We start from the raw sequence: 51,783 nt of genomic DNA, 5'->3' as shown, positions 1-51,783 counted from the left end.
TTCAGGCTCTATCCCTTATTAAACAAGCTGTTTAGCCTTCTTGTCACCCGTTAAGTTGATTGGGTGAATGACCAAACACTGGCTAGCACAGTCACTTGTATTGGTGATGGACATGACGGCATTTGGAACATCATTGACCAACTAGCGCCTAACGTACAACGCCGAGAAGTGCTTGATTGGTTCCATCTCATGGAAAACCTCCACAAAGTCGGGGGTTCACTCAAACGTCTTAAGAAAGCACAAGCTTTACTTTGGAAAGGTCAAGTAGAGGCAGCTAAAGGCTTATTTACTGATTGCAAAGGTAAACAAGCACAAAACTTTTGTCATTATCTCGATAAACATCGCCAGCGTATTATCAATTACGAATACCATCAAGCTGAGGAAATTTGTTCAATTGGTTCTGGGTCGGTTGAATCTGCCGTTAAACAAGTTGACCGTCGAACTAAGATTTCTGGAGCGCAATGGAAGCGCGAAAATGTGCCTCAAGTCCTTGCTCATCGTTGTGCCTACCTCAATGGATTATTATCGGTTTGAGCTACTTCAAAAAATGAGATGCTCCCTTCTTGCTGCTTGTTTATCTCATCATCATGATGCTTTAAAATCCTCTTGTCAATAGGGTTTGAAATGCGCTTACCCTGAGTCCTATAGAAGATTGGTAAATAATATAATTGGTCAATACTCAAGCTAAACCTAAAAATAAAATTAACTAAATTTAATAATTACATAAACAATTATATTATCTGATGGTGATTTTATTGTCTATCTTACCTAAGTAATACCTAAAATCCCCCAATAGGGCATTGAAAAGGAAACAAAAATATTGTTTTCTATTAGATTTAATGCCGGAAAAAATTGTGTAAGTCAATACATTCAACACAGGCCACATCATGCATATTCCTGATGGATTTATTTCTGCTCCCGTAGCTGGGGTAACTGGTTTAGCTAGTGCTGTAGCACTGGTGATTGCCAGCGCGCGATCGCAAACAGCTTTTGGTATCCGTCGCGCCCCTATACTGGGTTTAACTACTGCCTTTATTTTTGCTGCCCAGATGATCAATTTTCCCGTAGCAGGTGGTACTAGTGGTCACTTGGCGGGAGCAACCTTAGCCGCCATTGTCTTGGGTAGCCCTTGGGCTGGGATGTTGTGTATATCCACAGTCTTAATTATTCAAGCTGTGCTATTTGCCGATGGTGGGATCACAGCCTTGGGAGCAAATATTTTGAACTTAGGCGTAATTGCCGTTTGGGTAGGCTGGATATTAACCCAAACCTTGCAACGGTTGTTAGGTGGCTCAAGAACGCGTTTACCCCTAGCGGCTGGCATTGCTGCGGGTATTAGTATCGTTGCGGCATCTGTAGCTTGTGCCATTGAGTTAGTGCTATCGGGAACTGCATCCTTAGCCGTAGTTTTACCAGCCATGACGGGGGTACATATTTTAATTGGCATTGGCGAAGGCTTAATTACTGGTGGTGTACTGTTTTATTTAGCCACAGCCAGGCCTGATTTACTTCCTGGAGAACAACAGCAATTTCAAGGCTGGTTAGTACCTGTAATCAGCATTTTATTGGTGGCTGGTGTGTTATCGCTGGTAGCGTCAGGGTGGCCTGATGGTTTGGAAAGAGTAGCAGAAGATATAGGCTTCATTGACTTAGCCGAACAAGTGCGAATACAAGTTCCAACGCCTTTTGCTGACTATGAAAACGAAGCCTTAGGGGCCATTAGTACTAGTATTGCTGGGCTTTTGGGAGCGGTTGTTTGCTTTGGTGTGGCCTTTGGAATTGCCAAGGTAGTGAAACCTAAAAATGCTTAAAGTTGCTTTGCCGTTACGTTTGCATTTGTCGTTAGTAATTGTCGTGGGGGCGGCTTTATTAAATTATGAGGCTTGGCCTTGGTTGGGTGTATATGGTGCGATCGCTTGCATCTGGGCAGCACTTTTGCGTGTACCCCTGCTCCAATTAAGCGGATTACTGGGTACAGAATTAATTTTCCTGTCATTCATGGCATTGCCTTTAGGATGGGAACGGGCGAGTTTTTTGTTGGTGCGTTCCCTCGTTTGTCTTGTGACTATGAACAGTTTTTTGTTAACCTTACCGCCCCATAGTTTCGGTATCGCTTTAAAAAGCTTACCTGTACCAGCCGCCATCAAAGAAAATTTACTTTTAGCTGGGCAATACCTAGAAATTTTGCTAGACGAAGTAACGCGGATGCAACGTAGCGCCCAACTACGAGGTTTAAATGGTGCTATGGGATGGTTGCGCTATACCAGCGCGGCGATGATTGGCGCGTTATATCTCCGCACTCTAGACAGAGCAGAGCGTGTGTACGCAGCAATGGTAATTCGTGGCTACAATGGGACATTACCTGTAGATTCTACATTCAGACCACAAGAGCGTTTTGTCTTATTAGTAGCTTGGGCGATCGCGGCTTGTTTGACCATAACTTCTTACAGGATTTAGTCAGTTATTTTGAAATCTTTGAGTTCTTATCCCCCAATTCCTACAGATAACCCCCACCCCACTGTAGTCGAGGTGCAAAACTTGGTGTTTGCCTATGGCAATAGAGAGCCAGTATTGCAAGAAGTTTCCTTTAGTTTAAATGTAGGTAATCGCGTAGCATTAATGGGCGCCACTGGTTCTGGTAAAAGTACTTTATTGGAAAACTTGATTGGCTTAAAACAACCAAAATCAGGAAAAATCTTGATTAATGGCATCTCAGTAACACCGAAAACTCTCCCCCAAGTACGCCGTTACATCGGTTTTGGCTTTCAAGATGCCAACGACCAACTGTTTATGCCCACAATCTTAGAAGATATTACTTTCGGGCCGCGTAATTACGGTGTACCACCAGCCATAGCCATTGATCGAGCCAGGCAATTATTAGCAGACTTTGGTCTAGAAGCCTACGCCAACCGTTCCGCCCATGAACTGTCTGGAGGACAAAGACGACTTGCAGCTTTGGCAGCGATTCTCGCTTTAGAGCCAACAATTTTGATTTTAGATGAGCCAACTAACGGACTTGATCCAGCATGGCGACGGCATTTGGCACAAGTATTATTAAAATTGCCTGTGCAGGTGATGTTAATTGCCTCCCATGAATTACATTGGTTGGGTAAAGTAACTCAACGCGCCTTGGTAATCTCTGGTGGTCGTGTTCAAATAGATAGTGAAATTCAACCGCTGTTGCAAGAAAAAGATACTTTAGACCAATTGGGTTTACCAGTAGATTGGTAGCGTTGCTCCCCCCGCCCAACGCACTGGCTTGTATTTGCGTGAGATTATCCTCTAGTTAATTTATTGTCTGGAGTTCCTCAACAGTGGGAACTCCAAGCATTTTTTACTGATCATTTATCAAATTATTAGCTAGTATTGTTTGGGTTTTATTGGTGGTGGGATACTTAATGTTTGTGTGGCGTAAATTAATTGTGATTGTTCCTCTTGGTCTAAGTGTTGCTTTGTTAGTTAATGGTTGTGAAGATAAAATTTCTCAATGTCAGCAACTAATTCAGGTAGTAAATGCCGGCAATTCTCTAATCGATCAAAATAAAGGACAGCAAGTAGTAACCAGCTTACAACTTTCTCAGGATTTGCTTGTGATTACTCGCTCCTTAGAAGAATTAAAATTATCAGACCCCAATTTGCGGGAACTTCAAAGCGGTTTTGTGAGAGTATTTGAAAATTTAAGTCAAGCGATCGCCAAAGCCGCGCAAGCACTTGGTGTAGCTAAAAGTGCTGAAGCATCACCAGCCGGTAGGGAAAAGCTCCAAAAAGCGAGAACAGAAATTGATACCGCTCTGACTTCAGCAGCCGAAACAGCTGGTAAGGAATCAGATGCTTTAGTCGATGACTTGAATAAATACTGTGGTCAAAAAGAGGAAAAGGGGCAGGGGGCAGGCAGGGTGATCAAAGAGGCAGAGGAGCCGTGAGCAGGGAGCAGGGGAGCAAAATTCGCTTATTTCCCCTGCCATCCGGGTTTTGATCAACGCCAATATATTTTAAAAAAAATTATGTAATCAGGTGGGCATTACCCACCCTACTATTATCTACTTCGCTGCTGTAGGCATACCCAAAATATCTTCAATTCTGGGCATATCTTCTAAAGCAATCACTCGCCCTTCATCTTCAAAACCGGCAATTTGATTAAAGTTCAAATACCGATATAAATCATCAGCAAAAGGATGAATTTTCTGCGCCACAATATCCATATATTCTTGGACTGTGGGGATGCGTCCTAGTAAAGCGCAAACTGCGGCTAATTCGGCGGAACCAAGATATACTCGCGCATCTTTACCCATGCGATTGTTGAAGTTACGAGTTGAGGTAGAAAACACAGTTGTGCCGTCAGCAACTCGCGCCTGATTTCCCATACACAAACTACATCCAGGCATTTCTGTACGCGCATTTGCAGTTTCAAAGATGTTATACACACCTTCTTCTTTGAGTTGGTGTTCATCCATGCGAGTGGGGGGACAAATCCACAGGCGAGTTTTAACTTCACCTGCACCTTCTAATACTTTACCTGTTGCCCGATAATGACCGATATTGGTCATACAAGAACCTACAAATACTTCTTGTACTGGGTCATTGGCAACTTCCGATAATAATTTTATATTATCAGGATCGTTAGGTGCAGCCACAATTGGTTCTGTGATTTCGTTCAAATCAATTTCAATGATTTCTGCATATTCCGCGTCTTCGTCAGCTTCCATTAATACAGGATTTGCTAACCATTCTTCCATTTTGGCTACCCGGCGCATAATAGTACGTGCGTCGCTGTAACCTCTGGCTGCCATGTTCTTTAACAGCGATACATTGGAACGCAGATATTCGGCAACTGTCTCGATACTCAGTTTAATTGTACAACCTGCACAAGAACGTTCTGCGGAAGCATCGGTAAGTTCAAAGGCTTGTTCTACTTTTAAATCTGGTAAGCCTTCCATTTCCAAAATCTTGCCAGAGAAGATGTTTTTCTTGTTTTGCTTCTCTACTGTTAGCAAACCTTTTTGAATGGCAACATAAGGAATGGCGTTGACGATATCCCGCAAAGTAATACCGGGTTGCAATTCCCCTTTGAAGCGTACTAAAACTGATTCTGGCATATCTAAAGGCATGACACCCAATGCACCAGCAAAGGCGACTAACCCAGAACCAGCGGGGAAGGAAATTCCCAAGGGGAAGCGGGTGTGGGAGTCACCACCGGTTCCCACGGTGTCGGGTAATAGCATCCTATTTAACCAAGAGTGAATAATACCATCGCCGGGACGTAAGGCGACACCACCCCGTTGGGCAAAGAAATCTGGTAGTTCTTGGTGAGTTTTGATGTCTACTGGTTTGGGATAGGCGGCTGTGTGACAGAAACTCTGCATTACTAAGTCTGCACTGAAACCCAAACAAGCGAGTTCTTTTAATTCGTCGCGGGTCATGGGGCCTGTGGTATCCTGAGAACCAACGGTGGTCATGATGGGTTCGCAAGATGTCCCCGGACGTACACCAGGTAAACCGCAAGCTTTACCCACCATTTTCTGAGCGAGGGTGTAGCCTTTACCTGTGTCATTGGGCTGGTGAGGACGAATAAATACGGTACTGGGTGCTAAATTTAGGGCTTCGCGGGTTTTGTCGGTGAGGGTACGTCCAATTAGTAGGGGGATGCGTCCCCCGGCGCGGACTTCATCAAAGATGGTTTCGGGTTTGAGGGTGAAGGTGGAAATAACTTCGCCGTCTGCGTTGGTGATTTCGCCTTTGTAGGGATGAATGGTAATCACCATACCAGTTTCTAAGTTGGTGACATCGCATTCAATAGGCAAAGCACCGGCATCTTCAGCTGTGTTGAAAAAGATAGGAGCGATCGCACTACCTAAAATATACCCCCCAGCGCGTTTGTTGGGTACATAAGGGATATCATCTCCTAAATGCCACAATACTGAGTTGATGGCAGATTTCCGCGAGGAACCAGTACCCACAACATCGCCTACATAAGCTACGGGATGTCCTTTTTGCTTTAACTCGGCAATTAATTCTAAGCTTCCAGGTTGCCGTGACTCTAGCATAGCTAAGGCGTGTAAAGGAATATCCGGGCGGGTGGTGGCGTGGGTAGCTGGGGATAAGTCATCGGTGTTGGTTTCCCCAGGGACTTTAAACACGGTGACGGTGACAGCTTCTGGTAATGTGGGACGACTGGTAAACCATTCTGCTTTCGCCCAAGAGTCAACTACCTGCTTGGCAAAAAGATTGCTTTGGGATAATTCCAAAACATCATGAAAGGCATCATACACCAAAAGAATTTTACTCAAGGCGGCGGCGGCGTGGGCGGCGATGGGTTCTCTACCTTCCCCCCGCATCACTAAAGGTGCTTCGCCTGATTCTGAGTCGGTGCTGGAAATTTGTAACAAGTCAATTAAAGACTGCACATTGTAACCGCCTACCATCGTTCCCAGTAATTCTACGGCGGCGATGGGTGAAACCAAAGGACTAGTGATTTCGCCTTTAGCAATCGCAGTGAGGAATCCAGCTTTGACATAAGCCGCTTCATCGACACCAGGGGGAATGCGATCGCGCAATAAATGTAATAATGTATCTTCTTCACCCTCTGGTGGATTCTTCAGTAATTCACATAATTCTGAGGTTTGCTTCGCATCCAATGGTAAAGGGGGAATACCGAGTTGGGCGCGTTCCGCAACATGTTGACGGTATTTTTCTAGCATTTTGTGTTCTCCATTGGGATGTTCTCCCTTTAATTATGAAATATTTTTAGGCAAGACTTGGCTATAAAAGTTTACCTGATTTTTATATCTGGAAGCCTCATGAGTAATTGGTTATTAGCAATTTGGTTTTAAAGGATGTTTGAAAAGTCTTTTGTGATGTATCAAATACTTTTAGATTCCCCTAAATCCCCCTTAAAAAGGGGGACTTTAAGAAATTTCCCCCCCCTTTTTCAGCTACCGTGTACACACATCTCTGTACTGGGTGCAAAATGTGGCTTGATCCCCCTAAATCCCCCTTAAAAAGGGGGACTTTAAGAAATTTTCCCCCCTTTTTAAGGGGGGCTAGGGGGGATCGAAACACTATTAGGCAACTTGATACGACTTGTGTGTACACCTTAGCCTTTTTCAGGGGGGCTAGGGGGGATCGAAACACTACTCGGCAACTTGATAAGACTTGTGTGTACACCGGAGCCTTTTGAAGGGGGGATCATAAGTGCCTAAAATTACAACCAATAACTTTTTAAACAACCTTTAGGATTTAGGTGTGATTAAACTCTGTATCTGCATACACACACTATCAAACTGATTAAAAACTTGACTATTTGTAAACCTAATAATCTTTAAACCATATCCTTCTAAAATTCTTGTTCTCTCTATGTCATAGTCTTGACCTTCATCTGTAAAATGGCTATTACCATCAACTTCAATCACTACTTGTAAAGTCGGACAGTAGAAATCAACTATAAAATGATGAATGGGTCGTTGCCTTAAAACGCGAAATTGAAAATTCTTCAGATACTCAGACCACAGCTTCTTTTCGGCTGGTGTCATGTTTTTGCGAAGTTCTTTTGCTCTTTCTACAAGTTTTGGATTGTAAGGTAAATGGAAATCGCTACTGTTAAGGTTGTTTGTCATATTTTATGTTTGTATATTTGAAAAATTGGGACATAAAATCAAGAGGTGTTTGAAAAGTAGTTGGTTGTGATTTTAGGTACTTATTGATCCCCCCTAGCCCCCTTAAAAAGGGGGGGATTAGAATTAAAGTCACTCTTTTTAAGAATAATTTAAAGATATCGAATAACTGTTGTGTAAACTATAGCTTAAAAAAAGAAAAACCTCTTAAAGTCCCCCTTTTTAAGGGGGATTTAGGGGGATCAACACAACGTCCTATGTCTCGCCCAAAACGCAACTTACAATCAGGTTTCTCCTACCACATCACAACACGCTGCAATAACCGCGAATTTCGCCTAACCCGCTTAGAATGTCGTGAAGTTTTTCTTTACGCCATTAAAAAAGCACAGGAAAAATATCAATTTAAACTTTATGCCCTGTGCATTATGAGTAATCATGTGCATTATTTACTAGAACCAAAACAACCGGAAGACTTACCTAAAATTATGCACTGGTTGAATTGGTACACTGCTATGTGTTTTAACCGGATGCTTAACCGCACAGGACATTTTTGGGAAAAGCGTTATCACAGTACAGGTTTTGCTAATACAGATAAACAGCGTGCATTAAATACTCTGCGATATATCCACGCTAACCCGAAAGCAGCCGGCATACAGCAGGGTTATTTCTACGACTTTAGCAATTATGGCACTCATGACCGCTTGAGTAATGATGGTATCACTCAATGGCATCCGGCGTTTTTGCTACTGGGGAGAACATTAGAAGAATGTGCAGCTAAATATCGTCAGTTTTGTAAGAAATATCGCCCGAAGCCGAAGCCGGAAAAAAAGAACGGTTGGGGTAGTCGTTTTTTACCTTCGTTAAAGAATAAAGGTAAGAAGAAATCACCGGGACAGATGAGTTTACCTTGGGACAAGCAGAGGGTAACTGAAAGTACGGAGGTGCAGGAGGTAGCAGAAAAGTTTATTCAGGCGAACTGTTATAACCCCGCAGTGCCAGGTATCGGAAATCTGAAATGTTGATTATACCGTGCATTTGGGGCTTGTAATAAATCTTTATAAATGTCGGAAAGCCTTAAATGTTACAGTTTACAAGTCTCGATGCGAGAGAAGAGAATTTCCCCACCCTCCTCTTTGTCATAATCTCTTGATATATCGATTTAATATTATCATTTATTATCTCTTGATATATCGATTTAATATTATCATTTAGCACCTCTAGCGGGAGGTGTCTCCAAGGGGAAGATGTGTCAAAAGTTACATCATTAGAATATATCCAACTATTATTCACTCTCCATCCGAAACGAATTCCCACACCCAGCGGGAGGTGTCCTCTAGGGGAAGATGTGTCAAAAGTTACATCAGAATAATATATCCAACTATTATTCACTCTCCATCCTACGCGATCGCCAAACTTTTTCCAGGCTTCTGAGTCATACTTGCCGTCAGCTTTACCGCCTACGCTCAAGTATATTTCCTTTTGGACACTGAAGCCAAAATGTCCATTGCTGTATTTTACCCACAAGCGGTCAATTGTGCGTAGGTCAGTGCAAGGAAAATTTAAGAGTTCGTCTTGGTCAAAGTAGTCGCCCTCTTCCTTACCTACAGCCTGAATCATCACCCGATAGGTTTCCATATCGGCTTCCTCCCAGTTTTTTGCTGCGAGTAAGTCGCGTAGTTTGGTGTAGTCTATGCCTTTTTCAGAGGATAGGTCATCTTTTGCTGGCTCAGGAATTGGTTTTGGTGGTTGAGGCTGAATTATGGGTGTTGTATCGGGGATTTGAATTCTTGGTTGCGCTTTGACTTCTGTTCCTCTACCTCTAATACCACGTATTAAATCTTCTAATGCCTCTTCATCATTTACACTCTTGAATCTTATCCAAGCCCATTGATTCAAATAAAATAAATCTTCTGGAATATCATTAATACCAGGAAGTAAGACGGGAATAACGCGAAAATTTTGTGCTTTGTTTTTTTTCAGAAAAAATTGAATTATTGCACCAAGTTCAAGATGCTCCTGAAAAGTACCTAATCCATTTTGACTAATAAAAAAAGCACCTACTTTAGATTGCGAAATCCCTGCGAAGACAACTTTCTGAATATTGTCTCCTGCAAAAATTTGCTCTTTATCTAACCACGGGTTCAAACCATTCTGCTTAAGATTTCGAGCAATTTCTATAACCTGGGGCTTATCTTGACTATTGTGAGCCAGAAACACATCAAACTGTTCCACTTATTACTCTCCCACACCTGCAATAGTCGCCAAAGCCTTAGCATACTGTTCTAAATCCCCACGCAAAGCCTCTAACTCACGCCTTACTGACGCTTCCTCAGACCAACTCTGTTCATGTTCCTTGGGACTCACACCCACATCTCGCCTAGCCTCCCACGCTTGCAATAACGGATGCCATTTGGATAAAAACGGTCTTAACCCATTATTCAACACCGCAATGGCGATTCCCCCCACAGAATCACGACTAGCACCCACATCAGGCCCCGCAGCTTTGAGAACTTCGCGGGTTGTGCCAAATAAACTATAAAGAGAGTTCAAGGCTTCTCTGACTAAACCCTGGTCAACTTCTAATGGTTGTACAGCAATGCGCGTCACCAACTCTACATACAGCGACCAAGCGGCTTTCCGTTCTGTGGGGTCAGTGTTCCAGGTCATGGAACCAATGCCAAAAGGCAGGCTGACAGATACAGTTTTTAAGACGACGCGATCGCGAAGTCTAGACAAAGCATAATCGCGCATGATTATAATTACGCAAATTTAACTAATTTCTTTGTGTTTATTATAGAACTCTACAGTTATCCCTTGAATAATATTGATTTGTCTCACGCAAAGCCGCAAAGTTAGTTTGATTTTAGGTTATGGGGTGGTTGCGATCGCGCCCTCATGGAAAGTCAAAAGTTTATTGAATATCTGCAATATTTTTAGCTAATTCAGATACAATAATAAATTTGTCTGTTGCATCCGGCTTTTTAGTATTATGTCTAAGACTTACACCGTTGAAATTAACCACCAAGGTAAAATTCATACTTTGCAAGTTCCTGAAAATGAAACAATCTTATCGGTGGCTGATGCTGCTGGTCTAGATTTACCGAGTTCTTGTCATGCAGGTGTTTGTACTACCTGTGCTGGTCAAATTACTGAGGGAACTGTAGACCAAGCTGATGGGATGGGGGTTAGTTTAGAACTGCAACAACAAGGTTATGCTTTGCTGTGTGTTGCTTATCCCCGTTCTGATTTGAAGGTGGAAACAGAAAAGGAAGAAATTGTTTATCAGTTGCAATTTGGTAAAGACCAATAATCAGTGAACAGCCGCGACTTCTAGTTGCCCTAACTTTTCATGGTATCTGGAAAACCTCTCTCCTACAAGGCTACGGTGTACACACAAGTTTTATCAAGTTACCTAATAGTGTTTCGATCCCCCCTAACCCCCCTAAACCCCTTCGGGGATGCGCCTTCGGCGTAGAAAAAAGGGGGGAAAAGAATCAAAGTCCCCCTTGATAAGGGGGATTTAGGGGGATCAATCTACATTTTGTACGCAGCACAAAAATGTGTGTACACCGCAGCCTTCAAAAGGGGGGAAAAGAATCAAAGTCCCCCTTTTTAAGGGGAATTTAGGGGGATCATATGATTTGTGTATACACGGTAGCCTACAAGGAGAGAGACTTTAAATTCCTGATTTGGAAGTCAGATTTTCCACATGAAGTGAAAAGTCAGCTAGTCGCCAGGGCTAAAAATAAATGAGAGTTTACAAACATTCTCTTGGCGAATGACTATATTAAGATATTCTAGAAACTGGTAAGCAAAAGGATTTACGGCGATGACAACTCATTTTATTACCGCAGAAGTTGATTTACAAGAAACTCCTTCTGAGTTGCAACAGGTGATTGAAGCAGAATTGCAAAAACAAGGTGAACCTCTGCGTTGGGCAATTACTTCTGTGGATGAGGAACAAGAAAAGGCTACTGTAGAAGCTGTTGTGACTTTAGCTGAGTGAATCAACGTCCGTACACTGCGATTTTAATTGTACCTACTGGCGTGGGGGCAGCTATTGGCGGTTATGCCGGTGATGCTTTGCCAGTAGCAAGAGTTATATCACAGGTTTGCGATCGCCTGATTACTCACCCCAATGTCCTTAATGGTGCAAGTTTGTACTGGAATATCCCTAACGCTTTATATGTGGAGGGTTACGGGTTGGACAAGTTTGCTGCGGGATGCTGGGGTTTACGTCCGGTACGTTGTAATAAAGTAGGTTTACTTTTAGACCAGGGTATTGAACCAGAATTACGGCTACGACACCTCCAAGCAGCCGACGCAACCAGAGCTACCCTCGGTTTAACTTTGACTGATTATGTGATTACTGATGCACCTTTGAATGTAGAATTACGTACTTCGGTATCAGGGGCGAGTTGGGGTACAATTGGTAACCCAGATAGTTTACTTAGGGCTGCTGAAATATTAATTAACAAAGCAGGGGCAGAAGCGATCGCAGTTGTCGCCCGTTTCCCTGATGATATGGATGAGGAAGCAGTACAAAACTATCGTTATGGTAAAGGTGTAGACCCTCTAGCTGGTGCAGAAGCTGTAATTAGTCATTTAATCGTGCGAACCTTCCAAATACCCTGCGCCCATTCTCCCGCTTTAGCCACTGCACCCCCAGACCCGAATTTATCACCCCGGTCGGCAGCCGAAGAATTAGGTTATACTTTTTTACCGTGTGTACTTGTGGGTTTAAGCCGCGCTCCCCAATTTATTATAGAAAGAGAGTATATTACAGCTTTACCAGATGATATTTGGGCAGATCAAGTAGATGCTGCGATCGCACCTGCAAATGCTTGTGGTAGTAGTGCCTTACTCAGCTTAAGTCAAGGACGATGCCAAATCATTACCGTAGAGGAAAATCAAACCCTCATCCAAGTCCCCCCCAAACCTTTAGGCATCAAATCCATACAAGTAAACTCATACTTGGAAGCAATAGGCACACTAGCAGCCCACAAAGCAGGTATAAATCCCTCGTCCCTCCGTCCCCAAATAACCCCCTTACAACCAATTCCTAATTCCCCACTCCCCACTCCCTAGATAACCGTGGTTGAACAACAAAATCCAGAACCCGAAATTCCCTATCTGACACGCACCCAAGTATTAGTAGCTATGGGAGTAACTGCTATCCTGTTGTGGATAGTCGCCAGAGTATGGTTAAACTATGGCAACTTTTACTTATTTAGGTGGTACTGGTCAATAAAAGATGTACTCTGGGGCGTGGGCTTAGGGTTAATCATTACAGCCTTGAGTGGTTTAGCTTATCGCCTATGTCCTCCTTATCGTAAAAGTGCCGACTATTATCTAGAAATAGTACTCAAGCCTTTAGTTTTACCAGACTTGATTTGGTTAGGTTTGCTACCAGCATTAAGTGAAGAACTGTTGTTTAGGGGTGTGATGCTACCAGCCTTGGGCTTAGATTCTGTCGCTGTCATAGTATCTAGTTTGGCATTTGGTGTATTGCATCTCAGCGGCCCTCAACAATGGCCTTATGTGATTTGGGCAACGATCATTGGTTTAATCCTGGGATTTAGTGCTTTGATCAGTGGTAACTTACTAGTACCTATTGTTGCCCACATGATCACAAATTGGATTTCTAGCTTTTTCTGGAAGTGGCGACAGGTGTAATTAGAAAGTTTTTAACATTACTATAAAACTTAGCCAGGACTTACGTAACCAACCACGTATTTTTGTTATTGCGACCGTAGGGAAGCAATCTCAAAGCCTTGATTTTCGTAGCGAGTGCGTAAGTCCTATTAGTTTCTTCATAGCTTGTATAAATCCATAATTTTAAATTTTTCCTAAGAAATCAATTGAAAGAATGTGGTTTTAACTACGTTATGACATTGAATGAGTAAGATAAACTTGCCGTATGCATATCATCAAAATACTTACTTTCAATTAGTAACAAAATAGGAGAAACAATGAGCAGAGAAGTAGGCAAAGTAATATTATGGGAAGAAAAGCAAAAAGATTATTTAAAAAAGTTATATGATCTACAATTTATTCCCAGAATAGGCGAAGAAATTTATATAAATAAAGAAAACTGGAGAGTCACCCGAATTGAACATGATGTAGAAGTTAATGAAGTTAATGTCTATATGGAATTAATCAAAAAAATGAAACTGGAGAAATTATCTAATTCTTGATAATCCCCTCACTCAGCCATGCTTCATATGAGGATTGTTGTTTCAGCAAACCCTATGATATTTCTCAGAAATAAGGCGTTACATCTTTACTTTTCGCCTGGGCTAGTGTGGAATTGCTATGTGTTTGTGGTGGGATTTATAGCCAGTTGCAGTGAAGCGATGACCTTGCGCTGTAGCTACATATCTGAACTATGTAGGGGCGTTCTACAGCACTCAGTCAACAACTGGCAATTGAGTGGGATTTCTGAGACTAGAGGTAATACGTACCTCAGACAACGAAGGTGATTGTCTCAGTGACCCAGCTGATATCTCAATTAAAACTGCAATAGATAAGTTTTGGTTGCCAAATTGCCACAATGTTAGATGATGTCAACTCTACCCGCATTTCTCTCAAAGAGAGAAAAAAATGGGGGCAAAAACTGCGAAAATGTATATATAGCAACAATTTCAGCAGTTATAAGCTATGTCCCCAACTTCAGAAGCTCGTACACTGAAACCGTTCAGATTTTAACAGCCAAAATCACCTTCAGTTGTAGTTAATTTCAATGGGGGACTTACGGCGCTCTAGTTAAAACGTTGTTCTGTCTTTTTTTGGGCGCAGTTTATATTTGGTAATTGTCTGGCAGCAATAAACCTATAATACTAATAAGCAGTATTACTGTTTGCACACTTCTTTTAGCCCAGATACTGTTAAAGATGCCTCACTACCAAAAGCTACTGAGAATTTCTACTACTGGCAAATCTTTTCAAAATATCACTGCAAAAATTGCAGCCATAGTTGCAGAGTCTGGGGTGGAAACTGGTCTTTGCACTTTATTTTTGCGCCACACTTCAGCTAGTTTAGTGATCCAAGAAAATGCCGACCCGGATGTTTTGGTTGATTTAGCTAATTTTATGGCCAATCTTGTCCCAGAATCAGGTAAATACATCCACGATGCTGAAGGTGCAGACGATATGCCGGCACATATCCGGACAGCACTGACTCATAGTTCTGAACATATCCCCATTAATCGTGGTCATCTGGTTTTGGGAACTTGGCAAGGGATTTATGTGTGGGAACACCGTCAGCGTAGTCATACCAGAGAGTTGGTGGTACACATTTCTAGTTAGGGATTAGGGACTAAGACATTAAAAATTAAAATATGAAAATTGCTGATTTAATTAGTTGGTTTGAAGCATGGGCTAATCCTGCTTGGTGTGAAAGTTGGGATAATTGTGGCTGGCAAATTGAGCCGGGGGTTTTGCAGGAACCAGCGCGGGTGTTGGTTTGTTTGACACCGACTTTGGCCGTGATGCAGGAGGCGATCGCAGTTAATGCTAATCTGATTTTTGCTCATCATCCTCTGATTTTTAGTCCACTTAAGTCTTTATGTGGTGGTGAGGCCATCGCGGATATGGCAAAGTTAGCTTTTACTCACAATATCGGCGTTTACACTGCCCACACAAATTTTGACCAAGTAGATGATGGGACTGCTGATGTTTTGGCACAAATTTTAAAGTTGCAGGAAGTCGCGCCCATAGTTCTTACTCAAGGAGGTTTGGGTTACGGTCGTGTGGGTTTACTAGAACCATTTCTGACTTTACAGGAGTTACTAACGACGATTCAAGCCCGACTTGCTCCCCCGAATTTAATTTTTTCCCCAACTGCTGACTTACAACAAAAGATTTCTCGTGTGGCTGTGTTGGGTGGTTCTGGTGCTAGTTATATTTCGGCGGTAGTCAAAACGGGCGCTCAAGCTTATCTTACTTCTGATTGTAAGTTTCATCAGTTTCAGGAAAGCCGCGATCGCGGTTTAATTTTGATTGATGCTGGACATTATGCAACTGAACGCCCGGCTTGCGATCGCTTGGTGCAAAAATTTCGGTCTTTAAATCTTGACTGGGTGGAATTAAGTCAAGAAGATGAAGATTTTCGGCAATTTTTCCAGTAATATTAGTTTTTTAGCAACTAAATTATTTTTTGTCTTTCTTTGTATTATATGCTTCCAGTATACGGTCACATAAACCCTCTAAACCATATCTGTTGTGATCTGAATCACAAACTTAAGTAATTAAAATCACCAGTAGTTACTGTTTTATATCAATTAGGCGGGAACAAAAATGTTTCACACTAGATATAAGAAAACTCTCACCATACCCTAATCAAGATGATTCGCACACTCGTTGAATCTGCTTTCCAAACTGGATATCTTAGTGTTGAATCTGAGGGTCTACTTCATCAGGTGTTGGCGACTAAGTGCTATCAATCGGAAGACTTGGCAGCCCTAACAGCACTATACGATGCAGTGAGTGCAGGTAAAATTAAACGAGAAGCGTCATCGCCACTGCCCATAAAATTTCTCGCACAGGACACAATTCGGTAAATTTGCCATCGCGTGGCATCAGATAACCGCCTTCAACTCAAAACTCTTTGCTGAATGTTGTTGAAAACCATTAAGGTCGGCAGGAGAATGAGTTAAGATCAAATACATTAGGGATAAATGTAAAGCTGAGTTCCCAGACTTCCCAGCAATGCCAATGATTACAAGTAGGCAAATCAAACAACCGCAATTAAAGCTTGATTCAGAGTATTTTTTATTACATACTTGTAGGAAGTACTCACCAGAAAATATTAACCTGGTTAGGAGAGTTACCCAATTGTGTGACTTCTACGAAGTAGACATTCGTTGAATGACCTAAAGGGGATTGAGTTCAACCGGTGCAGTAAGTTCAAGTCGATGATTTATCTAGATTCTTACGAAGACAACCGAGTCTGTCTATACCTAGGATTCATCAGACGCACTGATTCTGAACCACGGAACCGACCTCTCATGGTGTTATCTAAATGGGGTAAAACCCAAATTTCACAGGTTTAACTACGTTGTTTAAAAAGGCAGAAGCAGTACATGCTACACCGCAAGATTTATCAACTGTGTTGCGACGGGCGGGAGGTATGTGTATTTTTGCGGGACCAGCAACGCTGGATCGAAAAAGCCCGCATCCTCGATATAGAGGGGGATTTAGTCACTCTACGCTATGAAACAGAAGAGGAAGACGAAGTTTGTGCTTGGGAGGAGATGGTTCGTCTCGAAAGCATTGGCTCTGTGACCCAAAAATTAGCCTCAGTGCCACGCGGTAATGTAGAACCTCTGTTGACAGAAGATTGTCCAGAAGCGGAGCGGATTCGTAACCATTATCCTGAATCCAATCCTGAATAACTAAATGTTAAGTCCTGAGTCCTGAGTATTACATCTTGCTCAGGACTCACTATTTTTCTGGTTCAACATTAGACAAACGTTCAAAAGCCGGACAGTAACCCTCAAGAGTGACTTTGAAGTTATATAACGGAGAAGTAGGATTCCAACAGCGTTGTCCTCTTTGATGCCGACAAGTCCCACAACAATCTACATCAGTCCAGGTAAAGCGATCGCCATTTTGGTTGAGTAGTTCTCGTGGAGATAACCCCCGCAAAACTATTTCTTCACCCTGCCAACGCGCTTCAATTAAACCAGTATCGGCAAACTGTCGCCAGCGTGGGTCAGTTGTAATGGCATCGGGTAAGGAGATGGTAATGACTGTGCCTAATTCTGTGAGTTCGCCTTCATAGTTGGTTTCTGGGGGAGCGGGCTGTAAAAAGGTATCGCCAATGGGTAGTTGTACTAAGGTGTTAGCCGATGGAGAATGCACGTGATAACGGTTTTGTAGTTCCTCTAAGCTAGTCAAATCAGCCAAGTAAGCCGGGGAACCGTGGACAAAAACGACGTGTTGGGGACGCAAATTATGAATTAGCTGGGTAGTACCAGGGCCATCGCTATGTTGGGCGAGGAGATAGCTTTCGTCACTAGTGGGTGCAGCATATTCTTGATTAATTTTTATATCAATTTTTTCTGGTAACAGAATTACCCAAGGCCCTGTATCCGGTTGACAGTATTGATTTAAATTAGCTGTGGAGTCAGTCAGTACAATACAGGGAGACTTACCCACAGTACCCCGCTGTTGAGGTGGCAAACGTCGTACCCGTGGACGCACTCGTTCATCCCAAAATAAGGGTTGATGACGGGCGAAGTTCTGCACTGATGGTGGGAGGTGGGGCAAGAGTTCCAAGTAAGCATCACACCCTGTGGCCACAGCACCGTCAACCCAAATATCTAAATCTCTGCCTGTGAAGTGGTGATGAGAGCGTAACAACATCAGCAGTTCTTGACCCAAGCCTAAAGCGGGTGTGGGCAATAGCACTGAACAACGGTCGGCGATCGCTCGATTAATCCGCTCGGCTAGTTGATTTTCTTGGTTACGGCGGTGGGGATGTCTGGCTGTGCCATATGTGCCTTCAATTATCAGTACATTTAACTCTAATCCCCGTAATTCTTCTAAACGCAATCCTTCTACTAAACGTGAGTTGGATAAGAAAAAGTCACCTGTATATAGTAGTTTATATGAGCGTTCTGCTGTGGTGTATGTCAGTAAAAATGCTACCGCCCCTGGTAAGTGTCCAGCGGGAAATAATTCTACTACCAGACCTTCTTGAATTTCCACAGGCGATCGCAACGGCAACGCATGGCACAGTTGGGGAATATTTTTCGGGTCTTGGTCTAGCCAATTAAGTGGCAACAACTTACTGGTTACTTCGCTGGCATAAATCGGTAACAGAGGAAAAGCTTGATGTAGGTCTAGCAATCCTTTGGCATGATCTGGGTGAGCATGACTAATCAACACCACATCTGCGGGCATGGGCGATCTGCCTCGACGGGCTGACTTGGCCAACGAGTGTAGTAATAATGAAGTATCCTCCAAGCCACAATCTAGCAGTATGCGGTGTGGCCCCATCCGCACTAATAAACATACGCCCTCATCGTGATGCTGGACACTATAGGGCAAACAATCTAATTCATTAGCTACCTCCCCAGCATCAATGCCAGAGGATGCCGACAGATTATCCCTCATGCGCTCCTCTCCTCCGACCTCATCATCATTGACATACCCCAAATACCAAGAACAGCGTAATTCTTGGTTTTGTGATCTAGGGGTAAGTTTTGTTGTGCGCCCCTACACCCTAAGAATGCAGATGATTGATTTGGGAGGACGCGATCAATTTGGTTGACAAGAATGGGGCTAAATGAAGTTTGTCTCTTGCCTGATTTATCTTTTGCAGTTTTAAACGGTGAATTCTGTCCCAGGAAATTGGCTTAATGAGCAGAGCCATTACCGTGATAGTTATCTGAATCATAAAATCCATTTTTGGTGCCGAAGAATAGGCACAAAACAGTAAATATAACTGTTAACCCGGCTAAAATCAGCTTAACTTCCATTTGTTGGCTGTTCCTTACTAAAGACTTTCCTATATTAATAGAGTGCTTCCGCAATTCGGCTCAATCGCTAGAAAATCTTTACTATGGTTAAGTTGATTGGGCAATAAGTAATTTTACACAATTAATTGAATTCTAAAACTTTTTGGGTCACCTGTCCATTTATTGTCAGGTTTCTACATCACCTACAGCTAGGGCAGGGAGCAGGTGGGAAAATATCACATGAATAAATTTCTGGAAGTACCTTACCCAACAGAATCTACACTTTCCATTCGCCAAGTATTTTTCTTGTGAATATTTTACTCATTTAAATACGTGTATTAAATTTACAACAATTACTCAATTTACTTGATAAATTTCGTATATGTACTATTAGCTTATATATATTTAGTAAATAAAATATTAGTATATTAAGCATCTAGATGTTCAAGCATCCAAATAATTAAATGTTCAGATGTTTGAATATACAGTAGAATCTTGACATTATTCATTTGCCACTAGAAAATGATTATCACCGTAGCGGCATTCAAGGGCGGTGTAGGAAAATCTACAACAGCCCTACACTTAGCTACATATCTGCAAAATCAAGCTGACACACTGTTAGTTGATGGCGATTTAAACCGCAGTGCTTTGGATTGGTCAAACCGGGGTTGTTTGCCATTCAAGGTTGCTGATGAGAAGCAGGGGGTCAGTTTAGCAAAACTTTATGAGCATATAGTAATTGACACACCAGCTAGACCAGAAGCAGATGAGTTAAAAACTATTGCTAAGGGTTGTGATTTATTAGTCATACCCACTACCCCAGATGCGATCGCTTTAGCTGCAACTCTACAAATGGTGGAATTACTCAAACCATTGAAGACGAATTATCGAATTTTGCTGACTATTATCCCCCCAAATCCCAATAAGGCGGGAGAGGAGGCGAGAACGGCTTTGTTAAATGCCGGGTTACCTGTATTCAAATCAGGAATCCGCCGCCTGGCTGTCTTCCAGCGCGCTGCTTTAGAAGGAGTACCAGTTAATGCTGTCAAAGACTCTTACGCCCAAATTGCTTGGCGGTGTTACGCCGAGGTGGGAAAAGAGATAATTAATTCGTAATTGAAGATGGAGAGTTGGTGTTACTTTGAATAACAAGAAAAAAACTAGCCGTTTTGATGACTTAATAGATGCTGCTCGTAGTCGTCAAATTAGAGATCAGCCACAGCCTACGGAAGACAAACCCACTTCTTACAGTAAAAGTACTGACCCAGCATATACCCGTACCACTATTTATCTCCCTAAACAATTGCATCGACAACTAAAAACCGTAGCCGCTGCCCAAGAGCGACAGATGAGTGATATTGTGGCGGAATTAGTGGAGCAATGGCTGTTATCTAACACTCAGGAAAAAAATTCCCCTAGTTAAACTCTGCATTTTAAAGAATTACTTCTTTTCCTTGTTCTGTGAAGCGAACTTCTTGGATTTTCCATTCAGCATTACTAGTTAAAGTTTTGCGGAGACTACCAAATAAAGCAAACTGTTCACAACTAGAAAGAGAAACTAATTTGCGCTTTGACTGTGGGGATAAACGCAAATCAACTGTAGCTACACCATTTTCTACGTTGACACGATAACCGGACAAGTTAAAGTCCGCCGTATCTCGTTCGGCGATAATTTTACCCACTGCACTTGTTACAGGTTGTTCTGCGGCGACTGACACTTGTTGGGGAATCAGTTCTTGACATTGGGGATCACTTGTATATAGGGTGACATTAGTGGTTTTGCCTGTGGGATCTGTCGAGGTGGCTGCGGGGGTTTTAGGAACTGTGCTGGGTGTGGTGGTAGGCGCTGGTGTTTCACTATCAATACTGGTGGAAGTAGGACTGGAACTACAGCTACTGATGCTAGCTGCGATCGCTACTACAATTAACGGTAACAGAAGTCTTTTGCTTTTCATAATTTATAGTTCGCCTGTGGTTGTTAATTAACTTCAATACTGCTAGTATCAATTCCGCATAAATTTCCCAAAACTTTGCTGCTTGATTATTATTAGCTATCTTCTCACTCCCAGAGAAACACTTATGCCTAGCAACGAATCCAGCACTTATAATGTCCGAATATCTGAATGGGATGGTATCCCCATTGAGCAGTGGGAACCAGCTAAATGGAAGCTATGGAAACCTAAATTTCCGGCATCAGATGAGTATGCCAAGATTGAGCGTGAATATCTCCGCATTAAACATGCTATTCAGCAGGCTAACTTGGCTTTAAGTTTAGATAGAATCAAGATTAAATTGAAACTAACTAGCCCGAAAACTATCGGCTTACAAGGTACATTTCCCTGTAGACCTGGTGATGTGGGCAGACATGGTAGTCCTAATAAGCAGTATACCATTTCTTGTGCTTTTGCAGCTAATGATACTGGGGTAAAAATGGCAGTTTTAAAAGCACGAGAATTAGATTTACAATTAATAACTAAACAATTCCAATGGACACCAGAGTTATTAGGGAAACAGTCCCAAAAAATAGAAATAAAAAATCAAGAGAGAAAACTTATTGATCAATTGATTCAAGAATATGAACAAGAATTTTGGAAAAATCATCAAAGAAATCGCCAAGGAATCCGTACTTGGGAAACTCATTACATGAGGCATCTCAAAAAACTCCCCCAAGATGTGCCGATGTCTGAACAAGCGTTGGTAACAGCTTTAGAAAAGACGCAACCCAATACATCATCGAGATTTTTTTTGGTGTGGCAACTGAAAAAGTTTGGCGAATTTTGTGGTATTGATGACTTTAAGGCCATTTATGCTTATATGACTCCCAATCCTCATCCAACTATTCGGAAAATCCCTTTAGATGAGGAAGTTTTACAAGGATTTGAGAAAATCGGAATGCCTTTATCAGCATATGCTAGTAAGGAGAATGTAACGCTACCTGAACAATGGCAATGGATTTATGGTATGTTAGCGACTTATGGGTTAAGACCGCATGAATTATTTGCTGTAGATATAGCAGCATTTTTAGACCCAGCTAATACCTTTCATTTAGTAAATTTAAATCCCCAATTAACAGAGGGTACTAAAACTGGTGAACGTAGTTGTGGGATTCCGCCATTACATCCCCATTGGGTGGAGTTATTTAATTTAAAAAATATTTGCTTACCTGAGAGTGAAGGTACACTTAGTAATAAAACTGCCAAGATTCAAATTAAATTTAGAACTTCTCAGCTAGGTTTTAGACCTTATGATTTACGTCATGCTTATGCCATTCGTGGTCATCGCTTGCGAGTCCCTATTAAGACGATGGCTGATTATATGGGACATACCGTGCAAGAGCATACTCGAACTTATCAAAGATGGATGAATGAAGATACTAACTTAGAAATTTACAAAGAAGTGGTAATTTACAGACAAGGTACGAGTAAGGAAGCCTTGAAAGAGAGAATTAAGGAATTAGAGGCGGAAAACGTGGCTATCAAGGCGGAAAATGCCACCCTTAGAGGTTTGCTGGTTCAACATCAATTAGGCGAATTATTGAGTTAATTTTAGATTTTAAATTGGAGATTGGGCAAGATAGATACTGAAGTTAACTTCAGTCCCTAAGCTGGGAATAAACGAGACTATGACTGGTAATCTCATTACTGTAGATAAAAATACTTATGAATCCCTTCAACAAGAGTTGAGAGAGCTGCGTCAGCAAGTAGGGCGGAATAATTTACCATATAGCCCAGAACAGATTGGTGTATTTATAGAATATACCCCAGCTGCGATCGCCATCTTCGATGAGCAAATGCGTTACCTGCTAGTCAGTCGTCGTTGGCGGGAAGATTACGGTTTGGGAAATCAAGATATTATCGGTTGCTCTCATTATGAGGTGTTCCCAGAGATTTCCCAGGCTTGGCGAGACATTCATCAACGCTGTTTGGCGGGGAATCTGGAAAAATGTGATGAAGATGCTTTTGTACGTGCCAACGGCAAAATAGATTGGGTGAAGTGGGAAATCCGCCCTTGGTACACGGACTCTGGCGCAGTGGGTGGAATTATCATGTTCACGGAGGTAATTACGGCGCGTAAACAAGCAGAAATAGCCTTAGCAAATAGTGAGAAGCGTTTTAGAGATATCGCCACTAACGTACCTGGGGCAATTTTTCAATTTACTAACCGTGATGGGGTGTGGACGGTAGATTATATCAGTGACTTTATTTGGGAACTGGCAGGTATCACGGCATCTGAAATGATGCAGGATTTAAATTGTTTTTTTGCTCGTGTACATCCAGATGATTTTGACAGATGTATTGCCTCAGTAGTAGAAGTATTAGAAAATTCTGCCCCTTGGCATTATGAGGGACGATTGATAAAGCCTAATGGCGAAATTATTTGGTGGCAAGGTGACTCTACTCCTATACGTAATGAGCAAGGAGAGGTAATTTTCTGTGGAGTGCTATTAGATACTACTGCTCGCAAACAAGTAGAAACCAAACTGCAACAACTAAATGAGCAACTAGAGGTGATAGTCGAGGAACGTACCGCAGCCTTGCGTCAAACTGAAGCACGCTGGCAGCGACTAGCAGACAATGTACCAGGAATGCTTTCCGAATTTCGTATGGACTTAGATGGTACGATGTCCTTCCCCTTTGTTTCTTCTGGTTGTCGAGAAATTTACGGACTAGAGCCAGAACAAATTCAAGCAGATACTGCTTCGGCATTGTCCTGTATTCACCCAGAAGATTTACCAGGGATGCAAACAGGAATTGCTGAATCTGCTCAAAAATTGACAAATTTTGAATATGAATGGCGACTGACTGATATCTTTGGTCAGGAAAAATGGGTAAAGGGAATAGCTCGTCCCGAACGCCTGTCAACTGGGGAAATATTTTGGTACGGCTGTACTGTTAATATTAGTGAACAACAAGCAGCGCTACGTGAACTCAAACAAGCAGAGCAACAACTCCAAGAGCAGGCGCAGTTTTTACAAAGTATTTGGGAAGCTGTAGACTACGGCATTTATGTCTTAGATGTTCTAAACAATGGGGAAGAGTTTCGTTTCGTTAAATTTAATCCAGCTATTTTGAGACTTAGCCCCATACCTCTAGAAGCCTTTGTGGGAAAAGTCATAGCAGAGGCACTACCTACCGAAATGGCGGATATTTATCGTCATCATTATAGGCAATGTGTTCAGTCTGGCAAAAGTATCTTTTTTGAAGAGTCTTTCTGTGTCGATGACCAAGAAAATTGGTGGTTATTGAATGTCACGCCTCTTGTTGACAGTACCTCATGCATTTATCAGCTGATAGTCACAGTCACGGACATTACAGAACGCAAGCAAGCCGAAAAAGACCGACAAATGTTTGCCGCACTGATTGAAAATAGCAGTGATTTTATTGGTTTTGCCACTCTCGAAGGACAACCATTGTTCCTCAATCAAGCGGGACTCCAGCTAACGGGTCTTGACAAGTTAGATACTGGGAAAGATGCCAGTATTATGGATTTTTTCGCTACGGAAGACCAAGAATATTTGCAGCAACACATTATACCTACTGTCATGATGCGTGGTGTGTGGCAGGGTGAATATCGTTTCCGTAACTTTCAGTCACAAGAAGCCATTCCGATTGATTTTAATTTGTTTATGGTTAAGAGTCCTGATACTGGTGAACCTTTGTGTTTAGCAACCATTACCCGTGATATTACGACAAGAAAACAAGCCGAAATCAAATTACAACAACAAACCCAGGATTTAGAACAAACCCTACATGAACTACAACGTACCCAAGCTCACCTGATACATAGTGAAAAAATGTCTTCACTAGGTAATATGGTTGCTGGTGTGGCTCATGAAATTAATAATCCGGTTAACTTCATTCATGGCAACATTATTCCCGCTAGTGAATACGCCCGAGACTTGTTGCGGTTGGTGGAACTTTATCAATTACACTTCCCTTATCCTCCAGAAGAAATTCAAACAGAAATAGCAAATATCGACCTTGATTTTCTCAAGGATGACCTAATTAAATTACTCCAATCTATGCGTGTAGGGACTCAGCGGATTCGTGAGATTGTGTTATCGCTGCGGAATTTTTCTCGGTTAGATGAATCTGAATTTAAACAAGTTGATATCCATGAAGGTATTGATAGTACTTTAATGATTCTCCAAAACCGCCTGAAAGCTAAATCTAATCATGCAGAAATTTTGGTAATTAAGGAATATGCTCAACTGCCATTAGTTGAATGCTATCCTGGTCAACTAAATCAGGTATTTATGAATTTGTTGAGTAATGCTATTGATGCTTTGGAGGAGTCGTTTGTAGGAGAACAAGGACAAATTCGCATTTGCACTGAAGTTGTAAATCATCACCGCATAGCCATCCGCATTGTCGATAATGGTGGGGGAATCCCGAAAAAGATCCTTGCTAAATTATTTGACCCATTCTTTACAACCAAAGATGTGGGTAAGGGTACAGGTTTGGGTTTATCTATTAGTTATCAAATTGTAGTAGATAAACATAAAGGTGATTTATCTTGTAATTCAATCCTTGGTCAAGGGGCAGAATTTATAATTGAAATTCCCATTCATCAATAACAGGACTTACGTAATCAACCATGTATTTTCGTCATTGCGACTGTAGGGAAGCAATCTCAAAGCTTTTATTTTTGTGGCGAGTGTGTAAGTCCTAAATAATTATCAATTATAATTAAGCGTAATTAGGCAATAGGAGCCAGACATTTATGTTACTGGAACTCAACCAACTAATTGTACCTGTCGGTCATCAGTTATTGATTAAAGATATATCTTGGTCAATATACCAACATATTTTGGCAGAGTTGGGTGAAAATCGTAGTTCTAGAGTATCTTACAGTCAAGGGGTGCTGGAAATCATGGCTCCATTACCAGAGCATGAGGTAGCTAAGGTTGTTATTGGAGATTTAGTCAAAGCTTTATTGGAAGAATTAGATATTGAATTTTGGAGTTTGGGTTCTACTACTTTTGATAAAGAAAATATGGATGCTGGGGTGGAACCTGATGATTGTTTTTATATTCAAAATGAAGCGGTTGTCAGAGGTAAGAATAGAATTGATTTAAATGTTGACCCACCGCCTGATTTAGCGATTGAAATTGATATTACTTCCCGCACCCGATTTAATAATTATGCAGTATTGGGAGTTCCTGAATTGTGGCGATGGAAAGGAACTAAGTTAGAAGTTAATGTTTTAGTTGATGATAAATATATAGAATCTAGTAGTCGCATTTTTCCTGATTTACCTATTGCTCAAGTGATTCCCGAATATTTAAACCGCAGTAAAAGTGAGGGGAGAAATGCGGCGATGAAAGCTTTTCGTACTTGGGTAAGACAGCAAAATATATAGTTGTTGTCGGTTTGATAATTGTGTAATCTTATTTAAAATTTAAGATGTTGGGTTCACTGCGCTTAACCCAACCTACAGGCCATTAATTCTTAATTATCTTACACACGCTGAAATCAGAAGCCATGAATGTATCCTTGACTCCAGAGCTTGAACAATTCATCCAAATGCAGATTGCAAGTGGTAAGTATGCTTCGGCGGAGGAAGTAATTGTTGATGCTCTCAAAATGTTTGCAACTAAAGGTTACACTGAAGCGCCAGTACAGGTAAAAACACCTGATGAATTGGGTTGGCCTCCTGGTTTTTTTGAGCAGACGGCTGGCTGTTTACAAGATGATCCTTTGGTGAGATATCCCCAAGGTGAATATGAAGTACGGGAGCCGTTAGAGTGATTTATTTATTAGATACGAATGCTTGCATTGTTTATCTAAATCGTCCTATATCTGGTGTCAGACGACGCTTAGAGTCTTTATCACCAAGGGATATTGCTGTTTGTTCAGTTGTGAAAGCTGAACTATTTTATGGTGCGAGAAAAAGTAAAAATCCTCAACGTACTTGGGCTTTACAGTCAGCTTTCTTGAATAATTTTGTTTCTCTGCCTTTTGATGATGCAGCTGCTAAATTTTTTGGCAATATTCGTGCTGAGTTAGCAACTTTGGGTATACCTATCGGCCCTTATGATTTACAAATTGCATCAATAGCCCAGGCGCATAATTTAATTTTAGTGACGCATAATACGGGTGAGTTTAGTCGGGTGAATGGGTTACAGATTGAAGATTGGGAACAAGATTGTTGAGCCGGACAAGTCTTCGGTTTTGCAACCTACCAAGCTATCCGACTCGGTTTGATGTTTGGAGGTCGTCGCCTTCCTCACTGGGACAGGTCTGGACTCAGTGGTGTACTCCCGATAAATTCCCATTTACCGACTCTGACTTTGGGGAGCGCTCACGCAACAACTGCGACAACACGAAAACCAACATTACCGTTCTCAGGCGCGTGCTCGTACCCATAGCGAACAGCAGAACGGCAATTCCAAGCACCACTGTCCCAAGAACCGCCACGCAGCAGCCTTGTCTTATTACTGCTACCTCCTATCCACGCACTGCCGTCTGTTGGCGCACCTTCGTAATTATTGTGATATACATCTTGACACCATTCCCATATATTACCATGCATATCGTATAAACCAAAAGAATTTGGCGGAAATTTTCCTACATCTGTTGTCTGCTTACGATATTCACTGTTTGGCGCTGAGGCGTAGGGATATTTACCGTTGTAATTCACTAAATCTGTGGTTATGGTTTCCCCAAAATAAAACGGCGTAGTTGTCCCTGCACGACAAGCATATTCCCATTCCGCCTCACTGGGTAGCCTATAGGTTTTTCCTGTCTTCTGATTTAATTTTTCACAAAACTCTACTGCTTCATCCCAACTCACTGTTTCCACAGGTCGTCTATCACCTTTGAAAGTAGCAGGATTTTTCCCCATTATTGCTTGATACTGTGCTTGGGTGACTGCATATTTCCCCATGAAGAACCCAGGAACTGTTACCTGACGCTCTGGACTTTCATTATCCTGTCGTTTCGCCTCCCCTTCCGGTGAACCCATTGTAAAAGTTCCCCCTGGTATCTGCACCATTTCCAAGCTGACACCATTACCTAAGTCTTCTTCAAAATATCTGGCTTCATGGTTGTTCCTATCGGTGTCGGTGGTGTTGCCTTGTGCATCTACCGTCACCGTTTCAAATGAAAAAGTTTTTAAGCCTGAATTATCTTGAGACAAGATGCGCGGTACTAAAATTGCCAAACCCAGCCCAGTACCCCCAAATCCAACAGCTTGAATCACTTTTCGCCGTGACCAATTTGGTAAATTACTAGGACGTGGTAACTGTGGCTTTACAGACGGTGTAGGTTCAGGTGCTTTTGTGGCTGACTTAGATGAACTTGGTGGCTGGGGTTGTTGAGGTACAGTAGAATGTGCAGAACTATTTCGCAACTGAGCAATTTCTTCTAAAGCTTCTATAGCATCCATCTCTTGACCTGATGCAGCAGCTAGTACCCGAATCCAAAGTTGTTTTGCTAAATCGAAATTCTTGTTCACCTGAGCACGATAAGCATCATTTTTCAGTGTAGCGATATCTGCTGAGGTGGCATATTGGGGTACAAGTATCAAATGGGATTTATTTACAGGCTCCGCAATAATATAAGGTGTTTGTCTGCCCTTTTGATGTTGACTCACAATTTCCGGCACACGAAAATTGAGATACTGGTTCAACCTTTCAACTGTGGCGCATTTACCTTTAATTCCCAACCCTTCTAATAAAGCCGTAGTAAAAGCACCTTGTTGTAAAGCTGCAATCTCATAAGAATATTCCCCGGGTCTACAGGAAAATATGCTGATGACTCCTTGTTGACGTGCTTCTTCTGCCGCTTGTCTTCCTATCCCTTCACCACTTTTTTGCCCTTCACTACGACAAGCATCCAGAATCAAAACTACATTATCCGCACCACAGCGACGCAGACGTTCTGTAACATAATTGATGGCAATTCCTGTATTTTCGATATCTTCTGGGTCACCATCACAAGGCATGAGATAATCACGCCCAGCGTGTCTGATACCATGACCACTGAAGAAAAACCAAAAATTGTCACCCGCACCCATGAAGGAAATTTCAAATAACTGTCGCAAGACTCGCAGTAAGTTAGCACGGTTGGGACGAGTTGATTTTCCAGCAATATCAGGGGAATCATCGGAGAAGAAATATATGTTCTCGCATCCCACCTCATGGCGAAGAAACTCCTGCATTAGCAGTGCATCCCGCTTGGCATAATTTAGCGGTTGCAAATAATCATACTGGTTAATGCCGATTGCGATCGCCCAATTTTTCGCCATCTCGCTTTAGCTATTGCTGTTGAGATTGTAGCTTATTACTTAAGTATATTTAAGCAGGTTTGTATATCTGGTTGATTTTGAGGGTTTTACGTGAGGCTGTTGGGTGGCGCTTTGCTTAACCCAACCTACGTGTCAGATTATATCGTTTCATGGTGGAGGCGATCGCCCAAAGCAGATGAAACGCGATCGCCTTTCGTTTCATTTTGACTCTTGTCGTTTAAATTTCAGTTTAATAGCACCTTTCCCGCCAGTTTTGACACCGCTACCAATTAATTTAACTTCTCCTTCTCCGCTAATTTCTACTGATAACTCGATTTCATCTAGCTGCATCCCGGAGTTGACTTTAGCTTCTTGTTCTGCACGACTAAATAAGCGTCCGACAACTTGCAAAAAGCTAGTCATGTTTTTCTCTAATTTTTCGGCGCTAACGGGAACAGCATCACCTATACCTTTGCTGTTATCCCTGGTTGGTTCTGGTTTCCAATCTCTTGTATTTGTAGTCCCGCCTTTCACTCCATCTGGAATAGAAATTTGAGGTGTGTCATCGGTAACAATCCAAATGGTATCTGAAGGTGTGTCTAACATGTTAATTTAGATGTTTCTCTGAAAATTTTCCCACAAATATCTATACAACAGCAGAAACAATAATTTCCCAAAAATGCTAGACATTCTTAAGAGTACAACGGCCCACAATATCATCTATGATGTATGCTCCACGGCAGACGATGGTGTTTCACTTGCTCTGCGATCGCCTTCTTCAGCGACAATGGTTTTATCTCCTTTAATTTATCATCTCTATACCACTATTAATCAAAAATGCCTATATTTTACTGGCATTTTTTAATAAAAATTTACATTAAAAAGTAAGAAAAAAGTAAGAAACGCGTTTTTTAGAAACCCCTGAAACTTAGATATAGTGAGGAAAATTAATGGTAAGACCGCGCAAGTCCTTTGCCCAGCATTGGCTCAAAAGTGAAAAGGCTTTGGACGCAATCGTCAAAGCAGCAGCATGTGAGGAAAGAGATCGCATCTTAGAAATCGGCCCAGGTACAGGCATCCTCACACGTCGTTTACTCCCCCTAGTGCAATCATTAGTAGCAGTAGAAATTGACTTTGATTTATGTAAACTGTTAACCAAACAAATAGGTAAAAAAGAAAATTTTTTACTATTACAAGGAGATTTTCTGACCATAGATTTATCGTCTAATTTGGCAGCATTTCCCAACTGTCAAAAACCCAATAAAGTAGTAGCGAATATTCCCTATAACATTACTGGGCCAATCATCGAAAAACTATTAGGGACTATCGCCAATCCCAACCCAGAACCATTTGATTTAATAGTACTGCTAGTGCAAAAAGAAGTAGCCGAAAGATTGTATGCTAAACCAGGTTCAAAAACTTTTGGAGCCTTGAGTGTGCGAGTACAGTATTTAGCTGATTGTGAATTGATTTGTACAGTACCAGCAGCAGCATTTTACCCACCCCCAAAAGTAGACTCAGCCGTCGTGCGGTTGCGTCCTCGACAAATAGAAACACCAGCCATTAACCCCCAGAGGTTTGATACTTTACTCAAGCTAGGGTTTGCAGCCAAACGCAAAATGTTACGAAATAATTTGCAATCCGTCGTCGAGCGCGATCGCCTGACCCAAATCCTGGAACAATTAGAAATAAATCCCCAAGCCCGCGGCGAAGAACTCAGCGTCCAGCAGTGGGTAAATTTAGTCAATATCCTAGAGGAAGAGACTAAAAGCTGCCAGGAACCCTAGATTATATCTAAGTTTTTCAATTACGAATTACGAATTACCCCAATGCATTCCTACACCTTAATTGCTCCTGCCAAAATCAACTTGTATCTAGAAATTATTGGTGACCGTCCTGACGGTTATCATGAGTTAGCAATGATACTCCAAAGTATCGCCCTCGCCGACCAAATTGATATATGTTCCATTAGCACTGATATTATTCGCATCAACTGCAAACATCCGCAAGTACCCCTAGACAAAAGTAATCTGGCATACCGGGCAGCAGAATTAATGGCCAAAAAATTTCCAGACGCTTTTGCTCAATATGGGGGCGTAGAGATTACAGTTAAAAAAAATATTCCCGTAGCAGCCGGGTTAGCAGGAGGTTCCACAAATGCCGCCGCAGTATTGGTAGGCATAGATTTACTATGGAACCTGGGACTAACTAAATCAGAACTAGAAGAATTGGGTGCTATCCTCGGTTCAGATGTACCATTTTGTGTCAGCGGCGGCACAGTCATTGCTACAGCAAGAGGCGAGCAACTTTCTCCCCTACCAAGTTTGGATACTATATATATAGTATTAGCCAAATATCGTAGCCTCGAAGTTTCTACAGCATGGGCATACACAAACTATCGGCAACAGTTTGGCAGTTCTTATCTACGAGATACTGAAAATTTAGCAGCGCGTGCAGCCGCAGTTCATTCAGGAGAAATAGTCCAAGCAATTCTCAAACAAAACCCAGTAACAATTGCCCAAAAAATGCACAATGATTTAGAGCGTGTAGTCTTGCCAGCATATCCCCAAGTGTTACAACTGCGAGAACTATTTGCCACTGGTGAGGGTGTTTTAGGAACCATGATGTCTGGTTCTGGGCCAACAGTTTTCGCCCTCATGGAGTCTGAACAACAAGCACAAGCACTGAAGCAACAAGTCAGAGCAGCAATTCCTGATGAAGATTTAGAATTATTTGTGACTCGGACAATTACACATGGTATTCAGGTAGCTTAGGGAGTAGAGAATTTTTGATTGCAGTTTGATCCAAATTTGAGCCAAAATCTAAAATCTAAAATTGAATGACCAATGACTAAAGAACCAGAAACTCAAGAACAAGTCCCACCAACTCCCTTACGCTGTATCACAGGAGCAATCTTCTCTGGGGGACTAGGATTTGCTATGTATTCGCTAATGATATCTATTGCGACAACTTTTGCCACTAAACCTATCCATTCTGATAATCCAATGGCAGTGAATATTGGCTCTGCCGTGCGGACTTTGGTTGTGGGTATAGTTGCCTTGGGAACCGGGATATTTGGGATAGTGACCATTGGTCTATTGGCCTTAGCAATCCAATTATTAGTACAGCAGTTCACAAAGCCCAAAAACAGTTAGTTCAAACCTAAAGATGCATACTTCTCATGCTGAGGGCGAGTATTAATTACTGGCAATTTTTTCCTATGAGCAACATGAGAAACTTGATTTTGGTTTCTCCAAGATTTGGGAGGTAGCCCGTGGTGTTGGCGAAACTGCCGGGAGAAATGACAGGCATTTTGGTAGCCTAGAACTGTAGCAATTTGCTCAATTGTCTGATTTGTGTCTCGCAATAAAGGGCGGGCTGCTGCCATCCGGCGTTTAACAATCCAGCCATTGACAGTTTCGCCTGTTTTGTTTGCTACTCTACTGGTTAAGTAAGCTGGTGAATAACCAACAGCCTCAGCCACATCAGACAAAGTAATTCCACGATTATAATTAGCTTCAATATAATCGAAAACTTCCTTGAGTTGGGGAATAGAGGGAAAGATTGATTCAGGATTTATAGAGGAAACAGTGTTGCTGGGTAATGATTCGGAAATTTGACCAGAGTTAGTAGCATACCAGGAACGCAATAGAGATTGCTTTTCTAATCGAATTGAGATCGCCTTAAGTAACTCCTCTACAGTAGAAGGTTTAGTCAAATAATCGTCTGCACCCAACTCCATACCTCTACGAACATCTGCCATCTGGTCGCTACCAGTAAGAAAAATGAAGGGAATAACAGCAGTTCGAGGATCTTGGCGCATTGTATCGAGGACACCATAACCATCCATATCCGGCATACCAATATCACAAACTACCAAGTCGGGTAAATACGTTTGTGCTTTTTGAATACCAACAAGACCATTTTCAGCACCTATCGTAACAAAACCTTCAGTTTCCAGACCATTTAGGAAGAGATTGCGGGTGACAGCATCATCTTCAATCACTAGAATTGTTTTCGACGATTCGTGCATCATTTTTCTATTGCTTAGGATTTTACGGCAAGGTCATCATCAGCAAACACTATTGAGTATTCAAAATTTGGATTTCATCAATGGCAACATAATGGTAACTGTTGTACCTACATCAACATCACTTTCTACAGCAATATGACCACCATGTAAATCTACCAAAGTCTTGACAATCGATAGCCCTAGTCCAGTGCCGGGAAGATTATCTATATTCCTACCTCGATAAAATGGCTCAAATACTCGCTGTATATCTGCAACAGGAATACCCACACCCCTGTCAGTAACTTGAAAAATTATCTTCCCACATTCACAATACAGTTTTAAATCAACCGGGCTACCAGTGGGAGAATATTTAATAGCATTGTCAAGTAAGTTTCGCAGAATCGGTTCTAGTAGTTTTTGATCAATGTAGACAGTTAAGTCACCACCTTGACTCATAAAATTGATCGGCTGCTGACTACCACTTTTCTGTATTTGTACAATTAACTCATTACAGAACTGGACTAGATCAAGTGGTTTAGCTTCAAAGTTGAGTTGTGCCGTTTCCGCCTTCGAGAACAACAAAATATCATCCAACATCTTGGTGATTTGTGCCACCGCCGATTGAATGTGATCAACTAATGGTAGTGCTTTTACCTCCATCCATTCATTGATACGCCTTTTGAGTAAACTATTAGAGAATGAAACCACATTCAGTGGAGTGCGGAATTGATGGCAAACCATAGACATGAAGTGCGCTCTGACTTCGCTGACTTGTTTGGCTTGCTCTAAAGCTTCATGCAGACTTGATTCTGCCTTTTTATAGTCAGTGATATCAATACCTGCAATAATTTTCACTGGTGTTTCCTCATAATCAAGCATGGTGACAACACAACCTAGCCAGTGTTCTGTGCCATTTTTTGCTAGAATCTTGAGTTCTTGGTATTGTAGGTTCTGATTATGTAAATTTCTGTGCTTTTTATTTTTAATTAATTGGCGTGGATCAATGCCACTTAACAGTTCCTGTTTTGTGTAGCCACTTAATATCTCAGCGGCTGGATTAATGTAGGATAGATTGCCACCTTGAATTACGAAAATGCTAGCATCAGTCGTTTCTGCCAAAGTATGCCATCTAGTCTTGTTTAATTGTAGTACTTCTTCAGCGCGCTTAGGCTCAGTAATATCCCAAACACTGCACAATCGACCAATAATTTTGTCGCCTAGCCACTGCGGCTGAGAATATTGAGCAAAAATTCTCCCATCTTTCAACTCCAAAATATCGTAGCTATCCACATCAGATTGAGCAGATATATTCCACATCAGCTTGCGAAAGGCTTCTGGGTTTTTTAGTTGGCTCTCAAAAAAAGCTTGGCATTGATTAAAGCTATTAGATACCATCCAGGAATCTGGAATCCGCCACATACCCAGGAACTGCTGATTAAAGCCGAGAATATCACCTTCAAGACTGACGGCAATAATTCCGTTGCTAGTAGATACACACCGAGAACGAAGTATGGAAATAGATTTTTTTAGCTGTGCCTCCTGTCGCTTGAGGTGATAAACTTCCTTTGTTAAATGCTTTTTAGCATCTTTTAATTCATTAATACACATTCTGCATACTCAACTCTACTAATTCATCACTTTCTCACACGCAAAAACAAAATATATCCAGCCTTTCACTTTGATTATTTACCTGCATAATTAACAGATATTTATATCAAAAATAACCGCTGCATTCGTGTTTATCAGATGATCGTAGAGTCATTAATGAATAGATTTTCATAGCTTCCTCAAAGTCTTGATTCTACTAATTCCGGTAAAAATAAATCAAATTAGGAAATATTTTTAAATTACTTACTATTGTTAAATTTATTTTACCAATAAAAAGCAAATACTTTATTTTTTTTACATAAAGCAACAATTTATTTTTGTAAAAAGATTATATAAAAGAAACTACTTTTTTGAAGTAGCAACAGAAACACCCATTTGCAAGGAATCGTAAAAATATATATTATAAGCGCCAAACGCCTTTGATATCAGTTGAAAAAACTAATAATTATTACAGTTTGATTAATAAAAATTTTTATAATCAAAATTTAGACAAGACTAGAACTTTTCTAAAGTTAAGTAATTTATTTTTAATACTTTTATTCCTTCAGATATCTAAATATAAAATAATCCTCTAGGTCATCTGCCATAAGATATAAATTTTGATTCAATTCATTAGTATGTTATCAAAACATCGTCCAGAAGACATAAAAAACGTTAAAAATCAGTGTGTTTAGCAATACATATAGCCTCAGCCCTAGATAATATACGCTGTGAATATCAGGTTAGTAGATTGATAAAACTTACTCTATCGTCATGAGGTAAATTTCTTTGCTGATGGCTGAAGTCCATGCTATGAAGCAATTTCAACTTTATCAAGAGAAGTTTTGCTATGCGTTATGGATTTATGGTAGATAGTAAATTTTAATATCAGTATGATTTTGAAGATAATCATAAACTATTGCCGGGTATAAGTTATCGGGAATACTATGGCGACAATATAAAATGTCTATAGTATTATTTGTTGTTCCTGGAATTAATCGCAACATCAGGTATGACAATAAATCAGATGCCATAAATAGCAATAACGAAAAAAGAGATAGTTTTATCCAAAAATTGATCATATATCTGTTGGTGAAAATTGAGTAGTCTTAGAAAAGAAGCTGCTTCTGCAACACGGGTTATGTGTAGGGGATAGTTTAACCACATATCTTTATATCTCTGAGACAATTCAAACTGAGTGCTGGTTAAATCCACTCTATTTTCACAACCAAATGAGATTTTAGAAAATAAACCTCAAGACAAAATTGCCTCAGTCCTGCATTGACAAAGTGGGACTTCTAGTAAAAAAGAGGGAAAATTATGCATCAAACCAATGCTAGTTATAATCCACAAAACGCTAAAAAAATTAACACAGAGCAAATAGAACAGATTATCAAAGCAATCATTGCCGGCAAGTATTCTTGGGCATGTGTGTTAATTCTCCGGTTTTCTGGCTACAATCCCATCGACTACATACCATACCGCACCTACATTCGGCTGCTCAAAAACAATTGTTTAGGAGAAAACGCCAAATCAAAAGATACAGACAATAAAGAAGTTTTTGACATGAACTCAAACTGGCTTCGACTCTGAAAACAGTAGGAATAAAATTTCCCACTTCATACTTTCTGAGTCACCCTATCTCCAGGTACATAGCAGCTAATGATTATTTATCCACCACTTACTACTGTTAACGCCCGTTTGCAACCAATTCTCAGAGAGATTGTCTGGCATAAAAAGCAAGAAGTCACACACATACATCAGCAGATGTCTTTGGCTTCTTTGCAACGCCAGTTAACAGCTGCACCAACTGTGCGAGATTTCTTGACGGCTTTGCAACAAAATCCGTACAAACCCAGCTTGATTGCAGAAGTCCAAAAAGCATCTCCGATTCATGGTACTATCTGCACAGATTTTGACCCCATTGCTATCGCCAAAGCTTATCAGCGAGGTGGTGCAGCTTGTATATCCGTCTTCACAGAAACAGCTTTTTTTCATGGCAGTTTTGAAAATCTGCGGGCAATTCGCCAAAGAGTAGCGCTACCCTTATTATGCAAAGAGTTTATTATTGACCCTTGCCAAATTTATTTAGCACGAGCAGCCGGAGCCGATGCTGTATTACTCATCGCTGCCATTCTTACAGACCGGGAACTTCAGGACTTTTTAAGAATAATTCACTATTTAGGGATGAATGCTTTAGTAGAAGTTCATAACTTACAAGAACTAGACCGAGTACTCAAGCTTAATGACATCCGCTTAGTGGGAATTAACAACCAGAATCTAGAAGATTTTACCATCGATGTAGGCACTACACAAAGACTCATGGCAGCGAGGCGATCGCAGTTGCAAGACTTGGGTGTAGTTGTCGTCAGTGAGTCTGGATTGTATACACACGCTGATTTATCCCTAATGGCCGAAGCTGGTACCAATGCCGTAATCGTGGGAGAATCTTTAATTAAACAAGAAGACATAGAACAAGCCGTCCGTTGTCTGCTTAAAGGTCACTAACTACAACATTGAGAACGCCACCTTGTCGGGAATTTTCTAGGGATGCGATGCAAAAAAGCAATCCCCACTCCTTGTGGGTGGTTTTTCTCCCCGGCCCCCTGCCCCCTTTCCCCATGTCGCCTAATTGCATTGCTTCTCTATTCGATAGGAAATATTACACCAATGCAGAGTTTAATATGGGCTAGGCGTGGTACAATATAAAGTTGATTAATAAAAACCTTGTCTACTTAAAAAACTGTAGTTGGCAGTCAAGATTAGGAGATTGCTTACTGGAGTCGCAATGACAAAAACTGCAATTTTCAGCATGGACGAGGTTTCGATAACAAAAACCTAACAACGGCAGCCAAGGCGACATTGTGAAGACTTAGCCCAAAAAAAGGCTAAAATACCAAATATTTCACAACAAAGCAACACCTTTGCAACAAAACCGTCACAAATAATATCTACATTATTAGTAATAGATCATAAATATTCTTACAGACAGCAATGAACAAGCAAGTAGATGACAGAGATTATTCATTAAATAATATTTCCCAACCTCAAAATAAAGCACCCTGGAAACAAGCAGCAGCCTCGTTATCACTAGTACTGTTGGGATCAGGGATGACACTAGCAGGGGGCTATTTAGCTGGAAACCCTCAACAGGTATCCCAAAGAGCATCTAACCTCGCAGTGAGTCGAGTCAATGCAGCCCCATTACCCACCGCCACAGGATCGAACTTTGTCACTCAAGTAGTACAAAAAGTAGGGCCAGCCGTAGTGCGGATTGAAGCTTCCCGGACTGTAACCAGCCGATTACCAGATGAATTGAACGACCCGATATTACGTCGTTTCTTCGGTCAGCTACCAGAACAACAAAATCGGGTACAACAAGGTACTGGCTCTGGTTTTATTATCAGTAATGATGGTAGCATTCTTACCAACGCTCACGTAGTAGCTGGAGCTAATACCGTCAGAGTCATTCTCAGAGATGGGCGGAGCTTTGAAGGTAAAGTGATGGGGCGTGACGAATTAACAGATGTGGCCGTCGTCAAGATAGAAGCTAATAATTTACCCACAGTAGCAGTAGGTAACTCAGACGAACTGCAACCAGGAGAATGGGCGATCGCCATCGGTAACCCCTTAGGATTAGATAATACAGTTACCACCGGAATTATCAGTGCCACCGGACGTACCAGTAATCAAATCGGCGCACCAGATAAGCGAGTCGAATTTATTCAAACCGACGCAGCAATTAACCCTGGTAACTCTGGTGGGCCATTGTTAAATGCTCGTGGCGAAGTAATTGGCATGAATACAGCCATTATCCAACGGGCCCAAGGATTAGGTTTTGCCATTCCCATCAACACAGCCCAACGGATATCCAATGAATTAATTGCTACAGGTACAGTACAACATCCCTATCTGGGCATTCAAATGGTAGGGTTAACACCTCAAATCAAGCAAAATCTCAACTCAGACCCCAGAAGCGGCGTTACAGTCAACGAAGATAAAGGTGTTTTAATTGTACGCGTCATGCCCAATTCACCAGCAGCTAGAGCAGGCTTACGTGCCGGTGATGTCATTCAACGACTGAACGGCCAAGCAGTGGAAGATGCCGGTAGTGTGCAAAAAGCAGTAGAAAGTACCCAAGTTGGTGGAGATTTGCGTTTAGAGTTACGTCGCAACGGACAAAGCGTGAATTTAGCAGTGCGAACTGGTGCTTTCCCCGCGCAACAAGTGCAATAAGAATAAGGGGGAGTAGGGAGTGGGGAGTAGGGTGAAGTTCTTTCCCTGTCCCCACGCCCCTAACGTCCCACCAAATACCGCAAACCTAGAAGTAATAAAAAAACACCATACAGCTTTTTCATCACTTCACTGCTAATAAATGGTTGATTGGCAAACAGCGCTCCAAATAAATTACCAACTACCAAACCAAGAGCAATAATCACCGCATATTTAATATTAATATTGCCATTACGATAATAAACTGCCGCACCTAAAATCCCAATGGGTAAAATTTGGGCAGCAATAGAAGTACCAGTAGCAAACTTTTGATCTAGACCCACGAATAAGACCATTGCAGGCACCATAATTGCACCCCCACCAATGCCGAACATCCCACCAGCAACACCGGCAACTAAGCCAATAAGCAACATTTGAACGACTATATTAGACATATTTCTGACTAGCTATAAACTGATTTGATGTGACAAAATAGCCTTGGGTAACATCCCATGCACGCCTTTTTGGGGACTATTGACAACTTGGGTGATGCGAAAATTTACAGCCAAACTACACAAAACATACGCATCTTCCGCCGACAAATTTGTGAAACGTTCCAAAAAATCAATCATATTTTTCACAGCCATTTCCAAAGCTGCATCTAAAGTTTGACCAAACCCCATCGTAATAATATCTGTTGGTGTTTCCGCTATCGGTGTTGTCAATTTTAAATTCTTACGCAGGTCGAGCTTGATTTTACCATTCATGGAAGTTTCAATGGCAGTGACATTTACTTCACCATCGCCCTGGGCTGAATGTCCATCACCAATGGAAAATAAAGCCCCAGGAACAAAAACAGGCAAAAATAAACGCGAACCTGCTTGGAGTTCACGGTTATCGATGTTACCGCCATAACAACCAGGGGGAATAGAAATGCGGGAATCTTCGGGGGTAGCGACACCAAGAATACCAAAAAAAGGTGTGAGAGGAATTTTGATGCCACTGTTAGCAGGAAACTCGGCGATATAATTGACTAAATCAAGGGGAATGAATCTCAACGCAGGTTGAGTAAACTGTTGTGGTAACGCTCCCCAACCAGAACGAATCGCATTGAAACCCATAGGTAAACTAGGAGCGATCGCTTGTAATTCTACCTGTAAAACATCCCCCGGTGCTGCATCTCGCACATAAATTGGCCCCGTGAGTAAATGCGGCCCACCAGCCACCTTCCTTTCTGGCGGTAGATTTTCGCAGATATCCAAAAATTCTGGCGAGAGAAACTCCGCTGGAGCTTTGTCGTATACATAATAACCAGTGTAAGTTTCCACATCAATCGTATCGCCAGAATCAATAGTCAGTGCTGGTTTTAATAAATGAGAAAAACCACCCAGATGCACAGTTTCTCTAGTGGCTTTTAAAATATGGTGAGTCATATCTGCAATAGGTGTTACTGGGTGTTGTTACTTAGAATACCCGGTTTTATTCCCGAAAAACCCAATATTTGTTAATTGATCAACGCTCAAGTAATTGCCCAAGCGATCGCAGGTGGCAGAAATGACCGCTATCTGGTAAATGATGAATTTGAGATGAAGTGATTACCCTGCGATCGCCTCATGTCTGTGATAATTAAAGACTTAGATAAATTGAGTATAAAAGGCTGCTAAACCATATTAGGCAGCCCACAAGCAAGACGAAAACCATAATCGTTAACGTGGTCGTCGCGGTCACTGTAGGGGCGATACGCAGAACGGCAGTTAGCAGGAGTAGTGATCCAAGAACCGCCCCGCAGTGAGGCTCGCGCTTGTTTTTGAGAAAGGTTATGATTCTCATTAAACCAAGAACTGCCATCTGTAGGCGCTTTTTCATAGTTATCATGCCAATCATCAAGACACCATTCCCATACGTTCCCGTGCATATCACATAAACCAAAGGCGTTAGCTACCTCAAAGCTTCCTACTTCTGTGGTTTCTCTCCGATATTTTCCTTTTGCCCCAGCACTGTAAGTATACTCAGCGTTGTAGTTGGCTAATTCCGATGTAATTGTTTCGCCAAAGTGAAATGGCGTAGTAGTTCCAGCACGACAAGCATATTCCCATTGGGCTTCACTGGGTAGGCTGTAGGGTCTACCTGTAAATTGAGCAAGGCGCGAGCAAAATTCTACTGCATCGTACCAAGAAACTCTTTCGACAGGGCGTTTATCCCCTTGGAATCTCGATGGTTCAGGGTTGAGCTTCCTGTTAACCTGTGGTAGTGCGGCTACTGCTCTCCACTGTGCTTGGGTGACAGGATATTTACCTATAAAAAAAGTTGAAACTGTTACTTGGTGGTGTGGGCGTTCATTATCGCGGCTTTCTTCTTCCGTATCTGGAGCGCCCATCATAAAACTACCACCGGGAATTAGTACCATATCTAGCTTAATTCCATTGCCTAAATCTTCTACGTAATATTTGGCTGTCTTTTGTGTTTTGGTTATAACGATATTTGGCATTTCTTTTTGCTCTTGTGAGATACTCTTAAAAATCTCCTGTTGTTCTCCAACTCTGTGTCTCTGTGGTACCCTGCCTACGGTGTACACACAAGTCTTCTCAAGTTGCCTAACAGCGTTTCGATCCCCCCTAGCCCCCCTTGAAAAAGGGGGGAAAAGAATCAAAGTCCCCCTTTTTAAGGGGGATTTAGGGGGATCTTCAATGTTTTAACTTCACTAACTGAACTGTATTGCCTCATAATCAATGTAATTAACCAGTAATCGTGTGTCTACGTTGATTTTTGGAAAAAAAATTTTAGATCGCTACGCTAAAAAAAAGAACAAGTACAGAAGGCAAAAATAAAGTATAAAAAGCTACTTAGTAATCCTTTCGGCAGCAAAGACAACACGAAAACCAAAAGCGTAATTGCGGACGTCTCGGCTGCTGATGATGCGAGACGCAGAACAGCAAACCTTAGGATTGTCATCCCAGGAACCACCACGCAGTAAGGAAGCGCCTCGTTTTTGAAAAAGATTATTATTATTGTCAAACCAAGGACTGCCATCTGTTGACGCACCTTCGTAATTCCTGTGCCAATCATCTAGACACCATTCCCATACATTCCCGTGCATATCACATAGCCCAAAGATGTTAGCGACAACAAAGCTTCCTACTTCTGTTGTTTCCCGACGATATTGTCCTTTTGCCCCAGCATTGTAAGTGGATTTAGCATTATAGTTAGCTAATTCCGATGTAATTGTTTTGCCAAAGTGAAATGGCGTAGTAGTTTCAGCGCGACAAGCATATTCCCATTCCGCTTCACTGGGTAAACTGTAGGGTCTACCTGTAAATTGAGAAAGGCGTGAGCAAAATTCAACTGCATCGTACCAAGAAACATTTTCGACAGGGCGTTTTGCACCTTTGAAATTAGATGGATCTGGATCTAGTTCCCGGTTCACTTGGGGTAACTGTGCGACAAATTTCCATTGCTCCTGAGTAACTGGATACTTAGCTAAGAAAAAAGGCTCTACAGTAACAGTATGCTGTGGACTCTCATCGTCATAGCGTTCCGGCTCATCTGGTGGCGACCCCATTTCAAAGGTTCCTCCAGGGATAGCTACCATCTCTATCAAAAGTGCAGATGGTTTTCCGGCTGCTTCACCTAAAAACTCAACAAAATAAAATGCTTGTTTTCGTTCTCTGTTAATTTCTCCCCCACGAGCATCAACTGTTACGGTTTCAAACTCAAAAGGTTGCAACTCCTCTGTTGGCTCATTATCTAGGCTAATAGTTGCCACATCAAACTCAAGAGACTGCAACTCAACACCCATCGCTGCGGCGATTTTTTCTTCCTCTTCATCCTGGATGGATTCACCAGCAAATGTCTGCTGTGACCACTTCAACAACAACGGCTCAAAACCTTTTTCTGATAACAAGTCAGCATAACTTTCAACTAATGCTGCCCATCTGATACGCTCTTTAGCATCTGTAGAGGCTATTAACTTTTGCAGTTTTTGTTTGATTTCGTTAATTACTTCCTCTTTATCTGAACTCAGGTATGCCAAAGCAGTCCAGTCTGGCTCTTTACCAAAAACCAAAGCACGGTCATTATCTTCCAACTGCAAACGACTATTAATATACTGGGACATAAAATCTGCCAGTTCCTTGAGTCGCTGTTCCCCAAACTTCTCACATAAACCACGCAGCAAAGCATCCCTGGTTTTACCTTCCATCTCATACAAGTCATAGCCTGCGGGTTGACATAATCCTGATAGCAACACATCGGCTACTGCATACCAAGGGACATCAGGTACAAAATTTTCCCGCAGACAGTAGAGTAAATCTGAAGTCAGGGTCAAAGGAAAGGCAGCATGGTAAGCCAAATACAACGCATCGATACCATAGCGTCTTTCAAAAACTCGAATGCGGCGAGTTGTCAAATCCTCTCTAGGTGATACGTTTGCCATACCTTAGGAATATGAATTAAATAACATGCAAGTCTAGTTTTTGACCTCACCCCGCCTTTGACTTGCGTCAAAGTCTCCCCTCTCCTTGGTAAGCAGAGGGGTTGGGGGTGAGGTTCTGTATTTTATTAAATCCACATACCTTAATCATATTCTCCTGTGGATTTTCTCGCGTTGCTGTTCGTAAGCTAGCAGGTTCATAAGTTAACATCTTGCCATTGAGTATCGCATTGATTGTCCAAGCTGAAGTTTGCTCCCAGCGTTGAGGTGGTAGAGGATTCAACCAAATTAATCGGCGAATACAAGGTGATAATGCTGTCAAAAACTTTGATATTCCCTCAATTCGTTCTTGACTGTAAGTAGCAGTTGCCGCCCCCGCATCACTTAAAATTAAAACAACTGTGCGGTTACGATGCAGTTTTGGCAAAAGATTAGTCAGGGATTCTGCTTGAGCCGGATGCTGCCAATCATAAAGATATTCATCAGGATAGCTAGTAAATCGATATATTTGGGCGGGAGTAATTCGAGCTTCTGCAATTGCTTGGATAAACGGCTGAAGGGCAGGAAAAAACGGGTTCATAGCTGGACTATCATCGATTAATAACAATAGTTCAGTCTTTCGTACCCTCACCGGACGCATGACCACATCAGTAAAAATACCTTCCCGTTCAATTTGGTAAAGGGTAGCTTCCATATCTATTTCAAAGTCTCGGCCCACCTGCTTTGCTTGTCTTAATAACCGCCAAGTCACCTGGACATCTGACAATTGCATAGGGAAATCGGTGGGAGTAAAGTGAAACTTGTTATTGTTATTTTCAAACCTAGAAGAAATTGAATTACTTTGAATCGCAGCTGGAACTTTTACTTTATGGGGTTGCTGAGTTGAGGGACTAATTCTTCTGGGGGGAATTTGGGGGAGATTTGATGGTGGCTTTTTCTCAGGAGTTTTTTCTGGTGGTTCTGGAACTGAGTCATCAGCAAGCACAGGCATTTTAGCGTGATGCTGCTGAATATAGCGGTCAAAAGTGCGGTCAAAAATCTTGGCATCATAGTTAGCACAAGGTTTAACCCACAATAACCGACATACCCGTTTGATATCTTGCCATCCGCCTAAACCATAGCCTTTAACTATTGCTTTTTGTAATAATTCATATTGTTCCAGGGTTAAAGCCATTCCCGCTTTTCGCAACTCCTGAAATAAATCTAGTAATAATGAATCAAGTGACATAAATTGAGAATTATTCATAAGTATCAGGTTTAATTTATAAAAGCCCTGGCGACTAGAAGTCGTGGCTACACAAACTAAACCCGCGGCTCGACTGACTTGTACTGAGCCTTGTCGAAGTAGCTTCGCCGAACGTCCTGCGCGGGTTAATATTCTTACTTGATTAATCGCCTTTTTTGTTTCGATACAATTCCTGATCCTGTTTAGTCTTCAAAAGTGTTCCTAATAAGGGTAATTTATTGGTTAAATTATCTAAATCATTTAATGCTTGCTCAATATTGTTTTTATTTAATAATGCAGTCAGAAATTCTATAAATTCACTCGTTCCCGGTGGTCTACTTCCCGGTACATTTTCTAGCGATTCACGAATTGTATAAAAACGTTCTATGGCTTTTGCAATTAGTTCCTGTTTCTCTGCTACCTGTTGTGCAAACCGTTTATTAATAATCTGTCGTAATTGTTCATCACTGGGAAAATCGACAAAGAAATATAGACAGCGACGGAGGAAAGGTTCTGGTAAAGGCTTTTCTCGATTACTCGTAATAAAAATAATTGGCTTATGCGTTGGTGTAGGAAATGATTCGCCAGTTTCTGGCACTTCAAAACGCAATTCTTCTAACTCAAGCAGTAAATCATTAGCAAAATCACTATCAGCTTTGTCAATTTCATCAATCAACAAAATGGGACGATGTGAATGTTGTTGTAACGCTTTACCTAATGCGCCAAATTCTCGATAATTTTTCTTATCTTTTAACCTATTTTTTAAGCCTCCAGTCTGGACAATTCCGATAAATTCTTGTAATCGTTGCGGGTCAGTTCCCATTAATTGAGCATCCCGTAATCTAGCAATAGCATCATAATTGTAAAGTCCATCACGGGCGCGAGTTGTAGATTTAATATTCCAAATATAATAATCCCACCACTTTTGTTCTGCTTTTTTATGGTTCTGGTCTTGCAGGTTTTTTTGCGTAAACTCATAAGCAACTGCTCCTGCTAAACGAGTTTTACCACAGCCCGGTTCACCTTCTAAAAGTAATGGTCTTTCGAGTGCGATCGCTAAATTAACTGCCTCTATTAAATCTCCACTGGGTAAATAAGGAAAATAGACTCTTTGGTTCAAATCTTTGACACCTTCTTGAAGAGGTTGATACTCTCCTTTGTATTCATAACTCGGCTCTTTTTGATTGTTCATTTTATTTTCCATTCTGCATCCATTTCAGCAATACCATTCTCAAAATTAAACACATATTGACAAATACTATCTAAGACATCTTCAGGAGCTTCTCCCCATTGGGAAACCTGATAATTTACATTGCTGAGAAATGATAAGACTTCATTTTTTCGTAACCAATTATTTACATCTTTTGGTAGGAGCTTATTCATTGGTGAAAGGTTATAAATATTTTTACCTATTGTAGTTGTATCTGTACATATTGTTTCAATATCAATATTAGTTGACTCTAATGCAACAAATGCGAAGTTATTTTTTAATGGGCATGATTTATATTGGTAACTTTTAAGCTCTGCTACCAGCAATACAAGAGGTAATGCCTCATCGTTATTTTTACTAAAACTTACTTTTTCAAGTAAAGAATCCCAAAAATGATAAAATTCCTGAGATGTTTTTTCATCTAAAAAATTCAATTTACGCATGACAATAATCACAGTTTTAGTTTGACATATCTTAGCCAATGCTTCAATGACAGATTCCGAAGAAAGATTTTCACTAATGGGGCGAAAGACAGATAAAAATTTTTCTGGATTGTAAATGCATTTTCCAAAATCAATTAAAAAGGTCTTACCAATTAAAGAACTTGGTACATTATAAATCAACCTTTCCATCAGCCAATTTAAAACATTTAAACTTGGTGCTTGAATGAAAAATGCTACTGTCTTGAGTTCAATTAATTCATCAAAACAATATTGCTGCTGCTTATAGTCCAATAAGCGTAATAACTCTACAGCTTTTTGTTTGTTTATTACCGATGGTGTTTTTTGTATATCTGTGCTTGTGTTGGCACTTAATCCAGAATTATCAATACTTTGCAGAGATTCTTCCGTTAAAACTTGTCCTGGCTTTTCACAATTTAACTGTGAATTTCTCTGCGGCTTCTGCCCAGTTATCCCCCATAGTAGTAAATCTAATGCATTTTCATCATGCTCAAGTAAATCGCAAAAATTTATCCATCTAAATTCTCGTAAAAATAACAATTCTGCTGGTACTTCATTAACACCAGGTAGCAAAACAGGAATTACAGTAATCTGACGTTTGATACACTGCGATATAAATACATCTAATTCCACCTCTTGCCAATTTCCTAAACCCTGCACGCTGAGAAATATAGCAGCAGTTTTACATAATGGAATGGCTTTTTGTATTGCCTTGGAAATTGAAAATCCTGGGGGAATTTGTTCTTCATCTAACCATGTTGTTAAACCACGTTGTTTTAGTGCTTGAGCAATTAGCCTAACTTGAGGTTTATCCACACTATTATGAGCTAGGAAAACATCAAATTGAGGTTGAATATCGGTCATTAAAACACTTCTCCTGTTATTCCTTGACCCCAGCAATTACAGCTAACGCATTTGCATACTTCTCCAAGTCCTTCCTCAAGGATTCCAGTTCTGCTCGCAGTTGAGGTTCCTCAGACCAATTACGCTCATGCTCCTGGGGACTGAGGTGAGGGGGTCGTTGAGCTTCCCATGTTTGCAATAGTGGATGCCATTTAGACATAAAAGGACGCAAGCCATTATTCAAAACTGCGATCGCAATTCCTCCTACAGAATCATGACTGGCTCCGACATCCGGCCCACCTTCTTTGAGAACTTGCCGAGTTACAGGAAACAAATTATACAACGATGACAAAGCTTCTCGCAGCAGTCCATTATCAGTTGCTAAAGGTTGAACAGCAATACGAGTGATCAGTTCAACATAAAGTGACCAAGCGGCTTTCCGTTCTGTTGGATCTGCTTCCCATTCCACAGAACCAATGCCAAAGGGTAGGCTGAAAGATACTTTTTTGATTTTCGCAGGGTCGGATTTAGGCATAAATTTAAAAATTCTCAACATATTTGGAAATATTAGCACCACAAGTCATCTGTAATACTAATGTGCATCACAGTTAGTCTAAGTAGAGTTTTGATAAAAAGCTAAATCAGGGGAATACCACCAGAAGCGATCGCCCAACCCATCGCTAGGATAATATCTGGTAAAATCCTTTGTGCTAATTCCCGATTCAAAATTAATATGACAAGTGCATCTTACATTTTTCTAGCTGGGGCAAGTCGCGGCGTTGGTCGAGAAATTGCCAACTATTTAACAGCACAAAATCTCTCAACTAAAGCACTCCTGAGAAATGAGTCTGCTGTTGCTGAATTACAAGCCATAGGTATTCACACCGTGATGGGAGATGCTTTAAATGTCAGCGATGTAGAACGGGCAATCCTCACCGATGAGCCTATCCACACAATTATTAGTACCATTGGTGGCTTACCATCAGAAGGTGAAAGGGCTGATTACCTAGGTAACAAAAATCTCATTGATGCCGCAGTCAAAGCCAAAGTACAAAGGTTTATTTTAGTTTCTTCCATTGGTACAGGTAATAGTGCTGGTGCTTTACCTCCTCAAGCCTTAGCAACACTGGGGCCTGTATTAGTCGAAAAAGACAAAGCCGAACAACACTTAATTGCTAGTGGACTCACCTACACCATCATTCGTCCCGGCGGATTAAAATCGGAACCAGCAACAGGCAATGGTATTTTAACTGAAGACCCGCGGATTGTTGGCAGCATTCACCGTCCCGATGTCGCCCAGTTAGTTTGTAAATGTCTAAATTCTCAGCGTTCTCATAATAAAACCTTGTCCGCCGTAGACAAAAATATGTTGGCTGGCCAACTAGAGTTTGTAGAATTTACGTTTTAAATCCCCTTTATAAAGGCTACCGTGTACACACAAAAGAGATAATTTATGTTCTGGTGTTCCCTATGGTCGCCCATATTTGAATAATTTTCTTAATTTCCAGATTGCAGCGATCGCACCAGAACCTGAGCAGCATTCTGAAGTATGGTGATTTTGAGGCATTAGTCAAAAATCATGTGTCAATTGCTAGGAATGAACTGCAATGTTCCCACGGATATTTGCTTTTCTTTTGAAGGGTTTTGTGCTAGAGGTGGACAAACTGATCAGCATCGTGATGGTTGGGGTATAGCTTTCTTTGAAGGTAAAGGTTGTCGGATGTTTTTAGATGCCAAACCTTCCATTGATTCTGCGGTGGCGGATTTGGTAAGAAGTTATCCCATCCACTCTACCCATGTAATTGCCCATATTCGCAAAGCCACCCAAGGTGAAATTGCTTTATATAACTGTCATCCCTTTCAAAGAGAACTGTGGGGGAGGTATTGGGTGTTTGCACATAATGGTAACTTACCAGATTTTGATCCGCCAAACAGGGGATTTTTTCAACCCGTGGGCAATACCGATAGTGAAAAAGCCTTTTGCATGATTCTCGAAACCTTACGAGAACACTTTCCTGATGGCCAGCCTCCCCTCAATGAATTGTACTATTTATTACGTAGTATTTCTCAAGAATTAAATTTGCTAGGTATCTTTAATTACCTACTATCAGACGGAGAACACTTCTTTGCCCATTGTTCCACCAACCTTTGTTACATTGTCCGTCAAGCACCTTTTGCCCATGCTCACTTAATTGATCAAGACATGACCGTAGATTTTAACCAGTTAACCACACCAAGCGATCGCGTGGCCGTAATTGCCACTACCCCCCTCACCGACAACGAAGTTTGGACACAAATTCCACCAGGAGAACTGCTAGTATTTCAAGACGGGTTACCATTGAAATTTAAGTAAAAGTTGGAGATTTGAGAGGAGCAATAAAGTTTGTGGTCAATTCATCTACCAGACCTAAATTACCATTACCATCGCCACTTGTAGCTTCAGAAGATGGCACTTTTACTGAGTACACAGTTACTCAAAGAATGCCTGCAATTGCTCGCCGAATTATTGCCGAAAATAATTTTTCTCAGGAAATTAATGCAAACCTAGAAAATCTAGCTACAGAGCTGGCAACAGGATATCTATCACCTCTAAAAAATGATACTGGTCAAGATTTTGCAGATTGGAATATATACCTAAAACCTTATCAAGGTCAGCGTTGGCTAGATGTTCCTTGGTTCTTTGCTGAAACTTATTTTTATCGATTAATTCTGGAAATTACTCATTACTTTCGCCCTGGTATCTGGCAATTTATTGACCCATTTCAATTACAAAAAACTCAAGGTTTAGAAGCATGTTTAGATTCAACTATTTTACTATGTACTCAGTTACAGCAATGGTTAGAACAGCCTCAAAGTGATGTCATCTCAAAATTATTATATTTTGATTTGTGGGGAAATCGAGTTGACTTGAGTTTATGGTCAGCATCCGAAGGTGATAGAAGTCGATTTGATATTCAAAACCAACTAGCTCATATATTAGTAAATGATGCTTCACAAGTCAGTAAATTATTAATCAGTTCCTCTGTAAATCGAGTTGATTTTGTTGTAGATAACGCTGGCTTTGAACTAGTATGTGACTTATGTTTAGTAGATTTTTTATTAAGTAGCAACTTAGTGAAGCAAGTTTACCTACATTTAAAACCACATCCGACCTTTGTGTCTGATGCCATGATTAAAGATGTACATGACACCACAAGTTTTTTAACTGCTACTAGACATGAACCAGTGACATCATTTGCCCACAGATTAAAAGAGCAGATTGCATCAGGGCGCTTAGTATTATCTGAAAATTACTTTTGGACATCACCCTTAGCATTTTGGCAAATACCCGATACCCTAAAAAATGAACTAGCCAAGGCAAATTTACTCATAGTCAAAGGAGATGCAAATTATCGCAGATTATTAGGCGATCGCCATTGGCAGCTTACAGATAGTATTGCAGATATAGTCTGCTACTTACCTACACCAATGGTAGCCTTACGCACCCTGAAGTCAGAAGTCACAGTAGGTTTACAATCTGAAGTAGTCGAGAAAGTAGCAAAATCTGACCCTGATTGGTTAACTAACGGACAATGGGGTGTGATTCAGTTCGTAGCTGAGGACATTTGAGTATGGCAAAGCAAGATATTCCACTTACAGGAGACGCACTAATTAAAGAAGTGTGTCGGCGGATTCGGGTAGCCCGTAGCTATTGGGATGCTCATAACAACGCTGCTTGTCGGGGTGAGCGAGAGCGTGCATTAGCTCTTTATAATACACTGACCAAGGAAGAAAAACAGCAGATTCCCCAAGTATTAAGGGTTTGGTTGCGCTACCGTAGTGAAAAATACTTCGGCGCACATCGCACACCACCCAAATCAGCACGAAAATCAAAATAGCCCAGAAATTAAGTCCTGGGCTTGATGTCTGGAGTTTAGACGATTACTAATTTCCAAATGACTTCATTACTGATTCAGCCACAGTTCTACCTAGTTGAACTTCGGCATCCTGTTCTACGCGCAGCAGAACAAAACCTTGATTAGTCTCAACGGTAAGTAATTCTTGCTCTTCTACAGTTATAGTTTCTGTAATTATCTCATCTGTAGTTGGACGGTCTAATGTAATTTGACGATCTGGATCTAAAGATTCAACATTAGGTACAGGTGTACTAATTACTCCTGAAGATGGAACATGAACACCACCAAAAATTCGGCTAACAGCATTAGCCTCAATAGCCGCACTAATGGTGTTGTAAGTGATAGCTTCACCAGGTAAATCTTGCGAAGGAACAGTAAAACGTGTAGCATCCCCGAAAAAATTAATTAACACTTGTCCGGCGGTAGCGCCAAATGCAGCGTGTCCAGAGTTGTAATCTGGAAAAGGCGGAGTTAAGGGAATCTCAAAAAACCGTTCAGGTTCATGATACGAAATCAGTGGTAGCCAGTTGCGATCGCGAACTGCGCGTGACCTTAACGGGTGACAAGAAGGCTAAACAGCTTGTTTAATAAGGGATAGAGCCTG

General features: G+C 41.3%; 51 protein-coding genes and 1 pseudogene. 33 read left to right on the top strand and 19 right to left on the bottom strand.

The annotated features are described in order from the left end of the window. Positions 1–54 precede the first annotated feature (54 nt). From ACM0OS_RS14465 to ACM0OS_RS14445, 5 genes and pseudogenes are all read left to right on the top strand, one after another. Positions 55–534 (top strand): annotated as a pseudogene (locus tag ACM0OS_RS14465) (ISKra4 family transposase); the annotation flags it as partial. A 353-nt stretch (positions 535–887) separates the two neighbouring features. After that, positions 888–1,811 (top strand): energy-coupling factor ABC transporter permease, encoded by a 924-nt coding sequence (locus tag ACM0OS_RS14460; RefSeq protein WP_414543883.1) that lies wholly within the window; start codon positions 888–890, stop codon positions 1,809–1,811. After that, on the top strand, positions 1,804–2,457 hold the full coding sequence (locus ACM0OS_RS14455) for an energy-coupling factor transporter transmembrane component T family protein (protein WP_414543882.1): 654 nt from the start codon (positions 1,804–1,806) through the stop codon (positions 2,455–2,457). The genes ACM0OS_RS14460 and ACM0OS_RS14455 overlap by 8 nt, the downstream gene beginning before the upstream one ends. Positions 2,458–2,466: 9 nt before the next feature. Further along, positions 2,467–3,231 carry an energy-coupling factor ABC transporter ATP-binding protein gene (locus ACM0OS_RS14450; protein WP_414543881.1) on the top strand — a complete coding sequence of 255 codons (765 nt, stop codon included), beginning with the start codon at positions 2,467–2,469 and terminating at the stop codon, positions 3,229–3,231. Positions 3,232–3,398: 167 nt separating this feature from the next. Next, on the top strand, positions 3,399–3,923 hold the full coding sequence (locus tag ACM0OS_RS14445; protein WP_414543880.1) for a hypothetical protein: 525 nt from the start codon (positions 3,399–3,401) through the stop codon (positions 3,921–3,923). 117 nt (positions 3,924–4,040) lie between these two features. Here the strand turns inward: ACM0OS_RS14445 and acnB are convergent, their stop codons facing one another. Both acnB and ACM0OS_RS14435 read right to left on the bottom strand, forming a co-directional pair. After that, positions 4,041–6,698 (bottom strand): bifunctional aconitate hydratase 2/2-methylisocitrate dehydratase, encoded by a 2,658-nt coding sequence (gene acnB, locus ACM0OS_RS14440; protein ID WP_414543879.1) that lies wholly within the window; start codon positions 6,696–6,698, stop codon positions 4,041–4,043. A 531-nt stretch (positions 6,699–7,229) separates the two neighbouring features. Beyond that, positions 7,230–7,613: an endonuclease domain-containing protein gene (locus tag ACM0OS_RS14435; RefSeq protein WP_414543878.1), complete on the bottom strand. Its 384-nt coding sequence runs from the start codon at positions 7,611–7,613 to the stop codon at positions 7,230–7,232. Between the two features lie 254 nt (positions 7,614–7,867). Between ACM0OS_RS14435 and ACM0OS_RS14430 the strand changes: the two genes are divergently transcribed. Next, positions 7,868–8,632 (top strand): transposase, encoded by a 765-nt coding sequence (locus ACM0OS_RS14430; protein WP_414543877.1) that lies wholly within the window; start codon positions 7,868–7,870, stop codon positions 8,630–8,632. A gap of 52 nt (positions 8,633–8,684) precedes the next feature. Here ACM0OS_RS14430 and ACM0OS_RS14425 read toward each other — a convergent pair whose 3' ends face one another. After that, complete coding sequence (locus ACM0OS_RS14425; protein WP_414543876.1) at positions 8,685–9,842, bottom strand: GUN4 domain-containing protein; 1,158 nt, start codon at positions 9,840–9,842, stop codon at positions 8,685–8,687. Between the two features lie 3 nt (positions 9,843–9,845). Then, positions 9,846–10,277: a hypothetical protein gene (locus ACM0OS_RS14420; protein WP_414543885.1), complete on the bottom strand. Its 432-nt coding sequence runs from the start codon at positions 10,275–10,277 to the stop codon at positions 9,846–9,848. Between the two features lie 322 nt (positions 10,278–10,599). Between ACM0OS_RS14420 and ACM0OS_RS14415 the strand changes: the two genes are divergently transcribed. The 9 genes from ACM0OS_RS14415 (at position 10,600) to ACM0OS_RS14375 (ending at position 17,004) form a co-directional block, all read left to right on the top strand. Then, positions 10,600–10,920: a 2Fe-2S iron-sulfur cluster-binding protein gene (locus ACM0OS_RS14415; protein ID WP_414543875.1), complete on the top strand. Its 321-nt coding sequence runs from the start codon at positions 10,600–10,602 to the stop codon at positions 10,918–10,920. Between the two features lie 519 nt (positions 10,921–11,439). Next, positions 11,440–11,616, top strand: a complete 177-nt coding sequence (locus tag ACM0OS_RS14410; protein ID WP_414543874.1) for a hypothetical protein — start codon at positions 11,440–11,442, stop codon at positions 11,614–11,616. Continuing rightward, positions 11,613–12,698, top strand: coding sequence for a DUF3326 domain-containing protein (locus ACM0OS_RS14405; RefSeq protein ID WP_414543873.1), 1,086 nt, complete (start codon positions 11,613–11,615; stop codon positions 12,696–12,698). Before ACM0OS_RS14410 ends, ACM0OS_RS14405 begins: the two co-directional genes overlap by 4 nt. 6 nt (positions 12,699–12,704) lie before the next feature. After that, positions 12,705–13,286 carry a lysostaphin resistance A-like protein gene (locus ACM0OS_RS14400; RefSeq protein ID WP_414543872.1) on the top strand — a complete coding sequence of 194 codons (582 nt, stop codon included), beginning with the start codon at positions 12,705–12,707 and terminating at the stop codon, positions 13,284–13,286. 296 nt (positions 13,287–13,582) lie between these two features. Continuing rightward, complete coding sequence (locus ACM0OS_RS14395) at positions 13,583–13,807, top strand: hypothetical protein (protein WP_414543871.1); 225 nt, start codon at positions 13,583–13,585, stop codon at positions 13,805–13,807. A 696-nt stretch (positions 13,808–14,503) separates the two neighbouring features. Beyond that, complete coding sequence (locus ACM0OS_RS14390) at positions 14,504–14,917, top strand: secondary thiamine-phosphate synthase enzyme YjbQ (protein ID WP_414543870.1); 414 nt, start codon at positions 14,504–14,506, stop codon at positions 14,915–14,917. Positions 14,918–14,949: 32 nt separating this feature from the next. Continuing rightward, entirely contained in the window at positions 14,950–15,738 is a 789-nt protein-coding gene (locus tag ACM0OS_RS14385; protein ID WP_414543869.1) for a Nif3-like dinuclear metal center hexameric protein, read from the top strand. A 216-nt stretch (positions 15,739–15,954) separates the two neighbouring features. Further along, positions 15,955–16,170, top strand: a complete 216-nt coding sequence (locus ACM0OS_RS14380) for a hypothetical protein (protein ID WP_414543868.1) — start codon at positions 15,955–15,957, stop codon at positions 16,168–16,170. 522 nt (positions 16,171–16,692) lie between these two features. Continuing rightward, positions 16,693–17,004: a DUF6679 family protein gene (locus tag ACM0OS_RS14375; protein WP_414543867.1), complete on the top strand. Its 312-nt coding sequence runs from the start codon at positions 16,693–16,695 to the stop codon at positions 17,002–17,004. Positions 17,005–17,053: 49 nt separating this feature from the next. Here the strand turns inward: ACM0OS_RS14375 and ACM0OS_RS14370 are convergent, their stop codons facing one another. Next, positions 17,054–18,730, bottom strand: coding sequence for an MBL fold metallo-hydrolase (locus tag ACM0OS_RS14370; RefSeq protein WP_414543866.1), 1,677 nt, complete (start codon positions 18,728–18,730; stop codon positions 17,054–17,056). On the opposite strand from ACM0OS_RS14370, the gene ACM0OS_RS14365 reads away from it, so the two are divergent. The 3 genes from ACM0OS_RS14365 to ACM0OS_RS14355 all read left to right on the top strand — a co-directional run bounded on the left by ACM0OS_RS14365 (position 18,729) and on the right by ACM0OS_RS14355 (position 20,497). Further along, positions 18,729–18,887 (top strand): hypothetical protein, encoded by a 159-nt coding sequence (locus ACM0OS_RS14365; protein ID WP_414543865.1) that lies wholly within the window; start codon positions 18,729–18,731, stop codon positions 18,885–18,887. The two genes, ACM0OS_RS14370 and ACM0OS_RS14365, sit on opposite strands and share 2 nt — an antisense overlap. A 709-nt stretch (positions 18,888–19,596) precedes the next feature. Further along, on the top strand, positions 19,597–20,190 hold the full coding sequence (locus ACM0OS_RS14360; protein WP_414543864.1) for a ParA family protein: 594 nt from the start codon (positions 19,597–19,599) through the stop codon (positions 20,188–20,190). Positions 20,191–20,215: 25 nt separating this feature from the next. Beyond that, a complete protein-coding gene (locus ACM0OS_RS14355) occupies positions 20,216–20,497 on the top strand; it encodes a CopG family transcriptional regulator (RefSeq protein WP_414543863.1) in 282 nt (93 codons plus the stop codon). A 10-nt stretch (positions 20,498–20,507) separates the two neighbouring features. On the opposite strand, the gene ACM0OS_RS14350 is transcribed toward ACM0OS_RS14355, so the two are convergent. Continuing rightward, on the bottom strand, positions 20,508–21,029 hold the full coding sequence (locus ACM0OS_RS14350; RefSeq protein ID WP_414543862.1) for a sporulation/spore germination protein: 522 nt from the start codon (positions 21,027–21,029) through the stop codon (positions 20,508–20,510). A gap of 124 nt (positions 21,030–21,153) precedes the next feature. On the opposite strand from ACM0OS_RS14350, the gene ACM0OS_RS14345 reads away from it, so the two are divergent. The 5 genes from ACM0OS_RS14345 (at position 21,154) to vapC (ending at position 27,229) form a co-directional block, all read left to right on the top strand. Then, positions 21,154–22,617: an integrase gene (locus ACM0OS_RS14345; RefSeq protein ID WP_414543861.1), complete on the top strand. Its 1,464-nt coding sequence runs from the start codon at positions 21,154–21,156 to the stop codon at positions 22,615–22,617. 79 nt (positions 22,618–22,696) lie between these two features. Beyond that, the gene (locus tag ACM0OS_RS14340) at positions 22,697–25,651 is read left to right on the top strand and encodes a PAS domain S-box protein (RefSeq protein WP_414543860.1); all 2,955 of its coding nucleotides are present in this window, start codon (positions 22,697–22,699) and stop codon (positions 25,649–25,651) included. Between the two features lie 146 nt (positions 25,652–25,797). Further along, complete coding sequence (locus ACM0OS_RS14335) at positions 25,798–26,436, top strand: Uma2 family endonuclease (protein ID WP_414543859.1); 639 nt, start codon at positions 25,798–25,800, stop codon at positions 26,434–26,436. 122 nt (positions 26,437–26,558) lie between these two features. Beyond that, entirely contained in the window at positions 26,559–26,825 is a 267-nt protein-coding gene (locus ACM0OS_RS14330) for a ribbon-helix-helix domain-containing protein (RefSeq protein ID WP_414543858.1), read from the top strand. Next, positions 26,822–27,229: a type II toxin-antitoxin system tRNA(fMet)-specific endonuclease VapC gene (gene vapC, locus ACM0OS_RS14325; RefSeq protein WP_414543857.1), complete on the top strand. Its 408-nt coding sequence runs from the start codon at positions 26,822–26,824 to the stop codon at positions 27,227–27,229. The genes ACM0OS_RS14330 and vapC overlap by 4 nt, the downstream gene beginning before the upstream one ends. Positions 27,230–27,378: 149 nt before the next feature. Here the strand turns inward: vapC and ACM0OS_RS14320 are convergent, their stop codons facing one another. Both ACM0OS_RS14320 and ACM0OS_RS14315 read right to left on the bottom strand, forming a co-directional pair. Then, positions 27,379–29,325 (bottom strand): SUMF1/EgtB/PvdO family nonheme iron enzyme, encoded by a 1,947-nt coding sequence (locus ACM0OS_RS14320; protein WP_414543856.1) that lies wholly within the window; start codon positions 29,323–29,325, stop codon positions 27,379–27,381. A 198-nt stretch (positions 29,326–29,523) separates the two neighbouring features. Then, positions 29,524–29,910, bottom strand: coding sequence for a hypothetical protein (locus tag ACM0OS_RS14315; protein WP_414543855.1), 387 nt, complete (start codon positions 29,908–29,910; stop codon positions 29,524–29,526). Between the two features lie 344 nt (positions 29,911–30,254). On the opposite strand from ACM0OS_RS14315, the gene rsmA reads away from it, so the two are divergent. The 3 genes from rsmA (at position 30,255) to ACM0OS_RS14300 (ending at position 32,459) form a co-directional block, all read left to right on the top strand. Then, on the top strand, positions 30,255–31,091 hold the full coding sequence (gene rsmA / locus ACM0OS_RS14310; protein ID WP_414543854.1) for a 16S rRNA (adenine(1518)-N(6)/adenine(1519)-N(6))-dimethyltransferase RsmA: 837 nt from the start codon (positions 30,255–30,257) through the stop codon (positions 31,089–31,091). A 42-nt stretch (positions 31,092–31,133) separates the two neighbouring features. Next, the gene (gene ispE, locus ACM0OS_RS14305) at positions 31,134–32,078 is read left to right on the top strand and encodes a 4-(cytidine 5'-diphospho)-2-C-methyl-D-erythritol kinase (protein WP_414543853.1); all 945 of its coding nucleotides are present in this window, start codon (positions 31,134–31,136) and stop codon (positions 32,076–32,078) included. Between the two features lie 72 nt (positions 32,079–32,150). Further along, complete coding sequence (locus ACM0OS_RS14300) at positions 32,151–32,459, top strand: DUF3082 domain-containing protein (RefSeq protein WP_414543852.1); 309 nt, start codon at positions 32,151–32,153, stop codon at positions 32,457–32,459. Here the strand turns inward: ACM0OS_RS14300 and ACM0OS_RS14295 are convergent. Continuing rightward, complete coding sequence (locus tag ACM0OS_RS14295; RefSeq protein ID WP_414543851.1) at positions 32,456–33,340, bottom strand: response regulator; 885 nt, start codon at positions 33,338–33,340, stop codon at positions 32,456–32,458. The genes ACM0OS_RS14300 and ACM0OS_RS14295 overlap by 4 nt on opposite strands. A 57-nt stretch (positions 33,341–33,397) precedes the next feature. Beyond that, entirely contained in the window at positions 33,398–34,924 is a 1,527-nt protein-coding gene (locus tag ACM0OS_RS14290; RefSeq protein ID WP_414543850.1) for an ATP-binding protein, read from the bottom strand. 1,299 nt (positions 34,925–36,223) lie between these two features. Here ACM0OS_RS14290 and ACM0OS_RS14285 point away from each other — a divergent pair. From ACM0OS_RS14285 to ACM0OS_RS14275, 3 genes are all read left to right on the top strand, one after another. Next, positions 36,224–36,496 carry a HetP family heterocyst commitment protein gene (locus ACM0OS_RS14285; RefSeq protein WP_414543849.1) on the top strand — a complete coding sequence of 91 codons (273 nt, stop codon included), beginning with the start codon at positions 36,224–36,226 and terminating at the stop codon, positions 36,494–36,496. A gap of 72 nt (positions 36,497–36,568) precedes the next feature. Next, positions 36,569–37,411, top strand: a complete 843-nt coding sequence (gene trpC / locus ACM0OS_RS14280) for an indole-3-glycerol phosphate synthase TrpC (protein WP_414543884.1) — start codon at positions 36,569–36,571, stop codon at positions 37,409–37,411. A gap of 486 nt (positions 37,412–37,897) precedes the next feature. Beyond that, the gene (locus tag ACM0OS_RS14275) at positions 37,898–39,139 is read left to right on the top strand and encodes an HhoA/HhoB/HtrA family serine endopeptidase (protein ID WP_414543848.1); all 1,242 of its coding nucleotides are present in this window, start codon (positions 37,898–37,900) and stop codon (positions 39,137–39,139) included. Between the two features lie 59 nt (positions 39,140–39,198). On the opposite strand, the gene ACM0OS_RS14270 is transcribed toward ACM0OS_RS14275, so the two are convergent. From ACM0OS_RS14270 to ACM0OS_RS14235, 8 genes are all read right to left on the bottom strand, one after another. Then, the gene (locus tag ACM0OS_RS14270; protein ID WP_414543847.1) at positions 39,199–39,570 is read right to left on the bottom strand and encodes a TSUP family transporter; all 372 of its coding nucleotides are present in this window, start codon (positions 39,568–39,570) and stop codon (positions 39,199–39,201) included. A 12-nt stretch (positions 39,571–39,582) separates the two neighbouring features. After that, a complete protein-coding gene (locus ACM0OS_RS14265) occupies positions 39,583–40,548 on the bottom strand; it encodes an acetamidase/formamidase family protein (protein WP_414543846.1) in 966 nt (321 codons plus the stop codon). A 227-nt stretch (positions 40,549–40,775) separates the two neighbouring features. Next, on the bottom strand, positions 40,776–41,603 hold the full coding sequence (locus tag ACM0OS_RS14260) for a formylglycine-generating enzyme family protein (RefSeq protein ID WP_414543845.1): 828 nt from the start codon (positions 41,601–41,603) through the stop codon (positions 40,776–40,778). Between the two features lie 351 nt (positions 41,604–41,954). Continuing rightward, a complete protein-coding gene (locus ACM0OS_RS14255) occupies positions 41,955–43,547 on the bottom strand; it encodes an SUMF1/EgtB/PvdO family nonheme iron enzyme (protein WP_414543844.1) in 1,593 nt (530 codons plus the stop codon). Between the two features lie 67 nt (positions 43,548–43,614). Beyond that, positions 43,615–44,772, bottom strand: coding sequence for a hypothetical protein (locus ACM0OS_RS14250; RefSeq protein WP_414543843.1), 1,158 nt, complete (start codon positions 44,770–44,772; stop codon positions 43,615–43,617). A 160-nt stretch (positions 44,773–44,932) separates the two neighbouring features. Continuing rightward, positions 44,933–45,961, bottom strand: a complete 1,029-nt coding sequence (locus tag ACM0OS_RS14245) for an AAA family ATPase (protein ID WP_414543842.1) — start codon at positions 45,959–45,961, stop codon at positions 44,933–44,935. After that, the gene (locus ACM0OS_RS14240; protein ID WP_414543841.1) at positions 45,958–47,304 is read right to left on the bottom strand and encodes a TIR domain-containing protein; all 1,347 of its coding nucleotides are present in this window, start codon (positions 47,302–47,304) and stop codon (positions 45,958–45,960) included. Before ACM0OS_RS14240 ends, ACM0OS_RS14245 begins: the two co-directional genes overlap by 4 nt. A 16-nt stretch (positions 47,305–47,320) precedes the next feature. Next, on the bottom strand, positions 47,321–47,818 hold the full coding sequence (locus ACM0OS_RS14235; protein WP_414543840.1) for a hypothetical protein: 498 nt from the start codon (positions 47,816–47,818) through the stop codon (positions 47,321–47,323). 198 nt (positions 47,819–48,016) lie between these two features. On the opposite strand from ACM0OS_RS14235, the gene ACM0OS_RS14230 reads away from it, so the two are divergent. The 4 genes from ACM0OS_RS14230 (at position 48,017) to ACM0OS_RS14215 (ending at position 51,161) form a co-directional block, all read left to right on the top strand. Next, on the top strand, positions 48,017–48,691 hold the full coding sequence (locus ACM0OS_RS14230) for an SDR family oxidoreductase (protein ID WP_414543839.1): 675 nt from the start codon (positions 48,017–48,019) through the stop codon (positions 48,689–48,691). Positions 48,692–48,862: 171 nt separating this feature from the next. Next, entirely contained in the window at positions 48,863–49,636 is a 774-nt protein-coding gene (locus tag ACM0OS_RS14225) for a class II glutamine amidotransferase (RefSeq protein WP_414543838.1), read from the top strand. 32 nt (positions 49,637–49,668) lie between these two features. After that, complete coding sequence (locus ACM0OS_RS14220) at positions 49,669–50,892, top strand: damage-control phosphatase ARMT1 family protein (RefSeq protein WP_414543837.1); 1,224 nt, start codon at positions 49,669–49,671, stop codon at positions 50,890–50,892. A 2-nt stretch (positions 50,893–50,894) separates the two neighbouring features. Continuing rightward, positions 50,895–51,161 (top strand): Precorrin-3B methylase, encoded by a 267-nt coding sequence (locus tag ACM0OS_RS14215; protein WP_414543836.1) that lies wholly within the window; start codon positions 50,895–50,897, stop codon positions 51,159–51,161. A gap of 46 nt (positions 51,162–51,207) precedes the next feature. Here the strand turns inward: ACM0OS_RS14215 and ACM0OS_RS14210 are convergent, their stop codons facing one another. After that, positions 51,208–51,591 carry a hypothetical protein gene (locus ACM0OS_RS14210; RefSeq protein ID WP_414543835.1) on the bottom strand — a complete coding sequence of 128 codons (384 nt, stop codon included), beginning with the start codon at positions 51,589–51,591 and terminating at the stop codon, positions 51,208–51,210. Positions 51,592–51,783: the final 192 nt, after the last annotated feature.

Source organism: Nostoc sp. CCY0012 (genome assembly GCF_963920855.1).
In the GTDB taxonomy this organism is placed as follows: Bacteria; Cyanobacteriota; Cyanobacteriia; order Cyanobacteriales; family Nostocaceae; genus Cyanocohniella.
Note: the sequence above shows the minus strand (reverse complement) of the source record. Positions and strands in the feature narration are given on the sequence as shown.

Bases quoted from the DNA above. Each gene is read 5' to 3' on its own strand.
- ACM0OS_RS14380 (WP_414543868.1), top strand. From the start codon at position 15,955: ATGATTCGCACACTCGTTGAATCTGCTTTCCAAACTGGATATCTTAGT.
- ACM0OS_RS14215 (WP_414543836.1), top strand. From the start codon at position 50,895: ATGGCAAAGCAAGATATTCCACTTACAGGAGACGCACTAATTAAAGAA.
- ACM0OS_RS14365 (WP_414543865.1), top strand. From the start codon at position 18,729: ATGCGCTCCTCTCCTCCGACCTCATCATCATTGACATACCCCAAATAC.
- ACM0OS_RS14230 (WP_414543839.1), top strand. From the start codon at position 48,017: ATGACAAGTGCATCTTACATTTTTCTAGCTGGGGCAAGTCGCGGCGTT.
- ACM0OS_RS14315 (WP_414543855.1), bottom strand. From the start codon at position 29,910: ATGTTAGACACACCTTCAGATACCATTTGGATTGTTACCGATGACACA.
- ACM0OS_RS14330 (WP_414543858.1), top strand. From the start codon at position 26,559: ATGAATGTATCCTTGACTCCAGAGCTTGAACAATTCATCCAAATGCAG.
- ACM0OS_RS14290 (WP_414543850.1), bottom strand. From the start codon at position 34,924: ATGTGTATTAATGAATTAAAAGATGCTAAAAAGCATTTAACAAAGGAA.
- ACM0OS_RS14375 (WP_414543867.1), top strand. From the start codon at position 16,693: ATGCTACACCGCAAGATTTATCAACTGTGTTGCGACGGGCGGGAGGTA.
- ACM0OS_RS14270 (WP_414543847.1), bottom strand. From the start codon at position 39,570: ATGTCTAATATAGTCGTTCAAATGTTGCTTATTGGCTTAGTTGCCGGT.
- ACM0OS_RS14335 (WP_414543859.1), top strand. From the start codon at position 25,798: ATGTTACTGGAACTCAACCAACTAATTGTACCTGTCGGTCATCAGTTA.
- ACM0OS_RS14235 (WP_414543840.1), bottom strand. From the start codon at position 47,818: ATGCCTAAATCCGACCCTGCGAAAATCAAAAAAGTATCTTTCAGCCTA.
- ACM0OS_RS14255 (WP_414543844.1), bottom strand. From the start codon at position 43,547: ATGGCAAACGTATCACCTAGAGAGGATTTGACAACTCGCCGCATTCGA.
- ACM0OS_RS14455 (WP_414543882.1), top strand. From the start codon at position 1,804: ATGCTTAAAGTTGCTTTGCCGTTACGTTTGCATTTGTCGTTAGTAATT.
- ACM0OS_RS14385 (WP_414543869.1), top strand. From the start codon at position 14,950: ATGAAAATTGCTGATTTAATTAGTTGGTTTGAAGCATGGGCTAATCCT.
- ACM0OS_RS14240 (WP_414543841.1), bottom strand. From the start codon at position 47,304: ATGACCGATATTCAACCTCAATTTGATGTTTTCCTAGCTCATAATAGT.
- ACM0OS_RS14435 (WP_414543878.1), bottom strand. From the start codon at position 7,613: ATGACAAACAACCTTAACAGTAGCGATTTCCATTTACCTTACAATCCA.
- rsmA (WP_414543854.1), top strand. From the start codon at position 30,255: ATGGTAAGACCGCGCAAGTCCTTTGCCCAGCATTGGCTCAAAAGTGAA.
- ACM0OS_RS14390 (WP_414543870.1), top strand. From the start codon at position 14,504: ATGCCTCACTACCAAAAGCTACTGAGAATTTCTACTACTGGCAAATCT.
- ACM0OS_RS14350 (WP_414543862.1), bottom strand. From the start codon at position 21,029: ATGAAAAGCAAAAGACTTCTGTTACCGTTAATTGTAGTAGCGATCGCA.
- ACM0OS_RS14410 (WP_414543874.1), top strand. From the start codon at position 11,440: ATGACAACTCATTTTATTACCGCAGAAGTTGATTTACAAGAAACTCCT.
- ACM0OS_RS14345 (WP_414543861.1), top strand. From the start codon at position 21,154: ATGCCTAGCAACGAATCCAGCACTTATAATGTCCGAATATCTGAATGG.
- ACM0OS_RS14360 (WP_414543864.1), top strand. From the start codon at position 19,597: ATGATTATCACCGTAGCGGCATTCAAGGGCGGTGTAGGAAAATCTACA.
- ACM0OS_RS14245 (WP_414543842.1), bottom strand. From the start codon at position 45,961: ATGAACAATCAAAAAGAGCCGAGTTATGAATACAAAGGAGAGTATCAA.
- ACM0OS_RS14430 (WP_414543877.1), top strand. From the start codon at position 7,868: ATGTCTCGCCCAAAACGCAACTTACAATCAGGTTTCTCCTACCACATC.
- ACM0OS_RS14260 (WP_414543845.1), bottom strand. From the start codon at position 41,603: ATGCCAAATATCGTTATAACCAAAACACAAAAGACAGCCAAATATTAC.
- ACM0OS_RS14285 (WP_414543849.1), top strand. From the start codon at position 36,224: ATGCATCAAACCAATGCTAGTTATAATCCACAAAACGCTAAAAAAATT.
- ACM0OS_RS14370 (WP_414543866.1), bottom strand. From the start codon at position 18,730: ATGAGGGATAATCTGTCGGCATCCTCTGGCATTGATGCTGGGGAGGTA.
- ACM0OS_RS14445 (WP_414543880.1), top strand. From the start codon at position 3,399: ATGTTTGTGTGGCGTAAATTAATTGTGATTGTTCCTCTTGGTCTAAGT.
- ACM0OS_RS14300 (WP_414543852.1), top strand. From the start codon at position 32,151: ATGACTAAAGAACCAGAAACTCAAGAACAAGTCCCACCAACTCCCTTA.
- ACM0OS_RS14460 (WP_414543883.1), top strand. From the start codon at position 888: ATGCATATTCCTGATGGATTTATTTCTGCTCCCGTAGCTGGGGTAACT.
- ACM0OS_RS14415 (WP_414543875.1), top strand. From the start codon at position 10,600: ATGTCTAAGACTTACACCGTTGAAATTAACCACCAAGGTAAAATTCAT.
- ACM0OS_RS14420 (WP_414543885.1), bottom strand. From the start codon at position 10,277: ATGACCTGGAACACTGACCCCACAGAACGGAAAGCCGCTTGGTCGCTG.
- ACM0OS_RS14395 (WP_414543871.1), top strand. From the start codon at position 13,583: ATGAGCAGAGAAGTAGGCAAAGTAATATTATGGGAAGAAAAGCAAAAA.
- ACM0OS_RS14320 (WP_414543856.1), bottom strand. From the start codon at position 29,325: ATGGCGAAAAATTGGGCGATCGCAATCGGCATTAACCAGTATGATTAT.
- ACM0OS_RS14295 (WP_414543851.1), bottom strand. From the start codon at position 33,340: ATGATGCACGAATCGTCGAAAACAATTCTAGTGATTGAAGATGATGCT.
- ACM0OS_RS14275 (WP_414543848.1), top strand. From the start codon at position 37,898: ATGAACAAGCAAGTAGATGACAGAGATTATTCATTAAATAATATTTCC.
- ispE (WP_414543853.1), top strand. From the start codon at position 31,134: ATGCATTCCTACACCTTAATTGCTCCTGCCAAAATCAACTTGTATCTA.
- ACM0OS_RS14265 (WP_414543846.1), bottom strand. From the start codon at position 40,548: ATGACTCACCATATTTTAAAAGCCACTAGAGAAACTGTGCATCTGGGT.
- ACM0OS_RS14225 (WP_414543838.1), top strand. From the start codon at position 48,863: ATGTGTCAATTGCTAGGAATGAACTGCAATGTTCCCACGGATATTTGC.
- ACM0OS_RS14250 (WP_414543843.1), bottom strand. From the start codon at position 44,772: ATGTCACTTGATTCATTATTACTAGATTTATTTCAGGAGTTGCGAAAA.
- ACM0OS_RS14340 (WP_414543860.1), top strand. From the start codon at position 22,697: ATGACTGGTAATCTCATTACTGTAGATAAAAATACTTATGAATCCCTT.
- acnB (WP_414543879.1), bottom strand. From the start codon at position 6,698: ATGCTAGAAAAATACCGTCAACATGTTGCGGAACGCGCCCAACTCGGT.